The following is a 57,344-nucleotide window of genomic DNA, read 5'->3' as shown; positions in this document are numbered from 1 at the left end:
GCAGCGCCGGGCGAGCGCGATGGAGGCGGCGTTCTGCGGCTGCGCATTGATTTCGAGCCGGTGCAGCCCCATCTTTCCGAAGGCATACCGCACCACGAGCCCGAGCCCCTCGGCCATCAGCCCGCGCCCCGCCGCGTGCGCGAAGGCGCCGTACCCGAGCGCCCCGCACAGGAAGCCGCCCTCGACGATGTTGTTGATGTTGATGAACCCGGCGATGCCGCCTCCGTCCCTTTCGCAGACGAGGAACCCGGCCTTCGTCGGATCCTCGATGAGCCGCCGCGCGTATGCGGCATAGGCGTCGGCGCCGGCGGGCGGAAAGAGCCACGGCTGGTGCAGATCCTTGCTCTCCCGGGCCCTGGCGGTGAACTCCGCACCGTCCTCGTATGTGAAGTGGCGTATGCCCACACGAGGGCCTTCGGCGAGATAGCGGACGTTGTCAGGCATCCCGTCACCCTACGCGAGCGCGCTCAGCCTCTGCGCTTCACGGCGTACGCCCCGCACAGGCCGCCGATCACCCCGGTACCGAGGAGTGCCATCCACAGCGGCATGGTCACTTCCGGAATGAACAGCCGGATCTCGGTACGGCGGGTGTTCTCGAAGACGAAGATCAGGGCGAGCAGGGCCAGCGTGGCAACACTGAGCCTGCCGGGTGTCAGCAGCCCGCCGCTGCTCGTCCCGCCGCTCGCGCCGGCACTCTCGGAGGTCTTCGGGCTCATGCGCTCAGCATGAGTCGCGAGGTGCCGGCCCGCGCGGTGACAGGTTCCTCCGGGTGATCCCGGGCCGATCCCGTGCGCCGAGCCTTCAGTCCCCGACGACCGGCAGCCGCAGCACCCCGGTGTCGTCGGGCGCGCTGGTGACCGTCACCGGCTTGACCCCCTTGTTCCCGAAGTACGCGTCGTCACTGGCGGCGACGACGAACTGGAGGCGGTGCCCTGCCTCGTACCGGTGCACGATCCCCGGCAGCGTGATGGTGAACCTCTTCGTCACGTCCGGCACCCGCACCGGCGCGACCAGCCGGTGCACCAGCGTCTTCGTGCCGTCGGGCGCCACGTCGTACAGCTTGGCGAAGAGGACCAGCTTGTCGGCGGCGTTGCCGGAGTTCTGCACGCGCTCGGTCTTCGGCGAGACGACCTTCAGCGTGGCCCTGGGCGCGCCGACCACCTCGACCGCCCGGGTCAGGGGCTCGCTCGTCCAGCCGAGGTAGGTGCCCGCGGTGTCGTACGGCGCCGGGTCGGGCAGCCCTACGAGCCCGGCGAGGGAGCTCTCGGAGTGGCTCGTGGCCACCAGCCGGTTGCGGTACTCCCGGCTGCCGCGCGCGACCTTCTCGCGGTTGTCCACGAGCTTGCCGTCCCCGGAGAGGTACAGCTTCTGGCTGAGCGCGGGCACCCGCGAGGCCGTGGCGTACGTGTTGTTCGGGTCGGCGATCCAGTCGCGGTAGTACGCGAAGGCCGGCCCCGTGTCGACGCCCTTGCGGTGCTGCAGATAGCGGTCGAACCAGGCCAGGATCCGCCTGCCGACATGGCTCGTCTCCAAGTTGCCCTGACTCAGGTTGAGTTCACCGCTCGCCGGGTCGGTGAGCCCGCCGCTGTGCCCCCACGACTGCCAGATCAGCTTCGTCGGGGTGCCCTGCGCCTTGAGCGTCTTGTACGTCGCTGTCGCCTCGTTGAGATTGAAGAGGCTGTCGGCCTGTCCCTGGACGAGGAGGGTCGGCGCCTGCACGTTGCGCAGGTACGAGACAGGCGACACGCTGCGGGCGTAGCGAAGCAGCGGTCCGGTCCTGGCGGCCGGGTAGCTCCCCGAGTTCAGGGTCCGCACCGTGTCGCAGGCGTCGGTCACGAAGTGCAGGCAGGCGAGGGAGTTGATCCGGGAGGGGTCGAGGTTCGGCGCGGTCAGTGGCTGGCTCTCGCCGATCAGGTAGAAGCCGTTGGCCCACTGCCATTTGAAGGCGCCCGGCACGTCGGTCGCGCCGACCGTGTTGTTCGGGTCCAGCGAGTACGCCAGGTCGTTCCAGGTGATCAGCGGGACCAGCGCGTCCACACGGTGGTCCACGGCGGCCGTGGCCATCTGGATGGCGCCCCCGTACGAGCCGCCGACCATGCCGACGCGCGGATCACCCTTGCCGTCCCGGGTGACGTAGTCGGCCCTGGTGCCGTCGTCGGCGGCCCGCGTGCCCGCCAGGAAGTCGACGAGCCGGGACGCGGCCACGCCGTCGATGCGCGGGTCGTCGAGGGAGATCAGACAGCCCGACCTGCCGAAGCCGAGCCCCGAGTAGACGAGCCCCACATAGCCACGTGCCGCGAACGCCTTGCCGATCGCGTCCGTCGAGCCGTCCGACTTGCTGCCGCCAAAACCGTTGGTGGCGAGCACGGCAGGCGCGGTGTGCTCGCGGTCCACGCCGGCGGGCCGGTACACATCGGCGTCGATCGTGCAGGTGCGGCCACCTGCCTGGACCGTGAACTTCAGCGCGGTGACGGTGTATTGGCCCGTGGCCGAGGCGGGCGCGGTGAACGCGAGCGGTGCGCTGAGCACGGCACCGAGGGCCAGGGCGAGCGAGGCACGGGAACGGGATCTGGGCACACGCGAGCGACGGGACACAGAGACCTCCACACTGAGGACAACCCGACTACCGGCCGGTACTTACCGGCCGGTAGTCATGCTGTGACACGTGTCAGACGAGGTCAATCACCCTACCGAGTCTTTCTTGACGGAGATTCAGTGAAGGGCCTGCTGGACGAGCGCGGGCTCGTCCAGCGTCAACGTACCCGCGTCCGCATCGAGTTCGGCCCGGAGCCCGAACGGAATCGTGAGCGCGCCCTCGCAGTGCCCGAACCCGAAGTGTTCGACGACGGGCACACCGAGGCCGCCGAGCCGGTCGGCGAAGACCGCGCGCAACCCCTCGTACGGACCGCAGTCCACCCATGAACCGAGTGCGATCCCGGCGACGCCGTCGAGCCATCCGGCCCGCAGGAGCTGGGTCAGGATCCGGTCCAGCCGGTACGCCTCCTCGCCGATGTCCTCGATCAGGAGCAGCCCTCCCCGGGCCGAGGCACGCGCCTGCGGTGTGCCCAGATCGGCGGCGAGCAGGCTCACACAGCCGCCGAGGGTCACGCCCCGGGCTCGTCCCGGCACCAGCGCGGTGCCCTGGCTCGACGCGATGGTCCGCACCGACTCCGGCTCGAAGAGCGTCGCCCGCAGATGCTGCTGCGCCCGCGCGTTCTTGAGGAAGTCGACGGCCGCCACCATAGGTCCGTGCAGGGTCGCGAGGCCCACACGGGTCGCGAACGCCTCGTGCAGCGCCGTGATGTCGCTGTACCCGACGAACACCTTGGGCCCCGCGGCCCGTATGGCGTCCCAGTCGAGGAGGTCGACCATCCGCTGCACGCCGTACCCGCCACGGGCGCACAGGACCGCGGCGACGTCCGGGTCGCACCAGGCGGCCTGGAAGTCCGCGGCCCGGTCCGCGTCCGTGCCCGCCAGGTAGTCGAACTCGCCGTGCCGGTCCAGGACATGGGGCGCCACGACCGCTTCGAGATCCCAGCCGCGCAGGATGTCGAGACCGGCCTGGAGCCGCTCCTCGGGCACGGGTCCGCTGGGCGCGACGACGGCGACGCGGGCCCCTGCGGCGAGCCGTGCGGGCCGGGTCAGGGGGGTCGGTGAGGTCACTCGGTGTGCTCCAGATCCTGCTCGAAGTCCCGATCGAAGTTCTGGCCCGAACGTCGGCCGAAGGGTTTCACTTGGCCAGCTCCAAGGTGGGGATACCGGACGGGTTCAGCCCGAAGACCTGTGCGTACAGCGAGAGTTCGGACTCCAGCACCCGCACCATCGTCTCGGCCCGCCGGAAGCCGTGCCCCTCCCCCTCGAAGGCGATGTAGGCGTGCGGAACGCGTCGCCCCTGTTCCTCCAGCCTGGCCAGGAACCGCTCGCACTGCACCGGCGGGCAGATGGCGTCGTCGAGTCCCTGGAGCAGCAGGAAGGGCACGTTGATCCGGTCGGCGTGCTCGGAGGGCGAGCGCTCCACATACCGGCCGGGCACTTCGGCGATCGGCCCGACCAGCGACTCCAGATACTGCGACTCGAAGTCGTGGGTCTCCCCCGAACCCCATCCGACGAGGTCGAGGATCGGATAGAGGATCGTGCCGCAGGCGTACACATCGGTGCTCGTCAGGGATGCGGCGGTCGTCCAGCCGCCCGCGCTGCCCCCGCGGATGGCGAGCCGCAGTCGGTCGGCGGTGCCCTCCTCGGCGAGCGCGAGCGCGACGGCCGCGCAGTCCTCGACGTCGACGACGCCCCACTGCTCGCGCAGCCGGTTGCGGTACTCCCGCCCGTGTCCCGTCGAACCCCCGTAGTTGACCTCGGCGACGCCGATCCCGCGCGAGGTGAAGTAGGCGATCTCCAGGTCGAGGACAAGGGGCGACCTGCCGGTGGGACCGCCGTGTGCCCAGACGACGTACGGCGGCAGCTCGTCGCCGGGGGCCACATGGTCGGGGTGGTGCGGTGGATAGATGTGCGCGTGGATCTCGCGCCCCGCGGGTCCGGTGAAGGTGCGGATCTGCGGCTCCGGGTAGTACGCCGGATCCACCGGGTCGTCGTGCGCGGCGCCGATCACCCGGGCCCGCCCGGTGCGGGCGTCCAGCTCGACGACCTCGTAGGCGCTGCGGGGGCTGGCGCCGACGCCCACGATCCTGCTGCCGTGCGCGACGAGCGTCGGGGCGAACTCGGTCCAGGGGCCCGCGGCGTCGACGACCTCGCCGGTCTCCGGGTCCAGGACCCCGAGCGCGGTGGCACCCCGCCCGTGCACGACGGCGATCAGCCCGCTCTCCAGCGGTGCGAACCAGCGGTACCCGATCCGCCACAGCGAGCCGCCGAACTCCTCCTCGCGCGGGCAGACGGCGTCCTCCTCGCCGTCCCGGCCGAGCCGGTACAGATTCCACCAGCCGGTGCGGTCACTGACATACAGCAGCGTTCCGTCGGGGGCCCAGTCGGCCTGGACGACGGACTCCTCCGGGCCGCCGGCCACGGACCGCACGGCGCGCAGCGTCCCGTCGGCGGCGACGTCCGCGAGGACCACCTCCGTCCCGTCCCACGGCATCCGCGGGTGGTCCCAGGCGAGCCAGGCCGCCCGCCGGCCGTCGGGCGAGAGCCGGGGGCAGGTGACGAACCGGTGCCGGCCGTCGGTCAGCTCCCGCACGGCGTCTCGGTCCTGTGCGGCAGACCCGTCCAGGGGCACCGCGGCGACGACCCGCCGTACGTCGGTCGGCCCGTCTCCGGTGAACTCCTCCAGGACGCACCACACTTCACCGCGCTCCACCCGCAACTGCGGGTCCACCCAGCGCAGTCCGTCGCCCACGGGCGATACAGGAGTCAACGGCCGTGGCTCGCCGTCGGCCTCGTACAGATACAGCCGCTGATCGGCGAAGTTGACGAAGACGACCAGGGGGCCGTCGGGGCGCATGACCCCGGCCCAGGGGTGACCGCCGTACTCGATGACGCGGCTGCGTACGTTCCAGGGGGCCGGCAGCACCGACTCCTCCGTGCCGTCGGCCTTGCGCCGTACGAGCGTGCGCCGCCCGGCTTCCGTCGGCCGTGGTTCGGTCCACCAGGCCTCCTCGCCCACGAAACCCACGAACTCGGCGTGCCCGTCGTGTGCGGCGGCGAGCGTCGCGTCGATCGGCGAGGGCCACGAACCGTATGCCAGGCTCTGCATCCCGTCCCCCTAGGCCGTGCGCAGAAAGCGGTCGAGGACGCGGACGCCGAAGTGGAGCGCCTCGACCGGCACACGCTCGTCGACGCCGTGGAAGAGCGCCTGGTAGTCGAAGCCCTCCGGGAGCCTCAGCGGCGCGAAGCCGTATCCGGTGATGCCGAGACGCGAGAACTGCTTGGCGTCCGTGCCGCCCGACATGCAGTACGGCACCACATGGCCCTCGGGCGCGAACTCCTCGACGGCCGCGCGCATCTTCGCGTACGTCACCGAATCCACCGGCGCCTGAAGAGCCACCTCACGATGGTGGAACTCCCACTCCACGTCCGGTCCGGTGAGCCGGTCGAGGGTGGTGCGGAACTCGTCCTCGCCGCCGGACAGATATCTGCCGTCCACGTAGGCGACGGCCTCTCCCGGGATGACGTTGATCTTGTAACCGGCGCTCAGCATGGTCGGGTTGGTGCTGTTGCGCACCGTCGCCTCGACGAGCGCGGCGGCGGGACCGAGCTTCTCCAGGAGGCCGTCGACGTCGTCGAGATCACCGTCGATGCCGTAGAGAGCCGCGAGTTCGGTCAGTGCCGCGCGCACGGTCGGGGTGAGCCGCAGCGGCCACTCGTACGCCCCGATCCGGGTGATCGCGGCGGCGAGCCGCGTCACCGCGTTGTTCCGGTTCACCTTGGAGCCGTGCCCCGCCCGCCCGTGTGCGGTGAGCTTGAGCCAGCCGGTGCCGCGCTCGCCGGCCGCGATCGGGTACAACTGCCTGCCGCCGCCGTCGTGGAAGGTGAAGGCCCCCGACTCACTGATGCCCTCCGTGCAGCCCTCGAAGAGTCCGGGGTGCTGATCGGCGAGGAACCCCGAGCCGTCCTCGGCACTCGCCTCCTCGTCGGCGGTGAACGCGATGACGACGTCGCGGCGAGGGCGTACCCCACCGCGCGCCCACGCGCGAACGACGGCCAGGATCATCGCGTCCATGTTCTTCATGTCGACCGCGCCGCGCCCCCAGACGACACCGTCGCGGATCTCCCCGGAGAACGGGTGCACGCTCCAGTCCTCGGCCTGCGCGGGCACGACATCCAGATGGCCGTGGACGAGCAGGGCGTCGGCGGACGGGTCGGTGCCCTCAATGCGGGCGACGACGTTCGTACGCCCCTTCGTGCGCTCCAGGAGTGTGGGCTCCAGGCCCGCTTCGGAAAGCCGCGCGGCGGCGTACTCGGCGGCCGGGCGCTCCTGGCAGTCCCCGCCGCCTCGGTTGGTCGTGTCGATACGGATGAGGTCGGACGTGAACCGTACGACTTCGTCGAGAGCCAGCGCGTCAGCCATATTGCTCCTCCACCGCGGCCGAGACGATCGTGGTGACCGCCTTGAAGGTGCGAATCCCCTCGTACATGGTGTCGCTGGTGTACGCCACCTTCCGCTCCCCGGTGCGCTTGACACCGGGCACGACGGTGGCGGCCATCGACAAGTGCTCGGCGTCGAACTCCAACGCGACGGTGAACGGACCGCCGACGACGGGCTCGTGACGCACTGCCAGCGACGCCGCCTCCTTGGCGGCGGCCCTGATGTCGGCAGCGGTCCTGGACGGCGTACGGCAAACCGCCGCGTAGCGCGAGACATGGTCCTTGACGGCGACCTTCAGCGCCTCGGGCGCGTATCCCAGCGCGTCCTCACAGGCCACGTCGTCGCCGGTGACGAGCACGATCGGCACCCCGTACTCGGCGACGACATGCGCGTTGAGCAACCCCTCGCTGGCCCGTATGTCGTTCACCCACACGCCGGTGATGGAGTTCGCCAGATAGGTGTGCGCGAGGACGCCCTCCATGCCGGCGCCCGCGTGGTAGCCGACGAACGCGATGCCGTCCACGTCGTCGTGCTGCACTCCCTCCACCATGGACAGCGACTTGTGCCGCCCGGTGAGCATCTCCGCTCTCTCGTCCAGCCGCTCAAGGAGCAGGTTCCGCATGGTCGAGTGGGCCTCGTTGATCAGCACCTCGTCGGCGCCGCCGTCGAAGAAGCCGAGCACGGCGGCGTTGACGTCCGAGGTGAACATCGAGCGGCACCGCTCCCACTGGGGAGTCCCCGGCACCACGTCGGCCGGCCAGGTCACACCCGTGGCGCCTTCCATGTCGGCGCTGATGAGGATCTTCATGCCTCGTCACGTTACGCGGGAAAGCAGAGGCGGGCCAGGAGCCCGATTCGCTGAAAATGCACGGCAGCAGACGGTGTACGACGAGTCCGGCTGTCAGGCTTCCCCGGCGAAGTCACCCACCGCGATTCGCGGCAGGCTGGTACGGCCCCGGACAGGAGGTCTGCCCCGCACCGAGCTCAAGGCCGGGAGGTGGGTGGCGTCGCCGGGCAGTCGGACTCGTCGTACGTCGAGGATCCACGCCCCGAGCGCCACCGCCAGGTTCCCCTTGCGGCAAGCACTCCTCCGCCCGACTTGTGCCCTCGCCCGGCTCGACGGCCGGCCCGCCGTGCAGCTGGCTGCCGGAGCTACGCCACATCAACAGCTCACGCAGGCAACCCCGACCGAAATGGACAATTCGGCCACAAGTTGCGGCGGTCCTGCAGCCAGGGACTCGCACGACTTCTCACGTCTGCATCGGCTTCAGGGCATACGAAATCGGTCTTTCTGTAAGCCTGCGCGTGAGCCCTACCAGCCACATCACTCCTTCGTGTACCTGCAGCAGCGAGTTGCCCAGCAAAGGCTCGCGCGCTCCACTGATCCGCCCACTGTCAGGCAGCGTGCCCCGCCACCAGCCACTTCGACGGAAGTTCGATACGCGAGCCGTCGGCCGTGTACTCGGTGGTGACGAGGGGGAGTTCGCCGCTCGCCACGATCGTGAGGCCCGCGGCGCGGAGGTACTCGGGGACCGCGGCGTCCGCGACCTCGCCGGGGGCGATGCCGTGCCGGAAGACCGGAGCGAGCTTGGGCGGCGGCCCGTCGGCGCTCTGCGCCAGGCCCCTCAGCACGAGTCCGGCGGCCTCGGCGAGTTCCACGAGGAAGACCCGGCCACGCTCCCCCACCAGCGTCGCCAGGCCGTCCACCAACGGCTGCCGGTCGTCCGGCTCGGCCTGGTGGAGCACGCCCCGCATATAGACGTTGGCGTCGCCGAGCTCGGCGTGCAGCGTCTGGGCCTCGGCCTTCTCGGCCGCGTCGAGCAGCCGGTACCCGGCCTGGCCCGCCGGGTCGGCAAGGCGGGCGTGGTCGAGTGCCGCGGCCGACAGGTCGGCGCCGACGACGTGGGGAAAGCGGTCGGCCAGGAAGCGGGTCTGGGTGCCGTTGCCGCAGCCGAGGTCCACGACCGGCAGGTCACGAGCCGTCAAGTACGGTTCGAAGAGGGGGAGGTGGACGCCGACCGTCAGCGCGGGTTCGGCGTCCCAGAAGACCGCCCCCTGTTCCTCGGGGGCCTCGCGCCAGAAACCCTCCCAGGCTTCTCGGTACCGACTCGTCACACTCATGCCCGCTCCCCAGGTTGCGACTGCGGCCCGCCGGGACCTGGCAGGCCAGAACGGTTTATCGCGCCCGGCGCGAAGCGACAAGCGGATGGCGCATTCCTTCACGGCGCATTCGATACCGTGCGCCTCCGCGCGCCGCCCGCGCCCCCTCCCTCCCGGGCGTCGCACGAGGGGCTCAGCGTCGCGGCAGCGTCAGTTCGAACCACACGGTCTTGCCCGCGCTGGTCCGGCTGGTCCCCCATTCGCGGGCGAGCGTGCTGACGACGCGCAGGCCGCGCCCGAACTCGTCGCCGGGCCCGGCGCTGAGCAGCGTCGGCAGCGTGTGATCGTCGTCGTCCACCTCGCACAGCAAGGTGTCGCCCCGGACGAGCCGCAGCTCGATCTGGCGGCTGTGCGCGTGCCGTACGGCATTGGTGACGAGTTCGCTGACCATCGGCTCGGCGCTCTCGGCGAGGGCGGTCAGGCCCCACACATGCAGCTGTTCGCGGACCACGGCGCGTGCCCTGCCCACTTCCAGGGGTTCGAGCGCGAACCGCCACTCGGCGACGTCCTCGGGCTCGATGCCATTGAGCCGGGCCATCAGGAGGGCGACGTCGTCCTTACGGCCACCACGGGTGTTCAGCGCGCGGATGATGGTGTCGCAGGCGTCGTCCATGGACGCGGCCGGGTGGGCGGCGGACTCGCAGAGCGTGGCGAGGCCGACGCCGATGTCCTCGCCGCGCACCTCGACCAGTCCGTCGGTGCACATCACAAGCCGGTCGCCGGGCGCCACGCGCACGCGTACCGCCTCGAAGGGGACTCCGCCGACTCCGATGGGCGCGCCCGTCGGCAGGTCGAGCAGCTCGCTGTACCCGTCGGCGGCGCGGACCAGGACGGGCGGGATGTGGCCCGCGTTGGCGATGTGCAGCTCGCCGGCGATGGGGTCGTAGACGGCGTACAGGCAGGTCGCGAGGTAGTTGTCACCGAGCCGCTGAGCGAGGTCGTCGAGGTTGCGCAGCAGCTGGGCGGGCGGCAGGTCGAGTGCGGCCATGGTCTGGACGGCGGTGCGCAACTGCCCCATCATCGCGGCCGAGTTGAGCCCGTGCCCCATGACATCGCCGACGACCAGGGCGGTGCGGGAGCCGGGCAGCTTCACCGAGTCGAACCAGTCGCCGCCGACCCGCCCGAGGAGCGTGCCGGGCAGATAGCGGGTCGCGATGTCACACCCGGACATGCGGGGCGAGATGTGCGGCAGCATGCTGTCCTGGAGGGTCTCGGCGACGCTCTCCTGGTACGTGTACATGCGCGCGTTGTCGAGTACGAGGCCCGCGCGGGCGGCGAGTTCGGCGCCGGTGACCCGGTCCATGTTGTTGAACTCGACCCGCTCGGGGTGGCGGAGCAGGATCATGAAACCGAGCACCACATTGCGGGCCTTCAGGGGCACGACGAGCATGGAGCGGTTGGTGATGAGCGGCCTGATGTCGCGCTTCTCGAACTGCGCGGCGATCATGTGCCCCATCTGCTCGCTGATCCGCGGTACGAGGACGGGTTCACCGGTGGTCATGCACTGGAAGAACGGTGTGTGCGCCGGAAAGGGCATGGCCTCGCCGACCGGTACGACGTCGTCCCAGCGACCCGGCTCGTCCGTGTGCTCCAGAGCGACCCGGTGCCACATGGTGGTCGTGTCGGGCACCCCTTCGTGGAAGCCCTCACCGGCGACGACCTGTTCACGCAGGTACGTGCCCGCCACATCGGTGAAGCGCGGCACGACGGCCCGGCTGACCTCGAGGATGGTCTGCGCCAGGTCGAGAGAGGTGCCTATGCGGCCGCTGACCTCGTTGAGGAACTCCAGGCGCTCGCGCACGGCGACGTATTCGAGGTCCTCGCCCTCGTCCCGGACGTCCTGGGGCACGGGCTCGCCGGAGGCGGCAGCCCGGGCCGCCCGCTCGCGACGCGCCTTGCGCTCGGCTCGCCGGGGCACGCCCCAGTCGGGGGTGACGGGCACCCGGTCGTTCTGGCTGAACTCCAGGACCGGATAGCCGAGTTCGAGGACCTGCGAGACGATGCGGGCGCTCTCGCCCACGCTCATGCTGGGCAGGATCTCGGGCAGTCTGCGGGCCAGCTCCTCGGCGCCGGGGAAGTCGGTGTGCAGCGCGAAGCCGGGTGCGATGCGCTCGACGGCCGCTTCGTCGGCATCGGGGCCCTCGTGGCGCATCGCGCCCGCGTCGGCGGCGAGCACGAGCAGCCGCTCCCGTCCCGGGCCCACCAGCGGGTACGCCCACCACAGGACGTCCACACGCTCACTGCCGACCGCGGTGAGCCGGGCGCGCCCGGCGGCCGGGTAGGAGAGCCGCCCGTCGAGGGAGGACTCCAGGTCGGGGCCGAGTCCGTCGTACGCGGCGTAGCCCCCGTAGGGCGCTGTGTCCGCGTCCTCGGGGAGCGCGCCGGAGACGGGGAGCAGGTCGACGGCGGGGCGGCCCACCGCGTCCTCCTTGGGGGCGCCGAACAGGCGCCTGGCGCCGGTGCTCCAGTGCGACACCACGCCGTCGCGGTCCACGACGACCACGGCCAGCGGGATGCGGCCGACGGCGGCGTGCTCCGCCGCGCCGTTCCCAGCTTCGCGGCTGGGAGCTGTGCCCACTTCGGTGCCACGATCCATGGCCCAGGCCCCTTCTCCCCACGGCTCCGCAAGATCTGTGCCGCCTCCACTACCGTACGGCGGCGACCCGTCGCGATGTGTGGCAACACGGGAATTGACCTCTCCAGGGGCGGCTCCGGCGCACAACGGGCCGCACAACGCCCCATCTGCCTAGTCTTCGTGCCCCAATTGCAAGTCCCGTTCCGTCCTGCCACCCCCGGCGACCTGGAGCACAGTGGCCACGGGCGGATAGCCCGCCGCGATGACGGTGTACTCACCGGAGGACAGGTCGACGAACCGGAACGTTCCGTCTGCGCCGGTGGTCAGCGTGTCCACCACGTTGCCCGCGGCGTCCAGGAGCGTCACGCGCGCGTCCTCGACGGGGCGTCCGCCGCCCGCCCTTACAGTGCCGCGCAGTACGGCGCCACCGGCCAGTTCGACGTCCTGGCGGGTCTCGCGCGCGGCCTGGACGGTGACGGGGAGCGCGGCCGGGCGGAACGCGGGCGCGCTGGACGCGAGGGTGTACTCACCGGCCACCAACTCCGTGATGACATAGCCGCCTTCGCGCCCGCTGCGCGTGGTGGCCACCACTTCACCGTGCACATTGGTGAGCGTGACGGTGGCGTCGCGCACCGGGGTGCCGTCCGCGGTCAGCACGCTTCCGGCCAGGCGTCCCGCGCCGCCGAGGACGACGTCCAGCTCCACGGGGCGTTCGCCGACCGTCACCGAGACGGCCTGCGGCTGGTGGCCGCCCGCCGCGGCGATCAGGACGTACGACCCCGAGCCGGGCGTGGACAGCGCATACCGCCCGTCCTCGCCGCTGGCGCCCCGCCCGATCTGCTGTCCCGCGACATCGATGAGGGTGAGCGCGGCGCGTGGCACGACGGTGCCGTCGGGGTGCTGCACCGTGCCGCAGACGGGAACTCCGGCCGCGTACGCCGAACGGGTCCGCGGAATCTGGGCGTTCACCTGGGCGGACTCCGGGTCGGCGGTGGGGGTGTTGTGGGACACCAGAGGTTTCTCCTTGAGGAAGAAGGCGATGAGCAGGCCCAGGACCAGCACCGGCACGAGGTAGAGGAAGATCCGCGGCATGGCGTCCGCGTAGGCCCCGATGTAGTCGTCGCGCAGGGCGGCGGGCATCGCGTGGACGAGCTGTGGGGTGAGGGACTCGGAGTCCGGAAGGCCGGCCCCCGCGCGCGGGGGGAGACGATCGGCGAGCGCGTCGGTGAGCCGATGGGCGAACAGGGTGCCGAAGATGGCGGCTCCGACGCTGCCGCCGATCTGCCGGAAGTAGTTGTTGGCGCTGGTCGCCGCGCCGAGGTCGGCCGGTCGTACGGAGTTCTGCACGGCGAGGATCAGGACCGGCATCACCATGCCGATGCCCGCGCCCAGCACCGCCATCCAGATGCTGTAGTGCAGCCGGGGAGTGTCCACTTCGAGGCGCGACAGCAGCCACATGCCCACGGCCGAGAGGGCGCTGCCGAGGACGGGATAGAACTTGTAGCGGCCGGTGCGGCTGATGAGCTGCCCGGAGGCCACGGAGGCGCCGACGATGCCGCCCATCATGGGAAGCATCAGCAGTCCGGACTCGGTGGCGCTGGCTCCGTCGACCATCTGCAGGAAGGTCGGCAGGTAGCTGGCGGCCCCGAAGAGGGCGACGCCGATGACCAGGCCCACCAGAGCGGTGGTGTTGAAGACGCCGTCCTTGAACAGCCGCAGTGGGATGAGGGGTTCGGCCGCGAAGCGCTCGGCGACGAAGAAGAGGACGGTCGCGGCGAGCGCGCCGGCCCCGAGCCCCAGGATGACCCGCGAGCCCCACGCGTACTCGGTGCCGCCCCAACTGGTGAGCAGCACCAGGCACGTCGACGCGGCGGCGAGGAGCAGTACCCCGAGCAGGTCGAGGCGGCCCCTGGCGGCGGGCTTCGGCAGCTTCAGCACGACGGTGACGACAGCCAGCGTGACGAGGCCGAAGGGCACGTTGATGTAGAAACACCATCTCCAGGAGAGGTGGTCCGTGAAGTAGCCGCCCAGGAGGGGGCCGGCAACCGAGGCGAGGCCGAACGCGGCGCCGATCAGGCCCATGAAGCGCCCGCGTTGGCGCGGCGGCACGATGTCCGCGATGATCGCCTGCACGCCGATCATGAGGCCGCCCGCGCCGACGCCCTGGATCGCGCGGAAGGCGATCAACTCCTCCATGGTGCGCGACCATCCGGCGAGCGCCGAGCCGACGACGAAGACGGCGATCGCGAACTGGAAGACGCCCTTGCGGCCGAAGAGATCACCGAACTTGCCGTAGACCGGGAGTCCGACAGTGGAGGTGAGCAGATAGGCGGTGATCGCCCAGGACATCTTGTCCAGGCCGTGCAGCTCCCCGACGATCTTCGGGAGCGCGGTGGCCACGATCATCTGGTCCAGGGCGGCGAGCAGCAGGGCGAGCATGAGTCCGAAGAAGACCAACCGCACGTGACGTGGGCCGAGTTGGGCGAGCTCGGCCGTCGCATCGGTGGAGTCCTGCGGGGGCGCGGCAGCCGGTTGGTCCTTCACCAGAGTGATCCCGCCCACGTACCGCTCCCCTCGTCGCGCCCACTGCACAATTCCCGCTTATCGCGACAACTGCGAGTAAGCGCGACGAGTTACGGCGTGTCGTCGCGCGACAGGGAGGTCCACTCGAAACGGTGAGGCGCCAACGGACCCTGCGCGGCCGCCCCTTGGCGAGCAGACCGCGTGGGACTACTTCTCCATCTCGGTGGCGAGCTTGGCGAGCACCGCGTCGTAGATCCGGGCGAGACCCTTGGGCGCGAAGGTCTTCTCGAAGAAGCCGCCGATGCCACCCGCGCCGTTCCAGACGGTGGTGATCACGACGCGCGACTTGCCCTCGCCGGCCGGGGTGACCCGCCAGGTGGTGACCATCGAGGAGTTGCGGTCCTTCTCCACGAGCTCGCCGTCGGTGGGCTCGCTCACCTCGAGCAGGCAGTCGCGGACGCGCTTGCTGGTGGCCTGGAGTTTCCAGTGGACGAGGGTGCCCTCGCCGTCGCCGCCCTCGCGCACCTCGTACTCGCTGAAGTGTTCGGGCAGCAGCGTCGCGCGCGTGCCGCTGTAGTCGGCCAGGGCGTCGAACACCGCCTCCGCGTCCGCCGCGATGACCCGCTCCGTCGTGGCCTCGACCTGCGCCATGGCACTTCCTCCAGCAATTGGTTCCTCGGGGGTGTGCGGCCAGCCAACCACCAGGCGGCCCGGCCGCCCAAATCGGGGTCCGCGTAGGGCGTGGACCGGCCACCGGGAGCCGCCCGGAGGTGCCGCGGGAAAGGAGGTCGCACGATCAAGGGAACATGTGTTCTATTCTGTGTCCAGTGCTATCGAGGAGGCGTCATGCGCTGGGAGAACCTCACAGTGGACCCCGCCGGGGACCCCGCCCGGGACGCCGCGCTGTTCGGCGCGGACGCGGTGACCACCCGGACCTTCGACACTCCGGAGTTCCGCGGAATCACCTTCCACGAGATCCGGGCGCGCTCGATCGTGAACCGGGTGCCGGGGGCTTCCCGCATGCCCTTCGAGTGGACGGTCAACCCTTATCGGGGGTGCACGCACGCGTGTGTGTACTGCTTCGCGCGCAAGACGCACAGCTATCTGGACCTCGACACGGGACTCGACTTCGACTCCCAGATCGTGGTGAAGGTCAACGCGCCGGACCTGCTGCGCCGCCAGCTCGCCTCACGCCGCTGGCAGGGCGAGCACATCGCGATGGGCACCAATGTCGACTGCTACCAGCGCGCGGAGGGCCGCTACCGCCTGATGCCCGGCATCATCTCCGCGCTGCGCGACCACGCGAACCCCTTCTCGATCCTCACGAAGGGCACACTGATCCTGCGCGACCTCGACCTCCTGAAGCAGGCGTCCGAGGTCACCGACGTCGGCATCTCCGTCTCCGTGGGCTTCACCGACCCCGACCTGTGGCGCACCGTCGAGCCGGGCACACCGGCGCCGGAGCGCCGCCTGGACGTCGTGCGCACCCTGACGGACCACGGCATCGGCTGCGGTGTCCTGATGGCCCCGGTGATCCCCTTCCTGGGCGACCACCCGGCCCAGCTGCGCGCCACGGTACGGGCGATCGCGGCCTCGGGCGCCACCTCGGTGACCCCGCTCGTACTGCACCTGCGCCCGGGCGCCCGCGAGTGGTTCATGGCCTGGCTGGAGCGCCATCACCCGTATCTCGTACGGCGTTACGAGCGGCTGTACGCGGAGGGCGCGTACGCCCCGAAGTGGTACCAGCGCCGAATCACCCGTCAGGTCCACGAGCTGGCCGAGGAGTACGGCATCGGCCCCACGCACGCGGGGATGCCCCGCAGGATCACCACCCCCGCGGAGCCGACCGCGCCGGCGGAGCCGACTCAGCTCACGCTGCTCTGACGCACCTTCGAATCTTCCCTGACGGCATCCGAGCGCATCCCGCGGCTCAATCGGGTCAAGTCTCCTCAGAACGAGTTCTTCCGGGCTCCCTTTCCGGGACGATGCGGCGAGGGCCGTGGCCTGCACGGCTCAAAATCCTCCGTCCTGGGGAGGCTTTATGAATAAACGCGCAGCTGCTCTTTGCGGGGCAGCCGCCGTGGTGGCCGGGATGATCACGTCGATCCCCGCCGACGCGAGCGTCGGCTCCGCGACCGCACCGCGCACCACCCAGACCGCGAAACTCACCTGGAAGAAGTGCGGCACCAGCGACTATCCGAGGCTCCAGTGCGCGTCCCTGAAGGTGCCGCTGGACCACTCGAACCCGCACAGCCGGCTGATCACCCTCGCCCTGTCCCGCGTCCCGCACACCGCGAAGACGTACCAGGGGCCGCTGCTCGTCAACCCCGGCGGACCCGGCGGCAGCGGTCTCACACTCGCCGGATTCGTGGCGTCGTCGCTACCGAAGAAAGTGGCGGCGCAGTACGACGTCATCGGCTTCGACCCGCGCGGTGTCGGCGCCAGCGAGCCCGCCCTGGCCTGCAAGCCCGGGCAGTTCAACCCGGCACGCCCCGACACCGTCCCCAGCACGCCGGCCATGGAGAGGGCCAACCTCGACCGCGCCACGGCCTTCGCCAAGGCCTGCGGCACCAAGTACGCGAGCCTGCTGCCGTACATCGACACGGTGAGCGCGGTCCGGGACATGGACTCGATCCGGAACGGGCTGGGCGCCAAGAAGATCAACTACTTCGGCTACTCGTACGGCACCTACCTGGGCGCCGTGTACGCGAAGCTCTACCCGAACCGCGTACGCCGCCTGGTCCTGGACTCCATCGTCGACCCCACCGGCGTCGGGTACGACGACAACATCGAACAGGACTACGCCTTCAACGACCGCCACCTGGCCTTCCTGGCCTGGGTCGCCAAGCACAACGCGACATACCAGCTCGGCACCGACCCGGCGAAGGTCGAGGCCAAGTGGTACGCGATGCGCGCGGCGCTCGCCAGGAAGCGCGCCGAGAAGAAGGTGGGCGCCTCCGAACTGGAGGACACCTTCATCCCCGGCGGCTACTACAACGGCTACTGGCCCCACCTCGCCGAGGCGTTCGCGGCCTATGTGAACGACAAGAACTCCGACCCGCTGGTCGAGGCGTACAGCAATTTCGGCGCCGTCGGTGCCTCGGGCGACAACGGATACAGCGTCTACACCTCGGTGCAGTGCCGTGACTCGTCCTGGCCACGCGACTGGAACCAGTGGCGCAAGGACAACTGGGCGGTGTACGACAAGGCACCCTTCATGGTCTGGAACAACGCCTGGTACAACGCGCCGTGCGCCTTCTGGCCGACGGGCTCACTCCAGCCGATGGACGTCTCCAACAAGGACCTGCCCCCGACGCTGCTCTTCCAGGCCACGAACGACGCGGCCACCCCGTACGAGGGTGGTGTCACCGTCCACCACCTGCTGCGCGGCTCCAGCCTGGTGGTCGAGCAGGGCGGCGGCAACCACGGCATCACGCTGAGCGGAAACGCCTGCCTGGACAAGTACCTGGCGACGTATCTGACCAGCGGCAGGGTGCCGCACAGCGGTGGCGAGATCGACGCGGTGTGCAAGACACTGCCGGACCCGGAGCCGCTGACCACCACCAAGGCGGCTTCCACCACCTCGCGCGGCTCCGCGCTGCACGGGCTGCTCGGCTTCCGGAGCTGAACCCCCGCTGAGCAGTGCCCCGTCGGGGGCGTTGTCAGACCCATGGTCCACCATGGACGCATGAGTGAGCTGACGCGCATTCCCGCCCCCGACGGGGTCGCCCCCGCCGCCGCGTACACCCACGTCGTGATGGGTACCGGCCGCTTCGTGGCGGTCTCGGGACAGCTCGCCCTCGACGAGAACGGCAAGCTCGTCGGCGAGGGCGACCCGGCCGCCCAGGCCCGTCAGGTCTTCGAGAACCTGCGCCGGTGTCTCGCCGCCGCCGGGGCCACGTTCGACGACGTCGTCAAACTCACCTTCTTCGTCACGGACATGGCCCACATGCCCGCGATCCGCGCGGCCCGCGACGCGCACATACCCGCCGACCGGCTCCCGGCCGCTTCCGCCGTCCAGGTCGCCGGTCTGGTCCGCCCGGAGTTCCTCATGGAGATCGAGGCGTACGCGGTGGTGGCCGAGTGAGCGGGCTCCTGGTCCGCGAGATGACCCTCGACGACTGCGCCCGCGTGGCCGAGATCCGTATCCGAGGCTGGCAGATCGCGTACAAGGGCCTGATACCGCAGTCGTACCTCGACGCGCTCAGCGTGGAGAGGGACGCGGCACGCCGGCGCGGGTACTTCGAGCAGGGCGGCGGCGAGATCGTGAACCTGGTCTCGGAGCGGCACGGCGAGGTGATCGGCTGGGCCTGCCACGGACCGTACCGGGACGGTGAAGTCGGCGCGGGCGACGTCGAGTTGTACGCGATCTACGTGCATCCCGACCGGGTCGGCGAGGGGGTAGGGCGCGCGCTGCTGCGGGAGTCGGTCGATCGGTGCGTGGCTGCCGGGCACGCAAGGATGCTGCTGTGGGTGCTCAAGGAGAACGCTCCGGCCCGCCGCTTCTACGAGCGCGCCGGCTTCGCCCCCGACGGCGCCGAGGAGCCATTCGACGTGGACGGGGTCGCGGTGCCCGAGGTGCGGTACGTGCGCGTGCTGGCCGACGCCGGAATGGACTGACATACGCCTGCGCCGTCTCCTTGGGCCGCACGTGCACCTGCGCCGTCTCCTTGGGCCGCACATGCACCTGCGCCGTCTCCTTGAACCGGTACATACGCCTACGCCGCCTCCTTGGGTCAGGCGTAGGCCTACGCCTCATCCTTCGGCAGCCGCGCCAGCGCATGCACGGCCGCCTCCGCGAGTGCCGGGTGCGCCAGCGCCTCGTTCAGGACGGGTCTCGCGCGTACGTCCCCCAGCGCGCCCAGGCCCTCCACGCACGCGAGCGCGACCCCGCGGTACGGGTCGTGCGGGCGCAGCCTGCGCTCCAGGGTGGTGATCAGCGTGGGCACGGCCTCGGGAGCGCGCAGCTCGACCAGGAGCCGTACCGGGTGGAGCGCGTAGGCCACGCGCAGCTCGTTCGTGGCGAGCGCGGCCGCCGCGCGGGCCGTGCGGGGGTCGCCGAGCCGCGCCAGGGCGTACGCGGCGGACGCGCAGCGCTGCGGGTCGCGGTGGTTGAGCAGCAGGACCAGCGCCTCGAAGGCCCGCCGGTCCCCGGCGGCCCCGAGCCGGAAGGCGGCCAGCTCCCGGGCCCACAGCGGCTGCCCCGGAGCGCTCAGCGCCGCCGCCAGCCCGTCGAGGTCCTCGGTCGCCAGCAGGCGGTCGTACTCCGCCGAGGCCCCGGCCTCGGTCCGTAAACGCTCCGTGAGTGATCGCAACGCTTCGTCCATGGCGCCGAGCCTAGAGAAGCCTGTGAGGCGCGGGGACGTACATCACAAACTCGGGGGCTGGCGCGCTCGTTACTGGCGGGTTAAGCTCAGACGAGCGAGTTACCCACTCGCGTCGTACTTGCGGTGGCCTGGTGACGCAGCCGCCGTGAGAGCAGTCGGTTCGGTACTTCAGGTACCCGCGTACGACACGGCTCCGGGACAGGGCCGGTCGGTCAGCACCGTTCCGCGCGGCGTCCGTTCTTCGGCGCCCTCGGACGGCACCGGGCGTGTGCGCTCGTCAGCCCGGCAACACCCGCAACCTCCGCACTGTGTGCGCCTGTTGGCGTACCCACGTGCGCTCCTCAGTCGTCACCCTCTCCCTGGAGTCCCGCGATGGCCACTCCCCTGTCCGACACCCCTCTGTCCCCGCTCAAGACCGTCGCCGTCATCGGCCTCGGCACCATGGGCACCGGCATCGCCGAGGTCCTCGCCCGGGCCGGCCGCGACGTCATCGGCATCGACATCAGCGAAGCCGCGACCACCCAGGCCGTCACGGCGCTCGAAGCGTCCACCGCCCGCGGTGTGCAGCGCGGGCGGTGCACCGAGCAGGAGCGTGCCGACGTTCTCTCCCGCTTCCGCACGTTCACCGATCTGCGGGCCGCGGCCGACGCCGACCTGGTCATCGAGGTGACCCCGGAGTCGTACGACATCAAGCAGCAGGTCTTCCGCGCGCTCGACGACATCGTGCGCCCGGAGACGATCCTGGCGACCGGCACCAACGCACTGTCCGTGACGCGCCTCGCCGCCGACTCGGCCCACCCCGAGCGCGTGCTCGGTCTGCACTTCTTCAACCCTGCGCCCGCGATGAAGCTGGTCGAGGTCGTCTCGTCCGTGCTCACCGCGCCGAGCGCGGTGGCCGCGGTCACCGATCTCGCCCTCGAACTCGGCAAGGAGCCCGTCGCTGTCGGCGACCGGCCCGGATTCGTCGCCGACGGGCTGCTGTTCGGCTATCTCAACCAGGCCGCCGCGATGTACGAGGCGAAGTACGCCTCCCGCGAGGACATCGACGCCGCGATGAAGCTGGGCTGCGGACTCCCCATGGGCCCGCTGGCGCTGCTCGACCTGATCGGCGTGGACACCGCGCGGACCGTCCTGGAGGCCATGTACGCCGAGTCGCACGACCGGCTGCACGCCCCGGCGCCCATCCTCAAGCAGCTCAGCGAGGCGGGCCTGACCGGCCGCAAGTCGGGGCGCGGCTTCTACTCGTACGAGGCTCCCGGCAGCACCACCGTCGTGCGGGACGCGCTGACGCCGCTGGAGGGGGCCGCTCTGGCCCCGGGCCGCACGGTCCGCTCCGTCGGCGTCGCGGGCTCCGGCACGATGGCGTCCGGTATCGCCGAGGTCTTCGCCAAGGCCGGGTACGAGGTCGTCCTCGCCGCCCGCAGCGAGGAGAAGGCGCAGGCGGCCAAGGCCCGTATCGGCAAGTCGCTTTCGCGCTCTGTCGACAAGGGCCGGATGACGGCCGAGGCGGCGGCGCAGACCCTGGAACGGATCACCCCGGCGGGCTCGTACGACGCCTTCGCCGAGGTCGATCTGGCGCTGGAGGCGGTCGCCGAGGACCTGGAGATCAAGCAGCAGCTGTTCGCCACGTTCGACAAGGTCTGCAAGCCCGGCGCGATCCTCGCCACCACCACCTCCTCGCTGCCCGTCGTCGCCTGCGCCCGCGCCACCTCGCGCCCGCAGGACGTGATCGGCATGCACTTCTTCAACCCGGCCCCGGCGATGAAGCTCGTCGAGGTCGTGCGGACCGTGCTGACCGCGGACGACGTGCACGCCACCGTGCGCGAGGTCTGCGCCAAGATCCGCAAGCACCCGGTCGACTGCGGCGACCGCGCCGGTTTCATCGTGAACGCGCTGCTGTTCCCGTATCTGAACAACGCGATCAAGATGGTGCAGGAGCACTATGCATCTCTTGACGACATCGACGCGGCGATGAAGCTGGGCGGCGGGTACCCGATGGGCCCGTTCGAGCTCCTGGACGTGGTCGGGCTGGACGTCTCCCTGGCCATCGAGAAGGTTCTGCACCGCGAGTTCCGCGACCCGGGTCTGGCCCCGGCGCCGCTCCTGGAGCACCTGGTGGCCGCGGGCTGCCTCGGCCGCAAGACGGGCCGCGGTTTCCGCGAATATGCCCGGCGCTGAGAGTCCGGGCGACTGGTTCGCAGACAGCGCCGACTGGGGCGGACTGCTCGACCCGACCGGAAACCCCCCGCCCGTCGAGGGCGGGGGGAACCCCGGACATGCACGCTCTCCTGCGCACATGCAGTACGTTCGGGTCATGTCCCAGCCCGCCAAGTCCTCACGTACACCAGCCAAGCCCGACGCGCCGGAAAGTGCCGCAGGCAGCCGCGCGGCCGCGCAACGGCTCAAGATGCGCCGAGAGCTGGCGGCCGCGGCCATGGAGCTGTTCGCGACCAAGGGGTACGAGGCGACCACGGTCGATGAGATCGCAGCCCAGGCCGGGGTGGCCCGCCGCACGTTCTTCCGTCACTTCCGCTCCAAGGAAGAGGCGATCTTTCCCGACCACGACGACACCTTGATCCGGGCCGAGGCGGTGCTCAACGCGGCGCCCGCGCACGAGCACCCGCTCGACACCGTGTGCCGTGGCATCAAGGAAGTCATGAAGATGTACGCGGCCCGGCCCGAGATCTCCGTCTCGCGCTACAAGCTGACGCGCGAGGTGCCGACCCTGCGGGAGGCCGAGATCGCCTCGGTGGCCCGCTACGAACGGCTCTTCACTCGCTATCTCCTGGGCCACTTCGACGAGCACGCGCACGACGACGACGCCAACGACGATCCGCTGCTCGCCGAGGTCGCCGCGTCGGCCGTGGTGACGGCGCACAACCATGTCCTACGGCGCTGGCTGCGGGCCGGCGGCCAGGGGGACGTCGAGGCCCAGCTGGACCACGCCTTCGCCATCGTCCGCAAGACGTTCGGCACGGGGATTGGCGCAGGGCGCGAGGCCGCCCCTCGATCGGCGCCCGCTTCCTCCTTCACGGAGGGGGACGTCTTGGTGACCGTTGCCCGGGTCGACGCCCCGTTGGACCAAGTCATGCGAACCATCGAGCAGGCGCTCAAGGAACGGTCGTAACTTCCCTCACAGAACCGCGGCTCCCGCCGCTTGTCCCCATCGCCGGACGGGCTCGATTTGAGCGCGTCCGGCGTTTTTGCGCCCCGAATTCGATCGATCATCGCGCACTCTGATCGATCATCGCTCACGTGTTACGTAAAGATTTCACCTGAGCGCAACTTCTGGCACTCCGTGCCTTGCGGGGTGACACGCCGTGCCATACGTTGAAGGTGTCCGGGCGGCCGGCGTGCAGAGACCTTTCGTACGCCGGCTGTCCCCGCAAGCCAATGGCGAGCGCGCCCGGACGCCTGCGTCACAGGCAACCTCCCGCGCCACAAAGCGCTGCCACAGCACCACCTCCGCCGAACCGACGGCACACCCCTCACACCCAGCAGCAGCACCGACGTAACCCTCAGCGTTCCCCCCTCAGAACGCTCATCGCCGGAGGCAACACCGTGAAGGAAATCCTGGACGCGATTCAGTCGCAGACGGCCACGTCCGCCGACTTCGCAGCTCTGCCGCTCCCCGAGTCGTACCGTGCGATCACCGTGCACAAGGACGAGACGGAGATGTTCGCCGGGCTCACCACCCGCGACAAGGACCCCCGCAAGTCGATCCACCTGGACGACGTGCCGGTGCCGGAGCTCGGACCGGGCGAGGCCCTGGTGGCCGTCATGGCCTCCTCCGTCAACTACAACTCGGTCTGGACCTCGATCTTCGAGCCGCTGCCGACGTTCGGCTTCCTGGAGCGCTACGGCAGGCTCAGCGAGCTCACCAAGCGCCACGACCTGCCGTACCACATCATCGGCTCCGACCTCGCGGGCGTCGTCCTGCGCACCGGCCCCGGCGTCAACGCCTGGAAGCCCGGCGACGAGGTCGTCGCGCACTGTCTGTCCGTCGAGCTGGAGTCCTCCGACGGCCACAACGACACGATGCTCGACCCCGAGCAGCGCATCTGGGGCTTCGAGACGAACTTCGGCGGTCTCGCCGAGATAGCCCTCGTCAAGTCCAACCAGCTGATGCCGAAGCCCGACCACCTGTCGTGGGAGGAGGCCGCCGCTCCGGGCCTGGTGAACTCCACCGCGTACCGCCAGCTGGTGTCGCGGAACGGCGCGGGCATGAAGCAGGGCGACAACGTCCTGATCTGGGGCGCGAGTGGTGGACTCGGCTCGTACGCCACGCAGTTCGCGCTCGCCGGTGGCGCCAACCCCATCTGTGTCGTGAGCAGCGAGCAGAAGGCGGACATCTGCCGGGCGATGGGCGCCGAGGCGATCATCGACCGCAACGCCGAGGGCTACAAGTTCTGGAAGGACGAGCACACCCAGGACCCGAAGGAGTGGAAGCGCTTCGGCAAGCGCATCCGCGAGCTGACCGACGGCGAGGACGTCGACATCGTCTTCGAGCACCCCGGGCGCGAGACCTTCGGCGCGAGTGTGTACGTGACCCGCAAGGGCGGCACCATCGTCACCTGCGCCTCGACCTCGGGCTACAACCACGAGTACGACAACCGCTACCTGTGGATGTCGCTGAAGCGGATCGTCGGCTCGCACTTCGCCAACTACCGCGAGGCCTGGGAGGCCAACCGGCTCGTCGCCAAGGGCAAGATCCACCCGACGCTCTCCAAGGTGTACTCCCTGGAGGAGACCGGGCAGGCCGCGTACGACGTGCACCGCAACCTCCACCAGGGCAAGGTCGGCGTCCTCGCGCTGGCGCCCCGCGAGGGCCTGGGTGTGCGCGACGAGGAGAAGCGTGCCCAGCACATCGACGCCATCAACCGCTTCCGGAACGTCTGAGGTCCCCCAGATGACAGAGCGCCAGAAGGACCGGCCGTGGCTCATGCGGACCTACGCCGGTCACTCCACCGCCGAGGCGTCCAACGAGTTGTACCGGCGCAACCTCGCCAAGGGCCAGACGGGTCTGTCGGTCGCGTTCGACCTGCCGACGCAGACCGGCTACGACCCCGACCACATCCTCGCCCGCGGCGAGGTCGGCCGGGTCGGGGTGCCGGTTTCACACCTCGGTGACATGCGCCGGCTGTTCCAGGACATACCCCTGGAGCAGATGAACACCTCGATGACCATCAACGCCACCGCCATGTGGCTGCTGGCGCTCTATCAGGTCGTCGCCGAGGAGCAGGGTGCGGACATCACCAAGCTCCAGGGAACGACCCAGAACGACATCGTGAAGGAGTACCTGTCGCGGGGGACGCATGTCTTCCCGCCGGGTCCCTCGCTCCGTTTGACGACGGACATGATCACGTACACGGTGAACCACATCCCGAAGTGGAACCCGATCAACATCTGCAGCTATCACCTGCAGGAGGCAGGGGCCACCCCGGTCCAGGAGATCGCGTACGCGATGTCCACCGCGATCGCCGTCCTGGACGCGGTGTTCGCGTCGGGGCAGATCGCCGAGGACCGCAAGGGCGAGGTCGTCGCCCGCATCTCCTTCTTCGTGAACGCGGGTGTCCGCTTCATCGAGGAGATGTGCAAGATGCGGGCCTTCGGGCGGATCTGGGACAAGATCACGCGCGAGCGGTACGGCATCGAGGACCCCAAGCAGCGGCGCTTCAGGTACGGCGTCCAGGTCAACTCCCTCGGTCTGACCGAGGCGCAGCCGGAGAACAACGTCCAGCGGATCGTGCTCGAGATGCTGGCCGTGACGCTCTCGAAGGACGCACGCGCGCGTGCCGTCCAACTTCCCGCCTGGAACGAGGCGTTGGGTCTGCCCCGGCCCTGGGACCAGCAGTGGTCGCTGCGCATCCAGCAGGTGCTCGCGCACGAGAGCGACCTGCTGGAGTACGAGGACATCTTCGAGGGCTCGCACGTGATCGAGGCCAAGGTGTCGGCTCTCGTCGAGGAGTCGCTGGCCGAGATCGAGCGGATCCAGGAGATGGGCGGCGCGATGGCCGCCGTCGAGTCGGGCTACCTGAAGTCGCAGCTCGTCTCCTCGCACGCCGAGCGCCGAGGCCGTATCGAGTCCGGTCAAGAGAAGATCGTCGGCGTGAACATCTTCGAGTCGACCGAGCCGAACCCGCTCACGGCCGACCTCGACGCGGCGATCCAGACGGTCGACCCGGCGGTCGAGGCCCGGGTGATCTCCGCGCTCCAGCACTGGCGCGACACCCGCTACCAGCCGCCCTTCAACCACCCGCGCCCGTGCAAGGCGCTGGAGCGGCTGAAGGAGGCCGCCAAGGGCAGCGACAACCTGATGGAGGCCACCCTGGAGTGCGCCCGCGCCGGTGTCACGACCGGCGAGTGGGCCGGGGCCCTGCGCGAGGTGTTCGGCGAGTTCCGCGCCCCCACCGGTGTGTCGTCCGCGCCCGTCGCGGTCACCGCCGAGGAGGGCACCGCGCTCGCGCTGGTGCGCCGCAAGGTGGAGCTGACGGCGAAGGACCTCGGCGTCGGCAAGCTCCGCTTCCTGGTGGGCAAGCCGGGCCTGGACGGGCACTCCAACGGCGCCGAGCAGATCGCCGTGCGGGCCCGCGACGCCGGGTTCGAGGTGGTCTACCAGGGCATCCGGCTCACACCCGCGCAGATCGTGGACGCCGCGGTCGAGGAGGACGTGCACGGTGTCGGGCTGTCCATCCTGTCCGGCTCGCACGCCCAGTTGGTGCCGGACGTGCTGGAGAGGCTGCGCGAGGCCGGCGCGGCCGACATTCCGGTGATCGCGGGCGGGATCATCCCGAACGCCGACGCCGAACAGCTGCGGGCCGCGGGAGTGGCCGCGGTCTTCACCCCGAAGGACTTCGACATCACCGGAATCATCGGCCGTATCGTCGACGAGATCCGCAAAGCGAACAAGCTCGACCCCCTGGAGGTCCCCGCATGACCACGCCCGTCAACCGCCTTCGTCCGCGGCGCTCCTGCCTGGCCGTGCCCGGCTCGAACCCCCGCTTCCTGGAGAAGGCCCAGGGCCTCCCCGCGGACCAGGTCTTCCTCGACCTGGAGGACGCGTGCGCCCCGCTCGCCAAGCCCGAGGCGCGGCACACCATCGTCAAGTTCCTCAACGAGGGCGACTGGACCGGCAAGACGCGGGTCGTGCGCGTCAATGACTGGACGACCGAGTGGACGTACCGCGATGTCGTCACGGTCGTCGAGGGCGCGGGGCAGAACCTCGACTGCATCATGCTGCCGAAGGTCCAGGACGCCCAGCAGATCGTGGCGCTCGACCTGTTGCTGACGCAGATCGAGAAGACGATGGGCTTCGAGGTCGGCAAGATCGGGATCGAGGCGCAGATCGAGAACGCCCAGGGTCTCAACAACGTCAACGAGATCGCGACGGCCTCCCCGCGCATCGAGACGATCATCTTCGGCCCGGCCGACTTCATGGCGTCGATCAACATGAAGTCGCTGGTCGTCGGCGAGCAGCCGCCCGGCTACCCGGCGGACGCCTACCACTACATCCTGATGAAGATCCTGATGGCCGCCCGCGCCAACAACCTCCAGGCGATCGACGGTCCCTACCTGCAGATCCGCAACATCGACGGCTACCGCGAGGTCGCCCAGCGCGCCGCGGCCCTCGGGTTCGACGGCAAGTGGGTGCTCCACCCGGGCCAGGTCGAGGCGTCCAACGAGATCTTCTCGCCCTCCCAGGAGGACTACGACCACGCCGAACTGATCCTGGACGCGTACGACTACTACACGTCCGAGGCGGGCGGCAAGAAGGGCTCCGCGATGCTCGGCGACGAGATGATCGACGAGGCCAGCCGCAAGATGGCGCTGGTCATCTCGGGCAAGGGCCGGGCCGCCGGCATGCAGCGCACGTCCAAGTTCGAAGCCCCGGAGGCCTGAGCACCATGCAGTTCGGACGCACGTACGAGGAGTTCGAGGTCGGCGCGGTCTACAAGCACTGGCCCGGGAAGACGGTCACGGAGTACGACGACCACCTCTTCTGTCTCCTGACCATGAACCACCACCCGCTCCACATGGACACGAACTATGCGGAGAAGACGACGGACTTCGGCAAGAACGTCGTCGTCGGGAACTACATCTACTCACTGCTGCTCGGCATGTCCGTCCCGGACGTCTCGGGCAAGGCGATCGCCAATCTGGAGATCGAGTCGCTGAAACACGTGGCGCCGACCTTCCACGGCGACACCATCTACGGCGAGACCACGGTCCTCGACAAGACGCCCTCCAAGTCCAAGTCGGACCGCGGAATCGTCTACGTCGAGACGAAGGGTTACAAGCAGGACGGCACCCTGGTCTGCGTGTTCCGCCGCAAGGTGATGGTCCCCACCGAGACGTACATCAAGGAGCGCGGCGGCGAGCAGCCCGGCCGCCCCGAACTGAAGCAGCAGGAGAAGTAGCCATGGCGCGACTCGCCCAGACCGCCGGTCTGACCGACATCCAGCAGGAGATCCTGTCCACCGTCCGCGACTTCGTGGACAAAGAGATCATCCCGGTCGCGACCGAGCTGGAGCACCGCGACGAGTACCCGCAGCAGATCGTCGACGGCCTCAAGGAGCTGGGCCTCTTCGGGCTGATGATCCCCGAGGAGTACGGGGGCCTGGGCGAGTCGCTCCTCACGTACGCGCTGTGCGTGGAGGAGATCGCCCGCGGCTGGATGTCGGTGTCCGGCATCATCAACACGCACTTCATCGTGGCGTACATGCTCAAGCAGCACGGCACGCAGGAGCAGAAGGACTACTTCCTGCCGCGCATGGCGCTCGGCGAGGTGCGTGGCGCCTTCTCGATGTCGGAGCCGGCTCTTGGCTCGGACGTGTCGGCGATCACGTCGAAGGCGGTCAAGGACGGCGACGAGTACGTCCTGAACGGTCAGAAGATGTGGCTGACGAACGGCGGCTCTTCGACCCTGGTGGCCGTTCTCGTCCGAAGTGACGAAGGACACCCCGAGGGCACCGCGCCCCACAAGTCGATGACGACCTTCCTGGTCGAGAAGGAGCCCGGCTTCGGAGAGGTCCGCCCCGGCCTCACCATCCCCGGGAAGATCGACAAGATGGGCTACAAGGGCGTCGACACCACCGAGCTCATCATGGACGGACTGCGCATTCCGGCCAATCGTGTGCTCGGCGGGACCACCGGCCGAGGGTTTTACCAAATGATGGACGGAGTCGAGGTCGGCCGCGTCAACGTGGCGGCACGCGGCTGCGGCGTCGCACAGCGCGCCTTCGAGCTCGGCATCTCCTATGCCCAGCAACGTCACACTTTCGGCAAGCCGATCGCCCAGCACCAGGCCATCCAGTTCAAGCTCGCCGAGATGGCTACCAAGGTCGAGGCCGCCCATGCCATGATGGTGAACGCGGCACGCAAAAAGGACTCCGGGGAACGAAACGACCTCGAGGCGGGGATGGCGAAGTACCTCGCCTCCGAGTACTGCAAGGAGGTCGTGGAGGATGCTTTCCGGATCCACGGCGGCTACGGCTTCTCCAAGGAGTACGAGATCGAGCGCCTCTACCGGGAGGCTCCGATGCTGTTGATCGGTGAAGGTACCGCCGAAATCCAGAAAATGATCATCGGGCGCAGGTTGCTCGAAGAGTATCGACTCCAGGGCTAGATGTCTGGGTTCGGGGTGTTTTCCTCGAGAAGAAGATCACACCCCGTCAACACTCTTCGGCCGCCGACTCGGTTTCCTGGCTTGCCCAGTTGCGGCCCGCGACCGGTACGATCCCCGGAAAGCCGCCGTCCCCCGTTACAGCGCGGCATCATCCGCTACGAAGGTCATCCATGCCCCACAGCCAAACCTCTGCACCACGCGGCCGGGTCCGCCTCGCGCGCGGAGCATCGCCGTGGCTTCTCCCGACCGTTGCCACCGCAGCACTCAGCCTGGCCCGGGCGCGTCGCTCCGGCGCCGCCAAGGCCGTGGCCGTACCCGCCACCGCGCTCGCGGCGGGCATGCTGTGGTTCTTCCGCGACCCCGAGCGCGAGATCGCCCAGGGCCGGGTCATCTCGCCCGCCGACGGTGTGGTGCAGAGCATCATGCCGTGGAAGGACGGACGCACCCGCGTCGCGATCTTCATGAGCCCGCTCAACGTCCACGTCAACCGCGCGCCCCTCTCCGGCACGGTGACGTCGGTCGAGCACATCCCCGGCGGGTTCGTTCCGGCGTTCAACAAGGAGAGCGAGAACAACGAACGTGTCGTCTGGCACTTCGACACCGAGCTCGGTGACATCGAGATGATCCAGATCGCCGGCGCGGTCGCCCGTCGTATCGTTCCTTACATCCCTCAGGGTACGAAGGTCGAGCAGGGCGACCGGATCGGTCTGATCCGCTTCGGCTCGCGCGTCGACATCTACCTCCCCGAGGGTGTCGAGGTCGATGTGGAGGTCGGTCAGAAGACCGTGGCTGGGGTGACTCGAATTGACCGTGATTGATCCTGAGACACAGGCCGGCTGGGTGCCGGAGGCCGACGAGGTGGACGACGAGGAGGAGATGCCCCTCTCGCTCCGCCTCTCAATAGCGGACACCCTCACCCTCGGCAACGCCACGTGCGGCTTCATGGCGGTGTACTTCACCACCACGGGCATCCTCATCCCGCACCTCACCGGCAGCCAGGAGACGGGCATGGCGCGGCACAGCGCCGCCACGGCCGTCATCCTGATGCTCTGCGCGGCGGTCTTCGACCTGTTCGACGGTCTGGTCGCCCGCAAGCTGCGCTCCTCCCCCATGGGCGCGGAACTGGACAACCTGTCGGACCTGATCAGCTTCGGTCTGGCCCCGGCGTACTTCGTGCTGGTCTACGGCATGGTCGCGGACGACGCGCATCAGCGGGTGGCGGCCGTCGGGGCCATCGTGGTCCTGCTGGCCGTGGTGCTGAGACTGGCTCGCTTCTCCTGCGTCACCGTCAAGGACGGCACGTTCCAGGGCATGCCCTCGCCGTTCGGTGCGCTGACCGTGGTCTCCATCGTCCTGCTGGAGCTTCCGTTCGTCGCCACGCTCATGGCGATCATCGGAACCGCGTGGCTGATGGTGAGCCGGGTCGAGTACCCGAAGCCGCGGGGTCGCCTCGCGGTGGCGATGCTCTCCTGGATCGTGCTCAGCATGGGTCTGCTGGCGGCGTGGGCCTTCGACGCGCCGAGCGGCCAGCTGCTCCTTCAGACCGGCTGCGCGCTGCAGCTCGTCATGGGTGCGGTGATTCCCCTCTTCGCCACCGCCCGGAGGGTGAACAACTTCCGGGACAATCGCCGGGAGGCGCGTGCGGCTCAGCTGCCGTAGCGGTGTTCCTTGTACGTGGTCGAAGGGCCCCGAACCTGATGGTTCGGGGCCCTTCGGCTATGGATGGTCTTTTTCGGCTGCGGGTGGATGGGAACTGCGCGATCCTTTAGGGGGTCTGGGGGCGCAGCCTCCAGGTACGGGACGGGTAGGGGCGGAGGGGGCGACCAAAGTCCCCGCTCAGCCCGCCAAGAAGTCCCGCGCGATGTTCTCCGCCACCCGCTCCAGGATCGGCCCGGCATCCGCGATGCACTTCGCGACGTCGGGCTCGAGCTCGGTGAGCGGGTAGGCGCGGCGGATGCCCGCCTTGCCGAGGGCCTCGGGGCGCAAGGCAAGGCGGCCGCAGACCGCGACGACCTCCTTGCCCGCCGCGCGGGCGGCGGCCGCGACACCGGCGGGAGCCTTGCCATGGAGGGTCTGCTCGTCGAGAGACCCCTCGCCGGTGATCACCAACGAAGCACGGTCCAGCGCGGGCGCGAAGCCGAGGACATCGAGCATGACCTCGATACCGGGGCGGAAGCGGGCGCCTAGCACAAGGGCCCCGTACCCGATGCCGCCCGCGGCGCCCGCACCCGGCGCGGCCGCGTACTCGGCGGCCTTGGCACCGATCGCCTTCTCCAGGAGGGTGGCGAAGTGGGCGAGGGCGGAGTCCAGGGTCGCCACGTCCTCGGGACCGGCGCCCTTCTGGGGGCCGTACACGGCAGGGGCGCCCTTGGGACCCGTCAGCGGGTTGTCCACGTCACTGGCGAGGACGAAGTCGGCCGAGGACAGCCGGGAGTCCAGGTCGGACAGATCGGCGGTCACGACGTCACGCAGCGCGGCACCACCGGGAGCCACCGGCTCCCCGTCCGCATCCAGGAAGCGCGCGCCGAGCGCGGACAGCATCCCGGCTCCGCCGTCCGTCGTGGCGCTGCCGCCCACGCCGAACACGATCGTGCGCGCACCGGCGTCCAGCGCGGCGCGCAGCAGCTCCCCGGAGCCGTATGTCGAGGACGTAAGCGGCGCGAAGACCCCGGCGGGCAGCCGCTGCAGCCCGCTCGCCTCGGCCATCTCCACGACCGCGGTGTCCCCGCGGAGCGCGTACGCGGCAGTGACCTCGTCACCCAGCGGCCCGGCGACCCGCACTTCACGCCGCTCGAACCCGGCCGCGACCGCCGCGTCGACGGTGCCGTCGCCGCCGTCGGCCACGGGCAGCGCCTCGACCTCGACACGCGGCGCGACCCGGCGCAGTCCGGCCGTCACCCGCTCCGCGACCTGCACGGCCGTCAGCGATCCCTTGAACTTGTCCGCGGCGATGAGCACACGCGGGGTCCGATTCACTGCAGCGTCCGCCACCTTGCATTCCCCTTGCTTTCCGGGCCTTGCTCACGTCAAGGCAGTCGCGCCGCTGCGACCTTAACCGGAGGAAGCCCCCGCCGTCATGCCCCGCCCAGCCCGCGGAATCATGCGGCTCCCGGAAGCGCCCGGCTCGCGGTATGCCGCGCGCGCTCGCCCGGAATTGGGTAAACCGGAGCTATGACCCCTGTGGGCACTGAGCTCGCCGACCGCATCCTCGGGGGCTGGCTGGGCCGGATCGCGGGCAACATGCTCGGCAAGCCGGTCGAGCAGGGCGACCACTGGACGCGGGACCGGATCGACCGTTATCTGCGGCAGGCCGCGGCCCTGCCGCTGACCGACTACCTCCCCGAGCCCGTCGGCGACAGCACGGACACCGACGAGTTCGAGCTGCGGCCCGAATGGCGCCAGTGCGTACGGGGCCGCATCCACGGCAGCTGCCGTGACGACGACGTCGACTACGCCATCCTCGGGCTCGACCTCCTGGAGACCCACGGTTTCTCCTTCAGCACCGAGCAGGTCGGTGACCTGTGGCTGCTGCGGCTGCCGTATCTGCAGACGTTCACGGCGGAGCGGGCGGCCTACCGCAACCTCGCCAATGGGCTCAAACCACCGCTGACGGCGACGTACGACAATCCGTACCAGGAGTGGATCGGCGCTCTCATCCGCGCCGACGTCTACGGCTGGACCTGCCCGGGGCTGCCGCGCCGCGCGGCCTCCCTGGCCCGCCGGGACGCCGTCCTCTCACACACCGGCAACGGCGTGTACGGCGCGATGTGGGCGGCGGCGCTCATCTCGGCGGCGTTCACCGCGCCCACCGTGCGGCACGCCCTGGACACGGCGCTGACCGTCATCCCCGCGAGCAGCCGTCTCTCGCGGACCGTGCGCCGGGTGCTCACGCTTCACGAGACGCGGATGACCTGGGAGGACACACTCAGCACGGTGGCCGAGGAGACCGCGGGCCTCGGCTGGATCCACACGATCCCGAACGCCGCGGTGCTCACGGCGGGGCTCCTGTACGGCGACGGCGACTTCACCCGCACCATCACGCTGACCGTCCGCGGCGGCCTGGACACCGACTCGAACGGCGCGACCGCGGGCTCCGTCGCGGGCGTCCTGTGCGGGGCCACGGCGGTCCCCCCGCAGTGGAAGGATCCGCTGGAGGACACCGTGCGCAGTGCGGTGTTCGGCTTCGACGGCGTGCGGATCAGCGAGCTGGCGTCGCGTACGGTCGCCCTGGTGGGGGCCGAGGCCTAGGCCTGCGTGATCCGAGAGACAGGCCCTAACCGACCACGGCAGCCGTGCTCGTCCTGAACGTCTCGGCCGTCACCCCCATCGCCCGCAGCAGCAGCCGGTCGCGCACGCCGTCCGGGAGGAAACGCAGCAGGGCGAGCACCCGTCCGTCGCGTCCGGTGGTGTAGAGCGTGTCGGGCCGACGGGCGGTCAGGGCTCGTACGACGGCGTTGACGGCCGGGGCGACCGGCCCCAGCGGCTGGCGGGCCGCGGCGGCCCGTACGGCGTCCAGGGCGCCCGCGTACCGGTGCTGGGTCTCGTGCGAGCCGGCCCAGCCCATGTCGGCGCTCGCCTTGTCGGCCGTGGTGAAGATGGCGGTGTCCATGGCTCCCGGCTCGACCAGGGAGACCTTGACGCCCTGGTGGCGCAGTTCCATCCGCAGAGCCTGGGTGAGCGCCGACAGAGCGGCCTTGGAGGCGGCGATCGGGCCGAAGAAGGGCGGTGTGACGCGGGCGGAGACGGCACCGAGGTTCACGATCCGGCCGCCGGCCGCGCGCAGTGCGGGCAGGAAGGCGCGGATCACCGCCGCCTGCCCGATCACGTTGATCTCGAACTGGCGGCGCCAGGCCTCGGCCGGCACCAGTTCGACGGGGCCCTGCCCCATGATGCCCGCGCTGTTCACCAGGGCGTCGAGACGGGGCCCCACCACGTCCGCGGCCGCCGCGACGGACTCCTCGTCGGTCACGTCGAGGAGGACGGGGGTGAGGCCGCCGTCGCGCAGCGCTTCGGCGTCCGCGGGTTTGCGGTGCGCGGCGTACACGATCCAGCCGTCGCCGCTCAGCCGTCGTGCGAGGGCGCCGCCCACACCGCCGGTGGCACCGGTGATCAGAACGGTTCGGGGAGGGGTCAGCTCAGCCACAAGGGCCGCCTTTCACAAGGGGGTTCGCTTTCCCTTCCACCCTCCGCCAGGCCGCATCCGCGTTGAAGAGTGCAGAATTTACTGGTGGCAGCGACACCAGGATCAGCACCCGGCACCGGCGACCAGGCCCGCGAGGCGCTCACCCCGGTTCCGGACGATCACGGCCGCAAGGCCCTCGCCGCGTTCCTGCGCTCCCGCCGCGAGCGCGCCGACCCCGCGGGGACCGGGCTGCCACCGGGTGGCCGCCGGCGTACCCCCGGGCTGCGCCGCGAGGAGGTCTCGCTGCTCTCCGGCGTGAGCCTGACCTGGTACACCTGGCTCGAACAGGGCCGGGACATCCATGTCTCCCCGCAGATCCTGCTCGCCCTGACCCGCGCCCTGCGGCTCGACGAGGTGGAGCGGGCCCACCTCTTCCGGCTCGCGGGCCTTCCGGCGCCCGAGCCCGCGGAACGCTCCCTGGAGGTCCCGGACCCCGTCCGCACCTTCCTGGACAAGCTGATGCCCAACCCGGCGTTCGTCATCGACCGCTGCTTCGACATCCTCGCCTGGAACCCGGCGCAGGAGCAGATCCTCGGCCCAGCCCTCCTGGACCGCCCGCGCCGCGAACTCAACAGCGCCTGGATGCTGTTCCGCGTCCCGGAGATCCGCGCGCTGATGCCTGAGTGGGAGCGGGAGGCCCGCTGGATGGCCGGGCTGCTGCGCCAGCAGGCGGCATACGAACTCGACAACCCGCGCTTCTCCGAACTGATCGCCGAACTCACCGACACCAGCCCGTACTTCGCCGAGGCCTGGGAGACCCACGACGTCGTGGAGTTCCGCTCCTCCGTACGCCGCTACCGGCACCCGGAGGTCGGCGACCTCGAAGTGTCCTACGTACGCCTGGCAGTGGAGGAAGCACCCAGGCTCAGCCTGATCTGCCACTTCGCCGAGCCGGGCAGCGAGTCCGAGGAACGACTGCGCAAGCTCGTAACCCCTGGCGAATGACGACGCTCGCTACCCTTCGTGGGTGACCACTCCAGACTTCGCCACGTACATCGCGGGACTGCCCCGCGTCCTCGCCGGGGCCGCCGCCCTCTTCCGCGACGCCGAGGGGCGGGTGCTGCTCGTCGAGCCGAACTACCGCGAGGGCTGGGCCCTTCCGGGCGGCACCGTCGAGTCGGACGACGGGGAGACCCCGCGGCAGGGCGCGCGCCGCGAGACGGCCGAGGAGATCGGCCTGGACGTCGAGCTCGGCCGGCTCCTCGCGGTCGACTGGGTGCACGGGACAGCGCGACCGCCGCTGGTGGCCTACCTGTACGACGGCGGGATCCTCGGCGAGGACGACCTCAAGTCGATCCGACTGCAGGAGGAGGAACTGCTGTCCTGGCGGCTGGTGCCGCGCGAAGAGTTGGCCGTATATCTGCCGGGCGCACTGGGGCGGCGCGTTCTCGCCGGGCTCGACGTGCTGGCGGAGGGCGCGGGGACTGCGGAACTGGAGAACGGCCACCGGGTGGGCTGACCGGGCGCCGTTCAACCCACCACGTTTCGCGGCTTATTGCCCTCCAGCGCAGCTCCTCGTCGGTGTCCCTCGCGATGAGGACCGATCGCTCAGCCGAGGATCCTGCGCTTCCGCTCCTCGAATTCGGCCGCGGTGAGCGGCGACAGCGGAGGAGACCGGGCACAGCGCTTCCTTTTCTCGCGGAAGGCCCGTGAAATTAACAGCTACCCCGGCCGACGCGCAATTATCGGCACACCAGGCACTTCTATTGGAGCACCGTACGGATTACCCCGCACATCAATCTTGGTGCTGCCCCGCGAAAATCCCTTGAGTTCTGCCGGTCGGTGATTCTCGTGGCAATCTGAAATGTGGGCCACCGACCGGTCCCAGCTTTCCGTGGAGCTGATTGGGCACACGTGGTCGGAGTCACCCTGGCAGGCCTGTCGATGGCCGCCAAGTTCTTGTGGCTGCCGTACTCCCCCATCTGCGCCGGCGTGCTGATCGCCGTGGATGCCTGCGTCATCTGGGCCCTGTGCGTCGGAACCAGCCGGAAATACCCGCACCGACCAGCCCACCGCGCCGTCCCCGCAACCCAGCGGGTGGGCAATTGAGCCGTTCAGACCGGGCCGGCACCCCGACCGGCTGACAGGCGACGCGCCACCAGGCCGTACTGGACTACAAGTGCTTTCGTTGTGGGGCGGATTCCTCCGAATGTCCGCGTCGGCACCCGTAGGGAGACACCAGTGGACACCAGCGGCAGTGACGGTCGCCAGCCCCTTGCCTTCCAGCTCCTCAAGGGGCAGAAGGCTCTGGTGACGGGGGCGAATTCCGGCATCGGCAAGGCCACCGCGATCGGCCTGGGGCGAGTGGGCGCCGATGTGGTGGTGAACTACGTGGCCGGGCAGGACGCCGCAGAAGAGGTCGTGCGCGAGATCGAGGGTTTCGGCGTCCGTGCCTACGCACACGAGGCGGACGTGTCGCAGGAGGACCAGGTCGTCGACATGGTTTCCCGCATGGTCAAGGAGTTCGGGACCATCGACGTCATGGTGGCGAATGCGGGGCTCCAGCGCGATGCCCCCGTCACCGATATGACCATGGCTCAGTGGCACAAAGTGCTGGACGTCAATCTGACCGGACAATTCCTGTGCGCCCGTGAAGCGGCCAAGGAATTCATGCGACGGGGCGTCGTCCCCGAGGTCTCCCGCTCCGCCGGAAAAATCATCTGCATGAGTTCGGTCCACCAGATCATCCCCTGGGCGGGCCACGTGAACTACGCGGCGTCCAAGGGCGGGGTGCAGATGCTCATGGCGACCCTCGCGCAGGAGCTCGCGCCGCACCGGATCCGGGTGAACGCCGTGGCTCCGGGTGCGATTCGTACGCCCATCAACCGCAGTGCGTGGGACACCCCCGAGGCCGAAGCCGAGCTTCTCCGGCTCGTCCCCTACCGCCGCGTCGGCGACCCGGACGACATCGCGAACGTGGTGGCCGCTCTGGCGTCCGATCTCTTCGACTACGTCGTGGGGACCACGATCTACGTGGACGGCGGAATGACGTTGTTCCCCGGTTTCGCCACGGGTGGCTGACGCCCGCTGCCCCGCAGCCATCCGGTACGAGCCACCGAGGCCCATGTGAACAACGTGATCGACCACTTTCTCGCGGACGGCCCACCACAACTTCTGCCCGCCCGGGAGCTGATGGCCTTCACCCTGGCCTCCCACATCCTGCTCGTGCCCTTCGGTGTGGCCCTGCCCGCCATCACCCTGCTGATGCACTACCGCGGGCTGCGCAAGGGCGACGCCGTCGCCCTGTTGCTCGCGCGGCGCTGGTCGGCGGTCATGGCCGTGCAGTTCGCCATCGGCATTGTGACCGGCACGGTGCTGTCCTTCGAATTCGGTCTGCTGTGGCCGGGGATGATGGGCCGTTGGGGCGATGTCTTCGGGCTCGGCTTCGGGGTCGAGGCGTGGGCGTTCTTCCTCGAAGCGATCCTCATCGCCATCTACCTCTACGGCTGGCGCCGGCTCAAGCCGTGGACGCACTTCTGGCTCGGCCTGCCGCTGCCGCTGACCGCCCTGATGGGGGCGTTCGGCATCGTCGCCGCGAACGCCTGGATGAACACCCCCCGCGGCTTCACACTCGACGCGTCCGGCAACCCCGTGAACGTCAACGTGCGTCAGGCGGTCTTCACGCCGATGTTCGGCCCCGAGTACTGGCACTTCGTGGTCGGCGTGATCCTGACCGCCGGGTATGTCGTCGCCGGGGTGTACGCGGTCGGCCTGCTGCGGGGCCGCCGGGACCGCTACCACCGGCTCGGCTTCACCGTGCCGTTCACCGTCGCCGCGATTCTCACCCCCGTGCAGTTCATGCTCGGGGACTCGATCGCCCGCTCCGTCTTCCACAAGCAGCCGGTGAAGTTCGCGGCCACCGAAATCGTCTGGAAGACCGACACCCATGTGCCGGAGTACATGTTCGGGCGCCTGCATCCCGACGGGTCGATCTCCGGCGGGATCAAAATCCCCCAACTGGACTCGATCCTGGCCGGTTTCAGCCCGAACACCAAGGTGACGGGCCTTTCGTCGGTCCCCGCGAGCGACCGGCCGACGGCGACTCAGGCCACGATCGCGCACTGGGCGTTCGACATCATGGTGACCATCGGGAGCCTGCTCATCCTGCTCGCGCTCTGGTACGGCTGGTGCTGGCTGCGCCGCCGTGACCTGCCCAGGTCGCGCTGGTTCTTCCGGTGTGCCGCCCTCGCCGGCGTGGCCTGCCTGCTGACCGTGGAGTGCGGCTGGATCACGACCGAAGTGGGCCGGCAGCCCTGGATCGTCTACCAGAACATGCGGGTCTCGGAGGCGGTGACGGACACCCGTGCCGCGTCCCTGTGGACGATGTTCGGCATCGTCGTGGTGGTCTACGTCCTCGTCCTCGGTTCCTTCCTGGCCGTCCTGTTGAAGATGAGCAGCCGGTGGCGGCTGGCCGACGAGGCCGCTCTCGCGGGAGCCACCGCCGAGGACCTGGAGGGCGACACCCCCTACGGGCCCCGCCTGTTGTCCACCACCGGAGGCAGGGACAAGGGGGACGAATGATCGAGGACGTCGTCGCATGGGTGCTGCTGGCCGCCGTAGCCGCCTACGCGTGCGCCGGTGGCACGGACTACGGCGCCGGATTCTGGGACCTCGTCGCGGGCGGCACCGACCGTGGCAAACGCCCCAGGTGGCTCATCGATCACGCCATGGAACCCGTGTGGGAGACCAACAACGTCTGGCTCATCTTCGTCCTGGTCATCATGTGGACCGGCTTCCCGGTCCTGTTCCAGACGGTCTTCTCCGCCATGTGGCTTCCCCTGGCGCTCGCGGCCGTGGGGCTCGTCCTGCGCGGCGCCGGCTTCGCCCTGCGCAAGCCCATGCGGCGTCTCGCCCGGCGCAGGGTGTACGGCGCCGTCTTCGCCGTCTCCTCGCTCCTGACGCCCTTCTTCCTCGGAGCGGCGATCGGGGGGATCGCCACGGGCCGGGTGGCTCCCGGCACGAACGCGTCCGCCGACGCGTGGTCCAACGGGACGTCCGTGATCGCCGGGCTGCTCACCGTCGCCGCGACCGCCTTCCTCGGGGCGGTGTTCCTGACCGCCGACGCCCGCCGCTTCGATGCCGCCGACCTCGTCGGTTACTTCCGGCTGAGGGCCTGGTGCAGTCTCGGCGTCATCGCCGTGCTGGCGATCGTCGGCCTGGCCGTGACCCACGACGACGCGCCCTACGTCCACGACGGGCTGACGGGCGGAATCGGTCTCGCCCTCGTACTGGTCGCCGTCGTCAGCGCGTTGACCACTGCCTGGCTGCTGTACCGCACCGCGACGGGATGGGCGAGGATCACCGCGGTCGGCAGCGTGGCCCTCGTCGTCGTGGCGTGGGGGCTGGCCCAGCGGCCCTATCTCATCCCCACCTCACTGACCGTGTCCCAGGCGGCCGGCGCGTCGACGACGCTGCGCTGGCTGATGCTGGTCACGGTCATCGCGGTGGTACTCGTCGGACCGCCCCTTGTCCTGCTCTACCGGCTGGACACCCGCGGCGTCCTCCAGCCCCTGACCGAGGCCGACTTGCGACAGACGGCGGCCGGACGGGAACCCGAAAACCTGTGAGCGGGATGCAGGCCCGGAAAGGGCCGCCGATCGTGTTGGTCCTGGGCGTGTCGGGTTCCGGGAAGACCACCGTCGGCAAGGCGGTCGCCGAGCAGCTCGCTCTGCCGTTCGTCGAAGGCGACGACTTCCATCCCGCCGCGAATGTCGCCAAGATGGCCGCAGGGCACGCACTGGACGACGCCGACCGCGAGCCCTGGTTGCGTGCCCTCGCCGACCGGATCCATCGATCCGCCGAGGCCGGCGAGGGGCTGGTCGTCGCCTGTTCGGCCCTCAAGCGCGCCTACCGCGACGAACTCCGGGCGGCCGCGGGCTCAGGGCTCTGGTGCTTGTACCTCGCCCTGGACCGGGACACCGCCTGGGACCGCGTGTCCCGGCGCACCAGTCACTTCATGCCCGCCCGGCTGGTCGACTCGCAGTTCGCGACGCTGGAGCCACTGGAACCGGATGAGCCGGGCATGACCGTGGACGCGACCGCCGGCCTCCCGGCCAATCTCGCCCGGGTGCGGGCAGCCGTCACGAGCTTCGGCGAACCCACGGCCCGCTGACGGGTCAGGCGCTCAGGAGTACGGCGACGTCTCCGGTCTGCGGCGTCGGACCGCCGGTACGGGTGACGGGGAGGAGCCGGCCGTCACCACGTACCAGGAACAGCATGGTGTGTCCGGCCGGGACGGGACCGTCGACGTGATGGGTCACGACTCGGGCGCCCCGGGCGTAGCGGCGCGTCAGTTCGGGTCCGGTCAGTTCCGGATCGAAGAGCACTTGGCCACCTGTGTAGGGGGCGATGACGCCCTGACTCTCCGTGGGCGGGCCGAGACGGTAGACCGTCCCCTCGACACTGCCTTCGAGGTTCATGGACGCCAGCGCGTTGAAGTCGTCCTCGCCGGTGAGGAGCAGGACCCCGGTGAGGCCTTCGAGCTCCGCGCCGGCGCCCGTGGCCGCGGCGAACAGCTCTCCTGGGGCGAGTTCGATCCCGGCGGCCCTGATGCTGTCGCGCTCGGCCTCGTGCCCTGCCCACATGACCACGTCAAGCCCCGCCGATCGCAGCGCCCGCCCCAGATCGATCACCCATGGATCGCCGCCCACGAGCAAGGGCCTGGAACGCGCCGGGCGCACCACTCCCAGCCGTCTGGCCATGGGCGCCGCGCTCAGCCCGTACAGCGTGACGGTGGCCACGATCACCACGAACGTGGCCGGGAGGATCTTGGCAGCGCCACCGACGCCCTTGTCGACCAGCGTGGCCGAGAACGTCGAGGCAGTGGCGGCGGCCACGATTCCGCGTGGTGCCATCCACCCGAGGAAGCCCCGTTCCCCGGCCGTCAGATCGGTCCTCAGTGCTGACCCGGCCGCCACGAGGGGCCGTACCACGACGACGAGGACCGCCACGAGCCCCAGCGTCGGCAGCAGCACGTGCCGCAGGGACTGAGGGCTGACGGTGGCCGAGATGGAGATGAACAGCAGTCCGATGACCAGATGCACGAGGGTCTCGAAGAACGGCCTTCGGGCGGGGACGTCCAAGCCGGGCAGGTTCGCCACCGCCAGCCCCATCAGCACGGCGGCGATGAGTCCTGTGTCGTCCCGGACCACGTCGCAGGCGGCCGCCACACCGACGACCGCGGCGAGTTGCACCGTGGTGCCGAGCACCTCGCCGAGCCGGAGCCTGCGCAGCACGAACGTCAGTACGGCAGCTCCGGCGACACCGCCGGCCACACCCACCGCCGTACTGACGGCGAATTCCCCGATCTTGCTTCCGAAGCCGCTGCGCCCTGCGGACATGACGCCGTGAAAGACCAGCGCGCCCAGGATGCCGCCCACCGGATCGATCAGCGAACCCTCCCAGATGAGGATCCGCTGCAACCGCTCCGTAGGGCGGACGAAGTTGAGCAGCGGGCCGACGACGGTCGGCCCGGACACCACCAGGATCGCTCCGAGCATCACGGCCGCGCCCTGGGACATCCCGAGCAGAGGTATGGCCACAAGCGCCGCCGAAGCGCAGGTGAACGGGGCGCCCAGCCAGATCAGCCGCACCACGACCCGGCGGGTGTGGGCCCTGAACCTCTTCAGGTCCAGGCCGAGCCCGGCATCGTAGAGGATCACCGCGACAGCCAGCGAGACGAGCGGGGAGAAGGTGCTGCCCAGCAGCCGCTCGGGGTTGACGTCGTCCGTCAGCGCGCCGGCGGTGAATCCGGCGGGCAGCAGAACGATCAGCGCGGGGATGTGCAGAAGGCTCGCCACCACCTGGGAGCCGGCGGCGAGTACGACGATCAGGCCGAGGCCGATGAGCACTTGGTCTTCCGTCACCGCGATGCCTCCCGCGCTCCCGGACGGCAGCCGCCTGCGCCGACCGGTCGTTCTTCAGCTGACACCGAGGCGCGATCGCGGCACTGTCGCTTCGAGCAGAGGCCCGCATTCCGCCGGTAGGAGCGAAGACACTTCCTCCGGCCCGCTACTCCGTCGCGTTCAGCGCGGCCGGCACTGGGATCCGCCCCGAGGCGACCAGCTGCGCACCCCCGCGTCGCAGGGCGGTGGCGAAGGGCGCGGGGGTGGTCACGGCATGCCCCCGGTCCTCGAATTCCATTGCAGCATCGGACGGGAGCCGCCGCACTTCGATGCGGTATTCACTCGCCGGGCCGGTTCAGGTCGCGGGATCGGATCCGCACACATCTCCTGTAACCATGACGAGCAGCGCGCCCCCACCGGACCCGGACAAGTCCGCAGACCAGTCGGACGACCAGCGGCTCTCGTCACGGGAACGCAGCGAACTGGACGAACTGCGGCACCGGGTGAGCGCCCTGGAGACCGCCGGACGGCCCGGGGCCGCGCGACAGCACTGGCTCCGGTCGACGGGTTCGGTCCTGCTGATTCTCCTCGCCTCTCTGCTGTCGCTGCTGGCCGTCGTCGCGGTCTGGGCGAACAGCATCGTGCGGGACACCGACCGCTACGTCGCCACCGTGGGGCCGCTGGCGAGCAATCCGGACGTGCAGAAGGCGGTCACCAACCGGGTCACCACCGCGGTTCTGGCACAGATCGACGTGGCGGCGCTGGTCAAGGAGCTGGAGCAGGCGGCGGCGCAGAAGGGCGCCCCGCCGAGGGCGGCCCAGCTGCTCGGCGACCTGAAGGGCCCGATCACGAGCGGCCTGCAGAGCCTGATCAGCGGCACGGTGGAGCGAGTGGTCTCCAGCAGTGTCTTCGACACCGTCTGGGTGGACGCGAACCGCTCGGCCCACAACGCCTTGGACAAGGCCCTCACGGGCGAGGCCGGTGGTGCGGTGTCCATCAAGGACGGTCAGGTCGCCATCGACGTCGGACCGATCATCACCAAGGTGAAGGACCGACTGGTCAGTGCCGGCTTCAAACCGGCCGCTCGGATCCCGGCCGTCCACACGAACTTCGTGGTGTTCGCCTCGAAGGACGTCGGCAAGATCAAAACGTATCTGCGGCTGCTGGAAATCATCGGCTCCTGGCTCCCCATCATCGCCGTACTGATCGCAGCCGCGGGCGTGTATCTGGCCGTCAACCGGCGCCGGGCGCTGATCGGGGCCGCGCTCGGGGTGTTCGTCGCCATGGTGGTGCTCGGCGTCGCGCTCACCCTTGTGCGGTCGATCTACCTCGACCATCTCCCCGTCGGGGCATCCGAGGCCGCCGCGGGCGCGGTGTACGACGCGCTGATCAAGTTCCTGCGCGCCGGCGTGCGGGCGGTCGGTGCGCTCGCTCTCGTGACGGCCATCGGCGCCTTCCTCATCGGCCCGTCCCGGGTCGCCGTCCTCACCCGTACAGGCTGCAGCAGAGGCATCGGCGCTCTGCGCGACGTCGCCGTGTCGGCGGGGCTCCGGCTGGGTGCGGTCGGCCGGTTCGTGCACCGCTACAAGCGGTGGTTCGGCGCCGCGATCCTGGCGGTCGCCGCGATCGTCCTGTTGACCTGGAGCTACCCGACCATGGCAGTCGTGCTGTGGACGGTGGTCATCGTGCTGGTCGCCTTCGCGATCCGCGAGTTCCTGGACTCCGGCACCCCTTCTACTTCTACGCCGTCCGCTCCTACGCCGTCCGTCTGACGCGCTCTCTTGTCGGCGCTCACTCCTACGCCGTCCGCCCGACGGCACGCTCCTGTCGGCGCTCGCTCACCTGCCGCCAGATCGCGCGCTGGCACTTGAGCGTGCCGGTACCGACCACGATCAGTACGACGATGTTGAGCAGGAGCTGGAGCAGCGAACCCCAGGCCTCGCTCCAGCTGGAGTAGGCCAACGAGACACCGATGTCGGCTCCCGCCGGGATGGTGGTCACCGAGATGAAGACGCCGAGCAGTGCGCTCGTCCTGGCCTCGGTCAGCGAGACGATGCCGACGATCCCGGCCAGCACCGCCACCACGGCCGAGAAGAAGTTGGGCGTGTTGATCAGGTTCGAGACGGGCCTCAGCCCCAGCTCGAATCCCCTCGGCTGCAGCCCGAAGCCCCGGACGAGGAGGGCGAAAAGGAAGGTCGCGACAATGGCCAGCAGGAATCCGACGAGCAGGGCCATGAGGCCCTGCCGGATTCTCGGCCGGGAATGGCGGTCGATCCCGAGGGCGACGCTGGTGATGGCCCCGTACTCGGGTCCGACCACCATGGCCGCGACGATGAGGATCTCAGAGTTGGTGATGATGCCGACCGCGCCGATGATTCCGGCGATCATGAGGAAGAGATAGAAGCTCGGAGGGTACCTGCCCTCGGCCCGGATCCGGGCCTCCACCTGCTCCCACACCGGCGCGCGCAGCCGGGCCCCGAGTTCTTCGGCCCCGGCCCTGGCCGCAGTCTCCGAGAACACGGTGTCGACGGGATCGAGGACGATGGAGCCACGGCGTTCCAGTCCGAGGTCCCGCAGGCCGCGCAGCACCTCGTTCGCGGCTCCGGTCAGGACGTCACACTCGATGGACTCGCCGTCGGGGTTGCGTACGCTGCCCGTCCGCAGGAGCAGGTTCAGGACGCACGGCTCGGCGCTCAGCAGGGACATGGTGCGTTCCGTGAGGTCCGGCGGACACACCGCTCGGACGTGGATCATGTCCATCCGGACCTCCGCGTATCGGTGCGGTCTGCGCCGGCTTGTGGCCCGGACCGGTCGCTCATCCATTAACGCGGCGTGCCCTGAGCACGGCAACTCGGCGTGCCGGAATCAGACACCTGCCGGATGGTGGGGGCATGCCGATGCCCGACGAGCTGAGCGAGGCCGACTTCCAGTCGCTCTACCGGCACTTGCGCGACACCGCCCCGGGCGGCGCCGCACCCCGGGGCGCCCTGGAAACGATCACCGAGGCACAGGTACTGGCGGCGGTCCGCGAGGTGCGGTCGGGGCGAACGGTGTCGCTCGCCGCTCCCGTGAACACGCGTACCGGACCCGACGACGCCGATCCGGCCGAGCACCGGCTCACCGCTCCGGCCGACGGCGAGCCGAGCTCGAGCGGTCTGGATTTCGCGCGGGACCGTTTCGCCATGAACATTCACGGCGATGTGGACAGCCACATCGACGCGCTCTGCCACGTCATCTACGACGGCACGCTGCACGGCGGCACACCGGCGGCGGACGTACTGTCGTCCGACGGAGCGAGCGCCCTGTCCATCGACCTGGCCCGCGACGGCATCGTCGGACGCGGGGTCCTCCTCGACGTCCCCCGGCTGCGCGGCGTGCCCTGGCTCGAACCCGGATCACAGGTGACGGCCGACGACCTCGCCGCCGCCGAGGCACGGCAGGGGCTCCGCGTCGGCCGGGGCGACATCCTCCTCGTACGGGTCGGGCACCGCCGACGTCGTGAGGAACTGGGCCCCTGGGACACGGCCGCCGCTCGTGCCGGACTCCATCCGAGCGCCATGGAGTTCCTGGCCGAGCGGGAGGTGGCCGTACTCGGCAGCGACGGCAACAACGACACGGCCCCCAGCGCGGCGCAGGGGGTGGCATTCCCGGTGCATGTGCTCGCCATCCACGCGATGGGACTGCATCTGCTCGACTATCTGCGGTTCGAGGACCTCGCGCCGATCTGCGCGCGGGAAGGCCGCTGGTCGTTCCTCTGCGTGATCGCCCCTCTCCGGCTGCCCGCGGCCACGGGCTCCCCCGTCAATCCCCTCGCGATCCTGTGACGGCCGGACCGGCTCAGGCGGTCAGCTGGTAGATGCTCCTGCCCACCAGCCACAGCCCCAGCAGCAGCGACAGCGACACGATCGCCTGGTCCTGATGTCGCTCCAGCCACGTACGCAGCCTTCCGAGCCGTACGCGGGCCGAGTCGGCGGCGAAGGTCGCGTAGATCTCCATGGTCATGAGGACGGAGCTGGCCAGCAGGCAGTAGCCCAGCAACGCCGCGTACGAGGCGGCATGGGAGAGATCGGCCTGCACCACTGTGGCGGCACCGGCCGCCACCACCCCCCACGGCTGGAGGAACAACGCCAAACCGGCCGCCGTCCACGGGGAGATCCGGTCGAGCCGCGACATGAAACCGGAGGACTTCTTCCGCCGGCCCACCCTGCGGCGGATGTGCTCCGCGTACCAGACGAGCCCGACGCCGATGGCCAGTTTGGCGGCCAGCGCGGCCGTGGAGGGCGGGGACTTCGGCGGCGGCGGCTTCCCGCCGGTCATGAGCAGCACCACCGCGATGATCCCGACGAAGGAGGCGAGCCAGGCGAGAACGAAAGCCAGCCCCTTCCAGATCCCGCTGCGCGCGGACAGCACCAGCACGAATCCGGTGACCGGCAAGGGGTACAAGGCGATCGCCAGGCCGATGAGGAACAGGTCAAGGACCATCGCTGCCCCCGCGTGGCCTCGCGAGACTCGCAACGGCGCCGGCATCGCGCATATGGCCATCGTCACCGCCGCCGCAGGCACCCACAAATCCGCAGTTCCGCCCGGAACGCCGTCGGCGGCCGCCTCACCCGTCCGGCGCAACGGCGCTCGCGCCGCGGGCCCGGCGGCTGCTCCGGGCGGCAACCTGGTGGCGCGGTCACGTCTCGAGCGGTGTGGAGCCCAGGCCCGACCCGGGGAGCAGAATGCGCGCAGGCAGAGGATCCGGCTCGACCACGGACGGCCGGGCGAGCCGTTGGCGCGGGCGGGCGGCGGCTCTGCGGGTCCGGCTGCTGCGGCTCCGCGCCACCGCCGAGGGGCGGTTCCCGGTGATCACCCGCCTCACCTCGCACTTGGTCGCGGTGAACCTGCTGGATTCCGCGACGCGGCTGGCAGCCCAGGCCTTCCTGACCGCCGTTCCGCTGCTCTTCGTGGTCGCCTCTTTCGCCCCGCAGGCGGTGCGCAACGAGATCATCACCTCCGTGCACGACGTCTTCGGCATCAACGGCTCCGCCGACGAGCAGCTGAAGAAGGTCTACCAGGCCGATCCCGGAAGCCTGCGGCAGAGCACCGGGGCGGTCAGCGCACTGATGGTGCTGCTCTCCGCCACCGCGTGCAGCCGTGCGATGCAGCGGCTGTGCCAACGCGCCTGGCGGCTGCCGAGTGCGAGTGTGCGGATCGCCGCCTGGAGATGGGTCGTGTGGATCGTGGTCCTGCTGGTCGTGATCGCCCTGCAGGGACCGCTGCGGAACGGATTCGGCCTGGGGCTGTGGCTGGGTCTGCCGCTGCTGTTGATCACCCAGGTGGGCATCTGGTGGTGGACCCAGCACCTGCTGCTCGTCGCGCGCGTCCCCTGGCTGCCGCTGCTGCCCGGCGCGCTCCTCACCGGGGCGGCCCTGACCACGCTGACGGTGATCTCCAAGCTGTACGTGCCCGCCGCGCTCAACCGCAGCCTGGACCAGTACGGTTCACTGGGCGCGGTCTTCACCGTGCTGTCGTGGCTGATCGGAATCTGCGTCGTCATCGCCGTCGGCATCACCGTCGGCGCGGTCATCGCCCGGGAACCCGCCGTGTCCCGGCGCCTCGGTTCACCCGACTAGCCCAACTCGCCGGAGATATCGCCCAGAGATACCGTGGTAGTCGGGCCAGCTGCCCAAAGCAGGTGGGGGCGGATATCCAATTCATCCGGCAGGACCGCACCATGCTCCAAGGACGGTGGCGGGCATGACCGAAGCGCAGCACTACGACGTCATCGTGATCGGCACCGGTGCGGGCGGCGGCACGATCGCCCACCGACTGGCGCCCACCGGAAAACGGATCCTCCTTCTCGAACGCGGTGACTATCTGCCCCGCGAACGCGACAACTGGGATTCCACCGCGGTCTTCGTCAAAGGGAAATACCGCGCTCCGGAGTTCTGGTACGACAAACATGGAAACCAGTTCCCGCCCGAGGTCAATTACTACGTGGGCGGCAACACCAAATTCTACGGCGCCGCACTCTTCCGTATGCGCCCCGAGGACTTCGGCGAACTCCGCCACCACGACGGCATCTCCCCCGCCTGGCCATTGAGCTACGAGGAACTCGAGCCGTACTACACGCAGGCCGAACACCTCTACCTCGTCCACGGCCGGCACGGCGAGGACCCGACCGAGGGTCCCACCAGCGCCCAGTACGCCCACCCGCCGGTCCAGCACGAGCCGCGCATCCAGCAACTCAGTCACGACCTGGAGAAGCAGGGGCTGCACCCCTTCCACCTGCCGATCGGGGTGAACCTCACCCAGGACGAGCGCGGTCGGGCCGTACACGCCAGCGCCTGCATCCGCTGCGACCGCGTCGACGGCTTCCCCTGCCTGGTCGGCGCGAAGTCCGACGCGCAGGTCATCTGTGTCGACCCCGCGCTCGAACACGCCAATGTCGAGATGGTCACCCATGCGGACGTGCGGCGCCTGGAAACGGACGCGACCGGCCGGAGCGTCACCTCGGTCGTCGCGACGGTGGGAGACGGGGACGCTGCGACCGTCGAGTTCAGCGCCGACATCGTGGTCGTCGCCTGCGGGGCCGTCAACTCCGCCGTCCTGCTGCTGCGTTCGGTCAATGACCGCCATCCGCGGGGCCTGGCCAACAGCTCGGACGTGGTGGGCCGGCACTACATGCGGCACAACAACCTGGCCCTGATGGCTGTGTCCAAGGAACCGAACGACACCAAGTTCCAGAAGACCCTGGCGCTGCACGACTGGTACCTGGGATCCGACGACTGGGATTATCCCCTCGGCGGCATCCAGATGCTCGGCAAGTCCGACTCCGCGCAGATCCACGGCGAAGCGCCCCGCTGGGCCGGGGCCGTCACTCCCGACATGCCCTTCGAGGTGCTCGCCCACCACGCGGTCGACTTCTGGCTGTGCGGAGAGGACCTGCCCGCCGCCGACAACCGCGTCACCCTGGACGAGGACGGCGGCATCCACCTGGCCCTCGACGAGAAGAACAATATCGCCGGGCTGAACCGCCTGCGGCACAAACTGCAGGGCATGCTCGGCCACTTGGGCATGCACGAACACCATCTCCTGTCGCGCAGCATCTACCTGCACAAGGGCATGCCCATCGGCGCCACCGCGCATCAGGCGGGCACGGTCCGCTTCGGCCGCGACCCCGCCGACTCCGCCCTCGACGTCAACTGCAAGGCCCACGACCTCGACAATCTCTACGTCGTCGACACGAGCTTCTTTCCGAGTATCGGAGCGGTCAACCCCTCGCTGACCGCCATCGCCAACGCCCTGCGCGTCGGCGACCACATCGCCGAGCGACTGCAGTGACCTCCCACGACCCGGCCGACGGTCACACCAAGCACCGGACGCCGCAGGAGCGAGCCGCACTCGGCAAGGCCGCCCGGGCTTCCGTACCCCGCTCCAGCCACGCCGAGTTCGCGCCCACGCAGAAGCGGCCCGACCCGGTGGACATCATCGAGGCGCAGTCGGCGACGCGCGTGCCCGAGCTCGTACCGATCCGCTACGGCAGGATGACCGAGTCACCGTTTCGCTTCTACCGTGGGGCCGCCGCCATCATGGCCGGGGATCTGGCCGACACCCCCCGGTCGGGCATCAGAGCGCAACTGTGCGGCGACGCGCACCTGCTGAACTTCCGGCTGCTGGCCTCGCCCGAGCGCCGCATGATGTTCGACATCAACGATTTCGACGAGACGCTGCCCGGCCCGTGGGAGTGGGACGTCAAGCGGCTGTCCGCCAGTCTCGTCATCGCGGGCCGGGCGAACGGATTCAGCAACAAGGAGCGGGCCGACATCGTGCGGTCGTCGGTGCGGTCCTACCGCGAGTGGATGCGGAGCTTCGCCCTGACGGGCAATCTCCCCGTGTGGTACTCCCAGTTCGACGAGGAATGGGTGTGGGAGCACTTCGTCCAGGACGTGAGCGCGCGGGCCCGCCAGCGCTGGTCGCAGTCGGTGGCGAAGGCACGCACCCGGGACAGTTTCAACGCCTTCGACAAACTCACCCACGTCGTCGACGGGACGACTCGCATCGCCGCGGACCCGCCGCTGATCATGCCGCTCCAGGACCTGCTTCCGGAGGTCGAGCGCAGCGCTCTGGAGAAGCAGATCCGCCGGCTGATCGAACGCTACGGTCAGAGCCTGCAGTCGGACCGGCGATTCCTGCTGGAGCAGTACCGGTTGGTCGACGTGGCCCGCAAGGTGGTCGGGGTCGGCAGCGTCGGCACCCGCTGCTGGATCGTTCTCCTGCTCGGTCGGGACGACATGGACCCGCTGTTCCTGCAGGCCAAGGAGGCCGACGAGTCGGTGCTGGCACCGTTTGCCGGGGCCGGCGGCTTCCGGACGCAGGGCGAGCGGGTGGTCTCCGGCCAGCGGCTGATGCAGGCCACCAGCGACATCTTCCTGGGCTGGGAACGGGCCGACGGCATCGACGGCCGCCGACGGGACTTCTACGTACGGCAGTTGCGGGACTGGAAGGGCATCGCCGAGCCCGAGTCGATGATGCCGGCCGGAATGCGGGCGTTCGGTGAAATGTGCGGGGCCACCCTGGCCCGCGCGCACGCGAGGTCGGGTGACCGGATCGCCATCGCCGCGTATCTGGGCGGGGGCGATGTCTTCGACCGGGCGCTGGTGACGTTCGCCGAGCGCTATGCCGACCAGAACGAAAAGGACCACCAGGCACTCGTCGACGCCGTCCGTTCGGGGCGGGTGAAGGCTGAAGCAGCCTGACAAGGAGACCAGCATGGACCGCTATCCGCCCATCGCCGACCACGGGCTCGTCGGGGACCTGCAGACCGCGGCTCTGGTGTCGTCTCAGGGAGTGATCGACTGGTTCGCGGCACCGCGCTTCGACTCGCCGAGCATCTTCGCCTCCCTGCTCCACCACGACGGCGGAGGCTATTTCCTCCTCGCCCCCGAGCACCCCGAAGGGACCTGGAAGCAGCTCTACTACCCGGACACCGCCGTTCTGGTGACCCGCTTCATGTCGCCCGACGGAGTCGGCGAGATCGTCGACCACATGCCGGTCCAACCGGGCCTGACGGCGACCGACCGGCACGCCCTGGTGCGTGTCGTACGGGCGGTGCGCGGCACCGTACGCTTCGCCCTCGAATGCCGGCCGCGGTTCGACTACGCGCGGGCCACCCACGAACTCGAGCTGACGCGCGACGCGGCGACATTCCGGGCCCCGGGGACGACCGCCTACCTTCAGGGCACCATCCCGCTCGAACGGGACGGTCAGGACGTCCGGGGCGCCATCACCCTCAACGACGGAGAGGCGGCCGCCGTGGTCTTCACCGTGTGTGCGCCGGGCGGGGAGATGCCGCCGCCGCCCACCACCGACCGGGTCACCGAAGCGCTCTGGGAGAACGTCGACTTCTGGCAGAAATGGGTGCGCACCTCGCGCTACCACGGCCGCTGGACGGAGATGGTGCACCGTTCCGCGATCACCCTCAAGCTCCTCACCTACGCGCCCACGGGCGCGCCGGTCGCCGCCGCCACGATGGGACTGCCCGAGCAGGTCGGCGGTGAGCGCAACTGGGACTACCGGTACACCTGGGTGCGGGACGGATCCCTGTCGGTGCGGGCACTGCTCGACCTCGGCTTCGTGGAGGAGGCGACCCGCTTCACCCGCTGGCTCGGCGACCGCCTGGGCGCCCGCGAAGGACCGGACGACGAACCCCTCCAGATCATGTACCGGGTCGACGGCGACCCTCATCTGACGGAGGAGATCCTGGAGCACTTCGAGGGCTACCGCGGCTCCTACCCGGTCCGGGCCGGCAACGCCGCCTCCGACCAGCTGCAGCTCGACATCTACGGCGAGGCCCTCTACGCCCTGGCCGAGGGCCGCGAGGTCGGCGAACAGTCGGGCTATCACGGGTGGAAGAGCCTGGCCGCCACCCTGGACTGGCTCGCCGACTCCTGGGACCGGCCCGACGAGGGCATCTGGGAGACGCGGGGCGGACGCAAGGACTTCACCTACAGCCGGGTGATGTGCTGGGCCGCCTTCGACCGCGGTCTGAAGCTGGCAGCCGAGTTCAGCAGGCCGGCCGACACCGCGCGCTGGACCCAGGCCCGGGACGCGATCCTCGAACAGGTCATGGAACGCGGCTGGAACGACAAGGAGCAGGCCCTCGTCCAGCAGTACGGCGGCGATGTCCTGGACGCCTCCCTGCTCCTCGCCCCCCGGGTCGGATTCCTGGCCCCCCGCAGCCCTGCCTGGCTCAACACCCTCGACGCCATGGACCGCGTCCTCGTCTCCGACAGCCTCGTCTACCGCTACGACCCCCAGGCCTCCCCCGACGGACTGCGCGGCTCCGAAGGAACGTTCAGCCTGTGCACGTTCCTGTACGTCGACGCCCTCGCCCGCGCGGGGCGGCTCCCCCAGGCCCGCTACACCTTCGAGAAGATGCAGACGTACGCGAACCACGTCGGCCTGTTCGCCGAGGAGATCGGCCCCAGTGGCGAGCAACTCGGCAACTTCCCGCAGGCCTTCACCCACCTCTCCCTCATCATGGCCGCGACGACACTGGACGAGTCTCTCGACGCGCTCCGCCGCTGAACTCCGGGATACCCGGCCCCTGCGGCAGCAGTTCGGTGGTCACGAAGGACACCACGGCAGCGAGTGCGATCACCGGCACCGTCCCCGAGTTGCCCACCACCAGCACGACCAGCACCACACAGCTGACGGGCAGCCGCAGCGCGGCGGCGGACGCGGCCGCCATACCCGCCGCCATCCCCGGCACGACGCCGAGCCCCGGCAGCGGCGCGAGCAGGACACCCAACGCGCCGCCCAGGAACAGCGAGGGGAAGGTCGGACCACCACGAAGGCTTCCCAGACAGAGCGCATACGCGACGGTCTTGAACACCAGGACCGCCACCAGACTGCTGACCGGCCACGCGTGCGGGTCGGCGGCCAGTTGCGCCAGGGTGGACTGGCCGGACAGGGACACCTCGGACGGCGGACGGCCGGTGATCACCGCGTAGAGCGCCGCGGAGCAGGCCGCACCGAGTACGCAGAGCACCGTGTTCCGCAACGGATGCGCGGCCACGAAACGCGCGGCGATCCGTCCGCCCACGGTGATCCAGTGGACGCCCGCCCCGATGACGACCGCCATCGGCACCGACCACAGCACGTCCCCGGCATCGAGGAGGGACGGAGCGGGCAGTCCGATGCTGAGGCTCCCGGTCTTCAGTCCGGTCCAGTCGCCGAAGCCGGTGAACACAATGGCGCCGACTCCGCTGGACAGCAGCGCGGGGAGCATCACCGCGAACAGCTGCGGCCCGCCCACTCCGGCCACTTCCATCAGCAGCACGGCCGCCACCAGCGGACTGCCGAAGATCACGGAGATGGCCGCCGCGGCGCCGGCGGCACCGAGCAACGCCGTGCGCGCCTTGGTCGCTGGAGCGCGTACGAGATCCAGGAAGACCAGCGCCAGACCGCCGCCGAGGGCGATCAGGGGCGCCTCGGGGCCGAGCACGGCTCCCAGCGGCAGGCTGGCCAACGCGGCGAGGGCCACACCGGGAACAGCGGCTTTCGACGCCCCTCCCGCATGCAGGCCCGCCGCCGGAATATGTCCTCCCCGGCCGGGAAACCGCAGGACGACCAGGGCAACGACCACTCCCGACACGACAGCGAAGGGAAGCGGCCACCACCACGGGGGATTCGTCCACCCGAGATGGTGCGGCCAGTCCACCCAGATCAGCTGCTCCAGCTCGTGGAGCAGGACGAGAAACCAGAACGCGACCAGCGACACCGGAATGCCGATCAGGCCGCAGAACACCAGCGTCCGCCGGTACGCGGGCTGACGCAGCATGTTCCGCAGCTGGTCGGCCTCTTGGGGCTGGTTTCCCGGAGCAGGCTCTGCCTCTTCGGGCTTCGGCTCGGTGATGGCTCTACTCCTGAGTCCGCTCGGAAGCGATTCCGCCGGTCGGAGCGCGAGGCTACCCACCAGCTCAGCAATGCCGTTCCCAGCCACGCGACACCGCACAGAAACCCTCCGGGTGGACGCGCCACCCGCGGCAACCAGCGATGACCGGTACAGCGAGCGCACTGGGACGGCCTCAAGAGACAGAACTGGGCCGGGTTGGCCCGGCTCTCCCTCGAAGTCGACGAGGAGGAGTTACCCGCGCGTGCCCACGGCGAGGCGCGGGATTCCTCCGACAGGAGCGACAAGAAGAAGTGGCGTCCGGCTACAGGCCGGGACGTCAAGAGCCGTGACGAGCAGGAGAAGGACGACCGCCAGTTCGTCGAAAGCCACGGAGGCCACTACGTCTACACGTACGAGGAACCCGACACATCGGCATGGAAGCGCAAGCGGGTGCGCCAGCCGGACGGTACCGTCGCCCATCGCGTGATCCGTCCCGTGTTCGAAGGGGCATTGGAAGATCTCAAGCGCGGGACGACGCCGGACGGACAGTGGTTGGACGGACTGATCGTCTATGACATCGACCGACTGACGCGCCGAGTTCACAACCACTTTCGTGACGGGGACTGCGGAGGCGAAGCCAGTCGATTCCCCGGAGCCCGGCTGTGTGCCCAGCCCCTTCGGGATCCGCTCACGAAGAGCGCCTATCGGCCGTGGGTCTCGGATCCCTTGAGGTAAGTCAGCCGCCTTCGGTCGCGCTCAGTCGTCAAGTCGAGCGCGGTCACGGGATGGCGGGTCCACACAGGTGAGCCGTCGATCCACGGCACGAGCACGGTGACGGGACGGAGCAAGCCGTGGACGTCCGCGACACCCACCGGCGGGAGGCGTCGTGCCTGCCGCTTCTTGGCGAGCCGCAGAAGCATGGGCGGAGCCTCGTCCGGGTCGCCGTCGGCCCGGTACAGCACCAAGTAGGCCTCGCCCGCGTCCGGTTCGCGCAGCAGCAGCCAGCGCATCGGGCGTACATGCTCGCCGACGGCCACGCGAGCGAGACCGCGGGCGAGCCGCGCTTCGAACACGAGGGCCACCAGGCCGCAGGCCGAACCTACGAGGAAGAACCACCCGCGGCCGACCCCGCCGAAGATGTGCAGCACGCCGCCGAACCCGCTAAGCGCTGCGAACACGGTCCAGGCGGCGATGCCGGGAAGGCCGAAAGCGGTGAGGAGGCCGCGGTTACGCCACCAGACCAACCGCCGTCGACTGTCGGTCACGGGTGCGGGTGGCTGCGGCCGTACGGCCTCGGACGTGGAGCGCACGGCCGCTTCGAGGAGGGCGTCGTGGGTGAGTTCAGCGGCAGCCAGGGGCGCCTGCCGGGAGCGTCGAAGGGCTGTTCTGCGGCGACGTTCCCTCCGCGACTCGGGATCCAGCCTGCGTAGCAGGCCGACCCATGCCGTGACGCCCATCAACAGACCGCCGAAGAAGATCATGACCCAGGCGAAGTCACCGGCCTCCGTGCCGTCCTGAAACCCCTCGAAGTAACCCACCGCCGCGCCCGGGGCGGCAATGAGGAGGCCCACGACACCGACGCGCAGCAACCACTTCTCGGGCGCGGTGCCCGGGCCCACGGGGGGAACGCCCCAGCGATCGTCCATGCCTCTCCTGACCTCATGCGGTGTACAACAGACACATGAGTGCGCCGGATGGTTGCGCGGCCTCTCGTGCGTTCCTCGCCCGGGTCGGCTCGTGGTGACATCCGCGGATGACGGAGGGTTGCAGAGGTCTGTGAGCGCGGCTTGACGTGGATCAAGCCCTCGTTCCTCTCACGGGCGGCAGTCGGCCGGTTGGTGGGCTCGTCCGGTCACGCACCGAGCTGAGCCAGCAGTCCATCCTCGGCGGAGTATGGGTGCTCGTGGGGCAACAGTCGGGCCGCGGAATTCAGGTCGCCGCCACTGACTAGCGTCTGGATTTCGCGGGCGAGCGGAGTCACGTCACTGATGCTGACCGTCCACTCGTCCGCGTACCGCCGTACAGCCTCGCCGGAGAGGCCGAGTTGCAAGGAGCGGTACGGCAGGGCTTGAAGGTGCAGGTCGCGCTCGGGGTCCCACTGGATGCGAGTGGGCGCGCGCTTCAGCTGACGCTGCCAGGTGGCGCGGTCCGGGTGCACTCCGTGCACGTAGCTCGACAGGCACGCGCGGCGCAGGGCCCACTCGAAGCCGTCCCGCATGATCTCAACAGCGAGGACGGTTTCCTGACCTGCTTTCGTGCCCCAGCCGCAGCGGTACATCATCCACAGGAACGACGGCTTGATCCACGTCATGCGGTCCCGCTTCCACTCGGCGGGAAAGCGGCCGTCGCGGGCGGCGGGCAGTCCGATTTCAGGGGAGTATGCCTGGTAGACGGTGATCGTGGATGCCGTGTGCAGTGCGCGGATCCTGCGGGGCGGTTCTTCCATGGCATACAGCGTGGAGCCGGCCAGTGGGCGCGGCCACTGATTTTCTACCGCCGTTCACGCCGGCGGAGAGCCGGCCGCAGCACCGTTGCCGGGTGCCACGGCCGTCGTCTTGGAGAACGGGGACCCTCTCCCACGGCCAGGAGGCAACGGCTGTGAGTGCGGGACATGCCCCTCAGCCGATCGGCACAGCCGACGATGCGAGGGGCACGCCCCGATATCCGCTCGCTCCGACCAGGCAGGCGTCCTACTCTCGGCCCATGGGCAGCCCTCTAGTAGCCATCCTCAGTGGCGCAGGTATCTCCACCGATTCCGGAATCCCTGATTATCGCGGTCCGAATGGACTCTGGCGGCGGGATCCCGAGGCCGAGAAGCTCGTCACGTACGAGTACTACATGGGGGATCCGGAGATCCGGCGGCGCTCGTGGCAGATGCGGCGCAAGAACCGGACGCTGAAGGCGGAGCCGAACGCCGCGCATCGGGCGGTGGCCGAGCTGGAGCGGTCCGGGGTGCCGGTGCGGGTGATCACGCAGAACGTGGACGGACTGCACCAGCTCGCCGGAATGCCGGCGCGAAAGGTGCTGGAACTGCACGGGACCGCGCGGAGCGTCATCTGCACGAAGTGCCACGCCAGACAGCCGATGGAGGACGCTCTCGCGCGGGTCGAGGCCGGTGAGGTGGACCCGCCCTGCCTGGAGTGCGGCGGGATCCTCAAGTCGGCGACCGTCATGTTCGGCGAACGGCT

The 57,344-nt window shown here is 69.7% G+C and carries 50 protein-coding genes (2 of these 50 cut by a window edge); 29 read left to right on the top strand and 21 right to left on the bottom strand.

Annotation, left to right across the window (positions count from 1 at the left end):
* The 11 genes from ACZ4RZ_RS24750 to ACZ4RZ_RS24700 all read right to left on the bottom strand — a co-directional run.
* Positions 1–444: the 5' portion of a GNAT family N-acetyltransferase gene (locus ACZ4RZ_RS24750; RefSeq protein WP_467747623.1), read on the bottom strand. 105 nt of this gene lie to the left of the window's left edge; the window shows 444 of its 549 coding nt (coding positions 1–444); its start codon is at positions 442–444; its stop codon lies beyond the left edge, outside the window.
* Positions 445–467: 23 nt separating this feature from the next.
* A complete protein-coding gene (locus tag ACZ4RZ_RS24745) occupies positions 468–716 on the bottom strand; it encodes a LapA family protein (RefSeq protein ID WP_467747621.1) in 249 nt (82 codons plus the stop codon).
* 85 nt (positions 717–801) lie between these two features.
* Positions 802–2,577, bottom strand: a complete 1,776-nt coding sequence (locus ACZ4RZ_RS24740; protein ID WP_467747620.1) for a CocE/NonD family hydrolase — start codon at positions 2,575–2,577, stop codon at positions 802–804.
* A gap of 135 nt (positions 2,578–2,712) precedes the next feature.
* Positions 2,713–3,663: a S66 peptidase family protein gene (locus ACZ4RZ_RS24735; protein ID WP_467747618.1), complete on the bottom strand. Its 951-nt coding sequence runs from the start codon at positions 3,661–3,663 to the stop codon at positions 2,713–2,715.
* Positions 3,664–3,730: 67 nt separating this feature from the next.
* Positions 3,731–5,704, bottom strand: coding sequence for a S9 family peptidase (locus ACZ4RZ_RS24730; RefSeq protein WP_467747616.1), 1,974 nt, complete (start codon positions 5,702–5,704; stop codon positions 3,731–3,733).
* 9 nt (positions 5,705–5,713) lie between these two features.
* Positions 5,714–7,018, bottom strand: a complete 1,305-nt coding sequence (locus ACZ4RZ_RS24725) for a M20/M25/M40 family metallo-hydrolase (RefSeq protein WP_467747614.1) — start codon at positions 7,016–7,018, stop codon at positions 5,714–5,716.
* On the bottom strand, positions 7,011–7,844 hold the full coding sequence (locus ACZ4RZ_RS24720) for a M55 family metallopeptidase (protein WP_467747613.1): 834 nt from the start codon (positions 7,842–7,844) through the stop codon (positions 7,011–7,013). Before ACZ4RZ_RS24720 ends, ACZ4RZ_RS24725 begins: the two co-directional genes overlap by 8 nt.
* A 587-nt stretch (positions 7,845–8,431) precedes the next feature.
* Positions 8,432–9,157 carry a class I SAM-dependent methyltransferase gene (locus ACZ4RZ_RS24715; protein ID WP_467747611.1) on the bottom strand — a complete coding sequence of 242 codons (726 nt, stop codon included), beginning with the start codon at positions 9,155–9,157 and terminating at the stop codon, positions 8,432–8,434.
* Positions 9,158–9,329: 172 nt separating this feature from the next.
* Positions 9,330–11,792 (bottom strand): SpoIIE family protein phosphatase, encoded by a 2,463-nt coding sequence (locus ACZ4RZ_RS24710; protein ID WP_467747610.1) that lies wholly within the window; start codon positions 11,790–11,792, stop codon positions 9,330–9,332.
* Between the two features lie 150 nt (positions 11,793–11,942).
* On the bottom strand, positions 11,943–14,333 hold the full coding sequence (locus ACZ4RZ_RS24705) for an MFS transporter (protein WP_467747608.1): 2,391 nt from the start codon (positions 14,331–14,333) through the stop codon (positions 11,943–11,945).
* Positions 14,334–14,501: 168 nt separating this feature from the next.
* Positions 14,502–14,945 carry an SRPBCC family protein gene (locus tag ACZ4RZ_RS24700; protein WP_467747607.1) on the bottom strand — a complete coding sequence of 148 codons (444 nt, stop codon included), beginning with the start codon at positions 14,943–14,945 and terminating at the stop codon, positions 14,502–14,504.
* A gap of 195 nt (positions 14,946–15,140) precedes the next feature.
* Here ACZ4RZ_RS24700 and ACZ4RZ_RS24695 point away from each other — a divergent pair, with 195 nt between their 5' ends.
* The 4 genes from ACZ4RZ_RS24695 to ACZ4RZ_RS24680 all read left to right on the top strand — a co-directional run bounded on the left by ACZ4RZ_RS24695 (position 15,141) and on the right by ACZ4RZ_RS24680 (position 18,914).
* The gene (locus ACZ4RZ_RS24695; protein ID WP_467747605.1) at positions 15,141–16,178 is read left to right on the top strand and encodes an Rv2578c family radical SAM protein; all 1,038 of its coding nucleotides are present in this window, start codon (positions 15,141–15,143) and stop codon (positions 16,176–16,178) included.
* A gap of 157 nt (positions 16,179–16,335) precedes the next feature.
* A complete protein-coding gene (locus ACZ4RZ_RS24690) occupies positions 16,336–17,922 on the top strand; it encodes an alpha/beta hydrolase (protein WP_467747603.1) in 1,587 nt (528 codons plus the stop codon).
* Positions 17,923–17,982: 60 nt separating this feature from the next.
* Entirely contained in the window at positions 17,983–18,381 is a 399-nt protein-coding gene (locus ACZ4RZ_RS24685) for a RidA family protein (protein ID WP_467747602.1), read from the top strand.
* A complete protein-coding gene (locus tag ACZ4RZ_RS24680) occupies positions 18,378–18,914 on the top strand; it encodes a GNAT family N-acetyltransferase (RefSeq protein ID WP_467747600.1) in 537 nt (178 codons plus the stop codon). Before ACZ4RZ_RS24685 ends, ACZ4RZ_RS24680 begins: the two co-directional genes overlap by 4 nt.
* A 128-nt stretch (positions 18,915–19,042) precedes the next feature.
* Here ACZ4RZ_RS24680 and ACZ4RZ_RS24675 read toward each other — a convergent pair whose 3' ends face one another.
* Entirely contained in the window at positions 19,043–19,621 is a 579-nt protein-coding gene (locus tag ACZ4RZ_RS24675) for an adenylosuccinate lyase (RefSeq protein ID WP_467747598.1), read from the bottom strand.
* Between the two features lie 372 nt (positions 19,622–19,993).
* On the opposite strand from ACZ4RZ_RS24675, the gene ACZ4RZ_RS24670 reads away from it, so the two are divergent.
* From ACZ4RZ_RS24670 to pssA, 9 genes are all read left to right on the top strand, one after another.
* Positions 19,994–21,799 (top strand): 3-hydroxyacyl-CoA dehydrogenase family protein, encoded by a 1,806-nt coding sequence (locus tag ACZ4RZ_RS24670; RefSeq protein WP_467747597.1) that lies wholly within the window; start codon positions 19,994–19,996, stop codon positions 21,797–21,799.
* A 136-nt stretch (positions 21,800–21,935) separates the two neighbouring features.
* Positions 21,936–22,748, top strand: coding sequence for a TetR family transcriptional regulator (locus ACZ4RZ_RS24665; protein ID WP_467747595.1), 813 nt, complete (start codon positions 21,936–21,938; stop codon positions 22,746–22,748).
* Between the two features lie 434 nt (positions 22,749–23,182).
* Complete coding sequence (ccrA, locus tag ACZ4RZ_RS24660; RefSeq protein ID WP_467747594.1) at positions 23,183–24,520, top strand: crotonyl-CoA carboxylase/reductase; 1,338 nt, start codon at positions 23,183–23,185, stop codon at positions 24,518–24,520.
* A 10-nt stretch (positions 24,521–24,530) separates the two neighbouring features.
* On the top strand, positions 24,531–26,558 hold the full coding sequence (locus tag ACZ4RZ_RS24655) for a protein meaA (protein WP_467747593.1): 2,028 nt from the start codon (positions 24,531–24,533) through the stop codon (positions 26,556–26,558).
* Complete coding sequence (locus ACZ4RZ_RS24650; protein ID WP_467747592.1) at positions 26,555–27,520, top strand: HpcH/HpaI aldolase/citrate lyase family protein; 966 nt, start codon at positions 26,555–26,557, stop codon at positions 27,518–27,520. The genes ACZ4RZ_RS24655 and ACZ4RZ_RS24650 overlap by 4 nt, the downstream gene beginning before the upstream one ends.
* Before the next feature lie 5 nt (positions 27,521–27,525).
* Positions 27,526–28,038 carry a MaoC family dehydratase gene (locus tag ACZ4RZ_RS24645; protein WP_467747590.1) on the top strand — a complete coding sequence of 171 codons (513 nt, stop codon included), beginning with the start codon at positions 27,526–27,528 and terminating at the stop codon, positions 28,036–28,038.
* 2 nt (positions 28,039–28,040) lie between these two features.
* Positions 28,041–29,246, top strand: a complete 1,206-nt coding sequence (locus ACZ4RZ_RS24640) for an acyl-CoA dehydrogenase family protein (RefSeq protein WP_467747589.1) — start codon at positions 28,041–28,043, stop codon at positions 29,244–29,246.
* A 170-nt stretch (positions 29,247–29,416) separates the two neighbouring features.
* Positions 29,417–30,064 carry a phosphatidylserine decarboxylase gene (locus tag ACZ4RZ_RS24635; protein WP_399079061.1) on the top strand — a complete coding sequence of 216 codons (648 nt, stop codon included), beginning with the start codon at positions 29,417–29,419 and terminating at the stop codon, positions 30,062–30,064.
* A gap of 22 nt (positions 30,065–30,086) precedes the next feature.
* Positions 30,087–30,905: a CDP-diacylglycerol--serine O-phosphatidyltransferase gene (gene pssA / locus ACZ4RZ_RS24630; protein ID WP_369252715.1), complete on the top strand. Its 819-nt coding sequence runs from the start codon at positions 30,087–30,089 to the stop codon at positions 30,903–30,905.
* A gap of 177 nt (positions 30,906–31,082) precedes the next feature.
* Here the strand turns inward: pssA and ACZ4RZ_RS24625 are convergent, their stop codons facing one another.
* A complete protein-coding gene (locus ACZ4RZ_RS24625) occupies positions 31,083–32,237 on the bottom strand; it encodes a glycerate kinase (RefSeq protein ID WP_467747587.1) in 1,155 nt (384 codons plus the stop codon).
* Between the two features lie 180 nt (positions 32,238–32,417).
* On the opposite strand from ACZ4RZ_RS24625, the gene ACZ4RZ_RS24620 reads away from it, so the two are divergent.
* The gene (locus tag ACZ4RZ_RS24620; RefSeq protein WP_467747585.1) at positions 32,418–33,494 is read left to right on the top strand and encodes an ADP-ribosylglycohydrolase family protein; all 1,077 of its coding nucleotides are present in this window, start codon (positions 32,418–32,420) and stop codon (positions 33,492–33,494) included.
* Positions 33,495–33,519: 25 nt separating this feature from the next.
* Here the strand turns inward: ACZ4RZ_RS24620 and ACZ4RZ_RS24615 are convergent, their stop codons facing one another.
* Entirely contained in the window at positions 33,520–34,389 is an 870-nt protein-coding gene (locus ACZ4RZ_RS24615) for an SDR family NAD(P)-dependent oxidoreductase (protein WP_467747583.1), read from the bottom strand.
* Between the two features lie 84 nt (positions 34,390–34,473).
* Between ACZ4RZ_RS24615 and ACZ4RZ_RS24610 the strand changes: the two genes are divergently transcribed.
* The 7 genes from ACZ4RZ_RS24610 to ACZ4RZ_RS24580 all read left to right on the top strand — a co-directional run bounded on the left by ACZ4RZ_RS24610 (position 34,474) and on the right by ACZ4RZ_RS24580 (position 40,540).
* Positions 34,474–35,373, top strand: coding sequence for a helix-turn-helix transcriptional regulator (locus tag ACZ4RZ_RS24610; protein ID WP_467747581.1), 900 nt, complete (start codon positions 34,474–34,476; stop codon positions 35,371–35,373).
* Between the two features lie 22 nt (positions 35,374–35,395).
* The gene (locus ACZ4RZ_RS24605) at positions 35,396–35,887 is read left to right on the top strand and encodes an NUDIX domain-containing protein (RefSeq protein WP_467747579.1); all 492 of its coding nucleotides are present in this window, start codon (positions 35,396–35,398) and stop codon (positions 35,885–35,887) included.
* 347 nt (positions 35,888–36,234) lie between these two features.
* Positions 36,235–36,477, top strand: coding sequence for a DUF7144 family membrane protein (locus ACZ4RZ_RS24600; RefSeq protein ID WP_467747578.1), 243 nt, complete (start codon positions 36,235–36,237; stop codon positions 36,475–36,477).
* Positions 36,478–36,609: 132 nt separating this feature from the next.
* The gene (locus ACZ4RZ_RS24595; RefSeq protein ID WP_467747576.1) at positions 36,610–37,449 is read left to right on the top strand and encodes an SDR family oxidoreductase; all 840 of its coding nucleotides are present in this window, start codon (positions 36,610–36,612) and stop codon (positions 37,447–37,449) included.
* A 111-nt stretch (positions 37,450–37,560) separates the two neighbouring features.
* The gene (locus ACZ4RZ_RS24590; protein WP_467747822.1) at positions 37,561–38,949 is read left to right on the top strand and encodes a cytochrome ubiquinol oxidase subunit I; all 1,389 of its coding nucleotides are present in this window, start codon (positions 37,561–37,563) and stop codon (positions 38,947–38,949) included.
* Positions 38,946–39,995 carry a cytochrome d ubiquinol oxidase subunit II gene (locus ACZ4RZ_RS24585; protein ID WP_467747574.1) on the top strand — a complete coding sequence of 350 codons (1,050 nt, stop codon included), beginning with the start codon at positions 38,946–38,948 and terminating at the stop codon, positions 39,993–39,995. Before ACZ4RZ_RS24590 ends, ACZ4RZ_RS24585 begins: the two co-directional genes overlap by 4 nt.
* Before the next feature lie 5 nt (positions 39,996–40,000).
* On the top strand, positions 40,001–40,540 hold the full coding sequence (locus ACZ4RZ_RS24580; RefSeq protein WP_467747820.1) for a gluconokinase: 540 nt from the start codon (positions 40,001–40,003) through the stop codon (positions 40,538–40,540).
* 4 nt (positions 40,541–40,544) lie between these two features.
* Here ACZ4RZ_RS24580 and ACZ4RZ_RS24575 read toward each other — a convergent pair whose 3' ends face one another.
* Both ACZ4RZ_RS24575 and ACZ4RZ_RS24570 read right to left on the bottom strand, forming a co-directional pair.
* Positions 40,545–42,293, bottom strand: a complete 1,749-nt coding sequence (locus ACZ4RZ_RS24575) for a cation:proton antiporter (RefSeq protein WP_467747572.1) — start codon at positions 42,291–42,293, stop codon at positions 40,545–40,547.
* Positions 42,294–42,438: 145 nt separating this feature from the next.
* Positions 42,439–42,570 carry a hypothetical protein gene (locus tag ACZ4RZ_RS24570; protein ID WP_467747570.1) on the bottom strand — a complete coding sequence of 44 codons (132 nt, stop codon included), beginning with the start codon at positions 42,568–42,570 and terminating at the stop codon, positions 42,439–42,441.
* Positions 42,571–42,667: 97 nt separating this feature from the next.
* On the opposite strand from ACZ4RZ_RS24570, the gene ACZ4RZ_RS24565 reads away from it, so the two are divergent.
* Positions 42,668–44,044, top strand: coding sequence for a hypothetical protein (locus ACZ4RZ_RS24565; RefSeq protein WP_467747569.1), 1,377 nt, complete (start codon positions 42,668–42,670; stop codon positions 44,042–44,044).
* 25 nt (positions 44,045–44,069) lie between these two features.
* Here the strand turns inward: ACZ4RZ_RS24565 and ACZ4RZ_RS24560 are convergent, their stop codons facing one another.
* Positions 44,070–45,032, bottom strand: coding sequence for a DUF389 domain-containing protein (locus ACZ4RZ_RS24560; RefSeq protein ID WP_467747567.1), 963 nt, complete (start codon positions 45,030–45,032; stop codon positions 44,070–44,072).
* Positions 45,033–45,163: 131 nt separating this feature from the next.
* Between ACZ4RZ_RS24560 and ACZ4RZ_RS24555 the strand changes: the two genes are divergently transcribed.
* The gene (locus ACZ4RZ_RS24555; RefSeq protein ID WP_467747565.1) at positions 45,164–46,096 is read left to right on the top strand and encodes a cyclase family protein; all 933 of its coding nucleotides are present in this window, start codon (positions 45,164–45,166) and stop codon (positions 46,094–46,096) included.
* A gap of 13 nt (positions 46,097–46,109) precedes the next feature.
* Here ACZ4RZ_RS24555 and ACZ4RZ_RS24550 read toward each other — a convergent pair whose 3' ends face one another.
* Positions 46,110–46,754 carry a GAP family protein gene (locus tag ACZ4RZ_RS24550; RefSeq protein ID WP_467747563.1) on the bottom strand — a complete coding sequence of 215 codons (645 nt, stop codon included), beginning with the start codon at positions 46,752–46,754 and terminating at the stop codon, positions 46,110–46,112.
* Between the two features lie 242 nt (positions 46,755–46,996).
* Here ACZ4RZ_RS24550 and ACZ4RZ_RS24545 point away from each other — a divergent pair, with 242 nt between their 5' ends.
* From ACZ4RZ_RS24545 to ACZ4RZ_RS24530, 4 genes are all read left to right on the top strand, one after another.
* Positions 46,997–47,890, top strand: coding sequence for a YhjD/YihY/BrkB family envelope integrity protein (locus tag ACZ4RZ_RS24545; RefSeq protein ID WP_467747561.1), 894 nt, complete (start codon positions 46,997–46,999; stop codon positions 47,888–47,890).
* A 124-nt stretch (positions 47,891–48,014) separates the two neighbouring features.
* Entirely contained in the window at positions 48,015–49,601 is a 1,587-nt protein-coding gene (locus ACZ4RZ_RS24540) for a GMC oxidoreductase (protein ID WP_467747559.1), read from the top strand.
* Positions 49,598–51,016 carry a DUF2252 domain-containing protein gene (locus ACZ4RZ_RS24535; RefSeq protein ID WP_467747557.1) on the top strand — a complete coding sequence of 473 codons (1,419 nt, stop codon included), beginning with the start codon at positions 49,598–49,600 and terminating at the stop codon, positions 51,014–51,016. The genes ACZ4RZ_RS24540 and ACZ4RZ_RS24535 overlap by 4 nt, the downstream gene beginning before the upstream one ends.
* 13 nt (positions 51,017–51,029) lie before the next feature.
* Positions 51,030–52,847 (top strand): glycoside hydrolase family 15 protein, encoded by a 1,818-nt coding sequence (locus ACZ4RZ_RS24530; RefSeq protein WP_467747555.1) that lies wholly within the window; start codon positions 51,030–51,032, stop codon positions 52,845–52,847.
* Here the strand turns inward: ACZ4RZ_RS24530 and ACZ4RZ_RS24525 are convergent.
* Positions 52,798–54,102 (bottom strand): chloride channel protein, encoded by a 1,305-nt coding sequence (locus ACZ4RZ_RS24525; RefSeq protein WP_467747554.1) that lies wholly within the window; start codon positions 54,100–54,102, stop codon positions 52,798–52,800. The genes ACZ4RZ_RS24530 and ACZ4RZ_RS24525 overlap by 50 nt on opposite strands.
* Before the next feature lie 270 nt (positions 54,103–54,372).
* Between ACZ4RZ_RS24525 and ACZ4RZ_RS24520 the strand changes: the two genes are divergently transcribed.
* Positions 54,373–54,891 carry a recombinase family protein gene (locus ACZ4RZ_RS24520; RefSeq protein WP_467747552.1) on the top strand — a complete coding sequence of 173 codons (519 nt, stop codon included), beginning with the start codon at positions 54,373–54,375 and terminating at the stop codon, positions 54,889–54,891.
* On the opposite strand, the gene ACZ4RZ_RS24515 is transcribed toward ACZ4RZ_RS24520, so the two are convergent.
* On the bottom strand, positions 54,858–55,802 hold the full coding sequence (locus ACZ4RZ_RS24515) for a hypothetical protein (protein ID WP_467747550.1): 945 nt from the start codon (positions 55,800–55,802) through the stop codon (positions 54,858–54,860). The genes ACZ4RZ_RS24520 and ACZ4RZ_RS24515 overlap by 34 nt on opposite strands.
* Positions 55,803–56,008: 206 nt before the next feature.
* Positions 56,009–56,602: a DUF4291 domain-containing protein gene (locus ACZ4RZ_RS24510; RefSeq protein WP_467747548.1), complete on the bottom strand. Its 594-nt coding sequence runs from the start codon at positions 56,600–56,602 to the stop codon at positions 56,009–56,011.
* 257 nt (positions 56,603–56,859) lie between these two features.
* On the opposite strand from ACZ4RZ_RS24510, the gene ACZ4RZ_RS24505 reads away from it, so the two are divergent.
* Positions 56,860–57,344 carry the 5' portion of an SIR2 family NAD-dependent protein deacylase gene (locus tag ACZ4RZ_RS24505; protein WP_467747547.1) on the top strand. The gene runs 241 nt beyond the window's last position, so 485 of the gene's 726 nt are visible here — the first part of the coding sequence; it begins with the start codon at positions 56,860–56,862; the stop codon falls past the right edge of the window.

This window comes from Streptomyces sp. NPDC027189, from assembly GCF_055566975.1.
Note: the sequence above shows the minus strand (reverse complement) of the source record. Positions and strands in the feature narration are given on the sequence as shown.

Excerpts from the sequence above, each read along its gene's own strand:
- ACZ4RZ_RS24745 (WP_467747621.1), bottom strand. The coding sequence starts at position 716 with ATGAGCCCGAAGACCTCCGAGAGTGCCGGCGCGAGCGGCGGGACGAGC.
- ACZ4RZ_RS24730 (WP_467747616.1), bottom strand. The coding sequence starts at position 5,704 with ATGCAGAGCCTGGCATACGGTTCGTGGCCCTCGCCGATCGACGCGACG.
- ACZ4RZ_RS24725 (WP_467747614.1), bottom strand. The coding sequence starts at position 7,018 with ATGGCTGACGCGCTGGCTCTCGACGAAGTCGTACGGTTCACGTCCGAC.
- ACZ4RZ_RS24720 (WP_467747613.1), bottom strand. The coding sequence starts at position 7,844 with ATGAAGATCCTCATCAGCGCCGACATGGAAGGCGCCACGGGTGTGACC.
- ACZ4RZ_RS24715 (WP_467747611.1), bottom strand. The coding sequence starts at position 9,157 with ATGAGTGTGACGAGTCGGTACCGAGAAGCCTGGGAGGGTTTCTGGCGC.
- ACZ4RZ_RS24710 (WP_467747610.1), bottom strand. The coding sequence starts at position 11,792 with ATGGATCGTGGCACCGAAGTGGGCACAGCTCCCAGCCGCGAAGCTGGG.
- ACZ4RZ_RS24700 (WP_467747607.1), bottom strand. The coding sequence starts at position 14,945 with ATGGCGCAGGTCGAGGCCACGACGGAGCGGGTCATCGCGGCGGACGCG.
- ACZ4RZ_RS24695 (WP_467747605.1), top strand. The coding sequence starts at position 15,141 with ATGCGCTGGGAGAACCTCACAGTGGACCCCGCCGGGGACCCCGCCCGG.
- ACZ4RZ_RS24690 (WP_467747603.1), top strand. The coding sequence starts at position 16,336 with ATGAATAAACGCGCAGCTGCTCTTTGCGGGGCAGCCGCCGTGGTGGCC.
- ACZ4RZ_RS24685 (WP_467747602.1), top strand. The coding sequence starts at position 17,983 with ATGAGTGAGCTGACGCGCATTCCCGCCCCCGACGGGGTCGCCCCCGCC.
- ACZ4RZ_RS24675 (WP_467747598.1), bottom strand. The coding sequence starts at position 19,621 with ATGGACGAAGCGTTGCGATCACTCACGGAGCGTTTACGGACCGAGGCC.
- ACZ4RZ_RS24670 (WP_467747597.1), top strand. The coding sequence starts at position 19,994 with ATGGCCACTCCCCTGTCCGACACCCCTCTGTCCCCGCTCAAGACCGTC.
- ACZ4RZ_RS24665 (WP_467747595.1), top strand. The coding sequence starts at position 21,936 with ATGTCCCAGCCCGCCAAGTCCTCACGTACACCAGCCAAGCCCGACGCG.
- ACZ4RZ_RS24655 (WP_467747593.1), top strand. The coding sequence starts at position 24,531 with ATGACAGAGCGCCAGAAGGACCGGCCGTGGCTCATGCGGACCTACGCC.
- ACZ4RZ_RS24650 (WP_467747592.1), top strand. The coding sequence starts at position 26,555 with ATGACCACGCCCGTCAACCGCCTTCGTCCGCGGCGCTCCTGCCTGGCC.
- ACZ4RZ_RS24645 (WP_467747590.1), top strand. The coding sequence starts at position 27,526 with ATGCAGTTCGGACGCACGTACGAGGAGTTCGAGGTCGGCGCGGTCTAC.
- ACZ4RZ_RS24640 (WP_467747589.1), top strand. The coding sequence starts at position 28,041 with ATGGCGCGACTCGCCCAGACCGCCGGTCTGACCGACATCCAGCAGGAG.
- ACZ4RZ_RS24635 (WP_399079061.1), top strand. The coding sequence starts at position 29,417 with ATGCCCCACAGCCAAACCTCTGCACCACGCGGCCGGGTCCGCCTCGCG.
- ACZ4RZ_RS24620 (WP_467747585.1), top strand. The coding sequence starts at position 32,418 with ATGACCCCTGTGGGCACTGAGCTCGCCGACCGCATCCTCGGGGGCTGG.
- ACZ4RZ_RS24590 (WP_467747822.1), top strand. The coding sequence starts at position 37,561 with ATGGCCTTCACCCTGGCCTCCCACATCCTGCTCGTGCCCTTCGGTGTG.
- ACZ4RZ_RS24585 (WP_467747574.1), top strand. The coding sequence starts at position 38,946 with ATGATCGAGGACGTCGTCGCATGGGTGCTGCTGGCCGCCGTAGCCGCC.
- ACZ4RZ_RS24580 (WP_467747820.1), top strand. The coding sequence starts at position 40,001 with ATGCAGGCCCGGAAAGGGCCGCCGATCGTGTTGGTCCTGGGCGTGTCG.
- ACZ4RZ_RS24570 (WP_467747570.1), bottom strand. The coding sequence starts at position 42,570 with ATGGAATTCGAGGACCGGGGGCATGCCGTGACCACCCCCGCGCCCTTC.
- ACZ4RZ_RS24565 (WP_467747569.1), top strand. The coding sequence starts at position 42,668 with ATGACGAGCAGCGCGCCCCCACCGGACCCGGACAAGTCCGCAGACCAG.
- ACZ4RZ_RS24560 (WP_467747567.1), bottom strand. The coding sequence starts at position 45,032 with ATGGACATGATCCACGTCCGAGCGGTGTGTCCGCCGGACCTCACGGAA.
- ACZ4RZ_RS24555 (WP_467747565.1), top strand. The coding sequence starts at position 45,164 with ATGCCGATGCCCGACGAGCTGAGCGAGGCCGACTTCCAGTCGCTCTAC.
- ACZ4RZ_RS24550 (WP_467747563.1), bottom strand. The coding sequence starts at position 46,754 with ATGGTCCTTGACCTGTTCCTCATCGGCCTGGCGATCGCCTTGTACCCC.
- ACZ4RZ_RS24545 (WP_467747561.1), top strand. The coding sequence starts at position 46,997 with ATGCGCGCAGGCAGAGGATCCGGCTCGACCACGGACGGCCGGGCGAGC.
- ACZ4RZ_RS24540 (WP_467747559.1), top strand. The coding sequence starts at position 48,015 with ATGACCGAAGCGCAGCACTACGACGTCATCGTGATCGGCACCGGTGCG.
- ACZ4RZ_RS24530 (WP_467747555.1), top strand. The coding sequence starts at position 51,030 with ATGGACCGCTATCCGCCCATCGCCGACCACGGGCTCGTCGGGGACCTG.
- ACZ4RZ_RS24525 (WP_467747554.1), bottom strand. The coding sequence starts at position 54,102 with ATGCTGCGTCAGCCCGCGTACCGGCGGACGCTGGTGTTCTGCGGCCTG.
- ACZ4RZ_RS24515 (WP_467747550.1), bottom strand. The coding sequence starts at position 55,802 with ATGGACGATCGCTGGGGCGTTCCCCCCGTGGGCCCGGGCACCGCGCCC.
- ACZ4RZ_RS24510 (WP_467747548.1), bottom strand. The coding sequence starts at position 56,602 with ATGGAAGAACCGCCCCGCAGGATCCGCGCACTGCACACGGCATCCACG.